Genomic DNA, 52887 nt, shown 5'->3' with positions numbered 1-52887 from the left:
GTAGTAATTTACTCCTGCAAATGGTTTTACAAACCAGCTATTACTAAAATCAAATACTTTACCTACATTTGCACTCAATCCAAAGAATTTTTGATCAAAATCTGAAGTGTTGATACCAGCAATGCTTGTAACATCTTGATCAGTTTTACCTAATTGTCCATATGCTTTTAAGTTTAATTCCCAAGTTGGAGCAATTTTGATTTGAGAGTAAATACCCAATTGGAAGTTATCAGAATCTTGTTTTAAAAGCTTGTCTTGTAATTCTGCATTTGCATAAGTGAAATAAGCACCAATTAAAACATTATCAGTTAAATTGCTATCAGCACCTACGCTAATTCCATATACACCACCTGATTCTCCATCGATGATATTAGCACCACCAAAAGCATTTGCCCATACTGCTGCATTGTAAGTTTCATAGTATTTATAAGGCGCATCACTTTGGATAGAAGCAAATCTTTCTTTAGAAAGTGATTGGAATGGATTGTTAGCTCTTGCAATTCTAGAACCAATTGCCATATCATTAGAAACATTAACTGCAGTCATTGCTGATGAAGAAGCATCTGCAAAGCTTGTAGCACTTCTAGCGGCATCTCTTGTGTCTTTATAGAATCTTTGGTTAGTAATCACTTGCATTACTTGTTGATTGTGAATATTAGAGCTTGCAATACTTGATAAGATTCCAAGTGATTCACCTGTGTTTCCTGAAGCTTTAGTTGCAGAAACGATTGGAGTAAGTGTATCATTCATACCACCAAGCACAATTCCACCTAAGATAGTATAATCTGTGCGAGTTTTTACTGCTTCTAGAATGCTATTAGCTAATGAATAATCCCCTGTATTAATGCTAGGTGCAAGAGCTTCTAACATAAGGTTTTTAAGCTCATTGAGTTTTTTTGCTTTTTCAGCATCAGTAGTTCCATCTGCTAATGCAGTAATTTTACCTTGAAGGGTTGTAAATGCAGTCTTTCTCTCTGTTAAATCTTTAATAGCGGCTTCAATGGCTTTAAGTTCAGCATTAGCGGCATTAAGATTGCTTGTGATTTGGTTAAGTGCTTTTTGTTGTGCAGTAATTATAGAGTTTTGAGCATCGATTTTATCTTGAGCCACTTTTTTAGCTGCATCATCCTTTGCTGCTGCGAGTTCTTTTTCTGCTTTAGCTTTATTTGCTTCTGCTGTTTTAATTGCAGTTTCAGTAGCAGTTTTGCTAGTTTCTAAGCCTGTTTTTGTAGCAGTAACATTTGTTTGTGCTATGCCTAATACGCCTTGTGCTGCAGTAATATTTGTTGATTCTGCATTTACAAGGTTAGTTGCAAGGCCTTTAAGATTAGTAAAATCTTGATTTTTGTTGAAAGCATTTTTGAAAGCATCCTTTAATTGCCCATTTACATAAAGGGTTTTATTGTCTGTAGAAAGTTTAACTTCATAAAGAATGTAATTATTGTATGCAGCGCCATTAGCATCAATAGCGAAGTCATAATCACCAGTATCAAGATATGGAGCTAGAAGGCTTTGGTTGCTTAGATATTCAGAAACATCTTGTGCAAAACTAACACTGCCTAATGTAGCTCCTGTATCGGTGATTTTTCCACCAGAAGTGATGAGATTGAGTTGTCCAAGTGGCAAATCACTGCTTTGGATATTTAATGTGCCATTGTTAAGTGTTACATCTCCTTTTGCGTAGATTCCTTGATTGTTATTATTCCAGCTATTATCTAATGATCCAAAAGTGAAAGTATTACCATTTGAAGCTAGCTTTCCTGTAACATTTAATTTACCAGATTCTATTGTTACAGCACCTGATCCAAGATTAGCATCACCTGTAACATTTACATTTCCTTTGTTGCTAATAGTCAATGCATTATTAAAAGTAGTCCCTGTTTTGCTTGTAATATCTAAGTTTGCACCCTCAACATTTACTGCACCACCAAAAGTTACTGCTCCTTCACTGCTTTTGATGCTAGAGTTGTGATAAACATTGGTTGCACCATTTTGTGTAACATCACCTTTAGTATCAATGTTAAAAGAATAAGTGTCTGCAAGTGGATCTTCTGTGTTGAATGGATTTTCAGCTCCACCTAGTGTTACACCAACATCTCCAGTAAATGAGTTAGCATTAATAGTAAGCTTATTAAGTTCTATTGGCTTAATATTTGAGCCTTCACCTGTGGTTACCGATGTTGGATCAACACTAAGAGTTAAATCATTAGCTGTGTTTTTGTATTCCCAATTTCCTGTTGTGTTTTCTTTAAACTTTGTAGTAAAGTCTGTGTTATTAACAGTATCTGCGGCTGCAATAGCACTGCTTGATAAAGCAGCGACTACACCTAAGCTTGTCAAAACTCGACTTGCTGCGATTGAAATTTTCATTCATTCTCCTTTAAAATAATAAAATGAGACACTATTATGCCCCCCCCCCCTTATTTTTTGCTTAAATTTAAAATTTTTTATGTTTTATGATTTAAATTATTTTTTGAGTGGATTTGAAATGCTTGGAGTAAGGTAGGAAGTTAAGTGATAGCTTTGGAATGCGTGGGCTTAGATGAAGTCCATTATTTCACAGCCAAGCACTTCAGAATCTTTTGGGAGATAGTGGATGAATTGATCTAGGAATTGTTTGTTTAAAAACATTTCTCCGCAGATGATGATGCCTTTTGTGCTATAGTTTTCCTCCATATCGCGACTTAGGTTAGCAAAGAATTCTGCCATCGAATCTAAAATGCCAAAACAAAGCAATTCGCTCTCCACTCCTGCGAGTTTGAAGCTCATTACTGATCGCAAGGTGCGTAGAGTGTCAAGGTAGATTTTGCCTTCCTTGTCTTTTTCTAATCTAAAGTCAATACGTGGTCCTTTGGCACCGACAAATTCCCCTGCTTTTTGCAAGAGTGCTTTTGTAGCGGCTTTGAGATTTGAATCAAAGTTTGGTGTAAAGGGAAAGGGTGCGTGTAAATCTAGCAAGATAGCGCACAAGCCTAGTAAATCTAAGAGATTGCTTGAAAATCTATCGTGTGGGGGGAGTGATTCTAGCTGTGAGATGAGAGTTTCATTGGCTTTGGTGAAGTTTTTTAGCAAAGATTGGGTGGTGGGGTTTTGGGTTTTTAGAATCTCTAGGATTTGGGCTAGGTTAGTTTGGAGGGTGAATTCTATAGGGGTTTTGAAGCTTTGGTTAAAATAGAGCATAAAATGCGTTGGGTGCTTGCCTAGATAGAGCGCATTTGTTTGGGTTAAGTTTTGGGATTTTATCGTGTTTTTAAAGGCTAGAAGTTCTGGGCAAGTGGCTGTGGTGGGAGTGGCTTTAAAATGATGTTTTAAAATAAGGGAGTTTTTACCAACGCTAATTTCTAGTGGAGTGTCATCAGTTTTGAAAAATTGGCAGATTCCGTTACTTAGCTTTTGGCTAGGTTCTATGAGATAAAAGCCACTGTGGGATTCTAAGAATTTGCTTAGTAGTAACAAAATAGGATCAAAGGGGAGAATACAAGGCACTTCGTGTGTCGGAAAAAGCGCTTTGAGAATGGATTTGGGCTTGAGTGTGATGAGGGGCTTTTCTAGCGTGGCTAATGCTTGGCATTCTTCAGTGCTAATTTTAAAGAGGGATTGGGCATTGTTTAGACAAAATGGCACAAAAATGTAGGGGGATTGAATTTTTGGTGGATTATTTTCATCAAAGAGAATGACTTCTTTTTTGCCTAGGGGAGTTTTTAGAAAAATACTTTGTTTATTTTTAAGAAGTGTGCTTAGGTATTGGAGTGATTCTTGGAGTTCTTTTGGGTTGTTTAGGGGGAGTTTTTGATTGTCTTTTAGAAAAGTAACTTTTTGGGGTGTGAAGTCAATGAAACTTTCCCATAGATTGCAAAAAGCGCTTGAATCTTTTTGGGTAACTTTTTCTAATTCAAGCGGGGTGAGTAGGTTTGATGATTCTTGTGGGCTTGGGAGAGAGTGGGTGGGGGAGAGTGCTTTTAAAATTCTTAGCTCCTTAAAAGTCCATTGCAAAGAGAGTGGAAGACTTGTAGATAAAGCGTTTGTGAAATTTAATAGGTTTTGCTCCTCTCCTTTGGCTTCTAGTGTGAAGCTTGTATCAGTTTGGAGTATTTGTGTTTCAAGCTCAAAAGTATGGGCGGTTTGGGTGAGTGTTTTGCAAAGAAAGTTTTTAATTTTTTCTAAATTTTGTAAATTTTGGATAAGTAAAAAGTCAAGTGCAAGTAGCAAATTAAAAGCCTTTGTAAGAGAGATTTGCGATTTCTTGTAAATCTTTTTGGGTTTTTTGATCTTTTGGGTTGGTTTTGATTCCTAGCTCTTGGAGGTATTTGATAGCTTGTGTTTCCATTGTTTTAGCCGCTTTTAGAATTTCAGGAGATAATTCAAATGTTGGATCGCTTCCGATAACGACAGGCTTCACACCTAGGATTTTGGTGGGTGGCAAGTCGCCTAACATTTCAATCATCTTTAGTGTTTGTAGCATTTCTACTTCGTGTGCGCTACCTGCCCAAGTGATATTATCTGGGATGGCACTGAAGTCAAAAAAATACACATCTCCGATTTTGGCATCATCAGCATCAATGCAATCTAAGATTAAAACGCGATCATATTGAGTGATAATGGGGATTAGGTGCTGCGCCATCGTTCCGCCATCAATAATATCTAGTGAATGCTCACTGCTAAAAGTGTAATTGACTTTGAGAAAATTGGAGAGATGCACTCCAATCCCCTCATCGCCAAAAAGAATATTTCCAATGCCTAAAATGAGAATCTTCATTGATGTGTTTCATCTTTTTCAAATCTTAGTCCGCTTACGATTGTGTCGATTCCTGAACCTGGAAATTTCATTGCATTCCAGCTTACCATATAAATATGGATAGGAATGAAAATAATAAATGCCCAAGTCAAAATATGGTGAATTAAGCGGACATTTGCTATCCCGCCACAAAGCACTTCTAGGGGCTTCATAATTGGCATAAGGAAACCGCCAAGCCCTTGGTGATAAACATGTGTATAGAGAATAAGCCCTGTTAGCGAGATGAGAATAATAAGAATCATTATGGCAATGTAGGTTACAAGCTGCAAAGGATTGTAAGAGCCTTTGTTGCGCGGATGTCCCCCAAGCAAAAGATAGGTTTTTAGAATCTGAAACCATACTATTGGGTTAATGAGATCTAAAAATGAGCGACGCTCCATTTGACATTCTTTTGTAAAAACAAAGAGGTAGATTCTAAAGATTGAAATTGCAATAAGTAAAAATCCGATGGATATATGCCAGATTCTTGATAGAGAATAAATCTCATAATCTGGATTGGCACTTAAAAAAGGGTAGGCAAGGTAGAAACCTGTGGCGATAAGCGCAAAAATCGCCAAAGCACGAATCCAATGAAATATCCTTGTTAGTTTTGAAAACTCAAGGACAGATTTGTATTTTGTTTCCATAATATGCCCCCTTTAGATATTGCAATTCATCGCGATTGGGTCAATTTTGTATTGTCCAATTTCGTTACCTTTAGTATCCATTAAATGCACCGCACAAGCAATACAAGGATCAAAAGAGTGGATTGTGCGGATAATTTCTAAAGGTTGAGTAATGTCTTGAATCTTAATGCCCACTAAGGAAGCCTCATAAGGTCCCATTTGATTTTTAGAATCTTTTGGTCCTGCATTCCAAGTGCTTGGAACGACTGCTTGGTAGTTTGAAACCACTCCATCTTTGATTCTAACCCAGTGGCTTAGCATACCCCGTGGAACATTTCCGATGTAGCGTCCTTTGTATTCTTTGTTGTTATCTATCTCATAAGGTGCGCAAGTAGCTTGATCGCCGGTTTTTAGGTTTTCAACTAGAGAGTTAAAGGCTTCAATTCCATAATCTGCAGAAAGCTTACATTCTAAAAGTCTTGCTGCTGTTCTGCCCAAAGTTGTGAAAAGCGCTTCAATAGGCAAACCAGTGTCTTTTAGGAATTGGGTGGCAATTTTTGTGATTCTTGGATTTTTAGCTGCTAATCCCACAACGATAGCAGCCAAAGGTCCAACTTCCATAGACTCACCATTGTAGCGAGGAGATTTTATCCAGCTATATTTTCCATCTAAGTTTAGAGCTTTTGTTTTTATCGGAGTGCCATCAGGTCCGATCGTATCAGCATCTACAAAGCCGGTATAGTTAGGTGTTGTCTCTCCATCATAGGGGTGAAGGGCTTTGTCGTTTTGATACCACGAATGTGTTGCTTCTTCAGTGATTAATTCCTCGTTGATTTCAATGAGTTTTGAAATATCTCCATTGCGAACGATTCCACTGCTATAAAGTGTCTCATTGCGATTGACTGGAATCTCTGCATAGCTTAGGAAGTTTTTTACGCCACAACCTTTAAGCACACTGGGTTCGTTTTTATAGACTTCAGCTGCCATTACTACATCAGCATAATAAGCACGATTTATAAAATCGGCAACTTCTTTGTATTTGGTGAGCCAATCTCCAAGCCTTGAAGGATCTAAAATATCGGCTACACAAGTTACTCCACCAACGGTTAAGCTTTGTGGGTGTGGTTGTTTTGCTCCAAAGATTGCCATCATTTGCGCAGCTACTCTTTGCACTTCAAGTGCTTTTAGATAATGAGAAAGCACAATGAGATTTTGTTCTGGTGAGAATTGGTAAGTTTTATGCCCCCAATAAGCATTTGCAAAAGGACCTAAGCCTTGTTTGGCGCTTGCAAATTTTGCTACTTTTTCTTGCACAGCTTTAAGTTCATCTTCGCCTGTTGCAATAGGGTTTTTAACATATTTAAAGGCAAGTTCTGAAGCTTTTTTGGGATCAGCTTTGAGAGCGCTAGTAATGTCGCACCAATCTAATCCGTGTAGGTGATAGAAATGCACTAAATGATCGTGTAGCACAAGAGAAACATTCATAAGGCTTCGCACCATTTGGGCATTAAAAGGGATTTGAATGCCTAGAGCATCTTCAACGGCTGTGATTCCTGCTTTGTAGTGAGAATAGGTGCAAACTCCGCAAATCCTTTGCACCATAAAACCAACATCTCGGGGATCGCGGTTTTTGACAATCACTTCAATACCTCTCCACAAAGTCGAGCTTGAATAAGCATCAGTGATGACATTATTTTCATCAACAATGACTTCGATTCTTAAATGTCCTTCGATTCTTGTAATAGGATCAACAATAATTCTTTTTGTCATTTATTCCCCTTTGTGAATTAGTCTTTATTTTTTCTCATACTAGATAAAACAGCGTGTGCTGCCATACCAATTGCCGCAACCCCTAATAGCGTGATTCCGATATTGTCTGCTGTTCTATCTTTTCCACTAAAGAAAGGGACATTATAGACTTTGTTTCCAAGTGGTTCTTCAAAAGGTCCCATAGTATCCCAGAAGTTTGGTTCGCTACAGCCAATGCAGCCGTGTCCTGCTTGAATTGGCCAACTTGTGTGGGAGTTAAAGCGAAGTTTGGAGCAGTTATTAAAAGTGTAAGGTCCTTTGCAACCAACTTTATAAAGGCAATATCCATTTTTGGCTCCCTCATCGCCAAAGCTTTGAACAAATTCCCCTGCATCAAAGTGTCCCCTTCTCTCACATAGATCGTGGATTCTAAGTCCATAAGCCCATTTGGGGCGATTGAAAGCATCAAGGCTTGGCAAGGTTCCAAACAAAATAAAATGAATCACATTTCCAACAATATTTTTTTCGCTTGGAGGACAGCCTGGGACATTGATAACAGGCTTATTAGTAATGGCACTAAGTGGTTTAGCAGCAGTAGGATTTGGATTAGCTGCTTGAATACCGCCAAAACTAGAACAGGTTCCAATTGCAAAGATAGCTGCTGCATTTTCACTTGCTTCCTTAGCAGTTTCTAAACCTGTTTTGCCGTGTGCTCCAATGGTTAAATATTGCCCTTCTAGTGCAGTTGGAACGCCACCTTCTACCATTAAAACATAACGTCCTTTGTATTTTTCCATAGCTGATTGAAGATTGTGTTCGGCTTGGAAGCCAGAAGCTGCCATAATGGTTTCGTGATATTCTAAAGAGATATAATCAAAAATTAAACTTGCAATACCTGGTCCATCGCTTCTAAGTAAGCTTTCACTGCAGCCGGTGCATTCTGCTAAATGAAGCCAAATGACAGGTAAGCGATCAGCTACTTCAGCAGCCTTTGCAGTTAGCGGTGCAAAGCTTGCGGGAAGTGAAAGCATTGCAGTCATCGCACCTGCCCATTTTAGAAAATCTCTTCTTGAAATTCCCTTTTCTTGTAACATTTTTTTAATGCTGCTTCCTTCTTTTAAGGCTGGGAATTTACTAATCTCTTTTAATCTTTTTTGTGCTTTTTGAAGCAAGAGCTCTTCTTTTTCCAACTTAATCCTCCTAAAGAAATGTGTTAAAAATAAGATTATTTTTAACTTTTAAAAACTTTTAAAGAGTCAATCTTGGCAAGTTTAAGAAAAAATTGACTTTTAAAGTTCATTATTTTATCACTTTTTTACAGATTATTTCTTGAAATGCAAGAAAATTAATTAAAATTAAGAAGATTATCGGTTTGTTCTTGAATATCTTTTTCTTGGTTGGCGTTAATGAGCCAATAAAATTGTGATATTTCTTTTAAGAAGGGTTTAATAATAGCGATTTGATAGCCTTGTCTTTCTTCTACGGATTGGACTTCTCCTATAGGAATCTCAGGGTAGAAAATCCCATCATAACCACTTGTTTTTATTACATCCCCTGCTTTTATTTTTGGATAGGGTGGAATATAATCCACAATAAAGCCTTTGTTAATATCGTATTTTGCGATTCCTGGGGCTTTGTTTTCTCCTATAATCACACTATAATTACATTGTTCATCGCCATTTAAAAAGCCCATTAAACGATTGTTTCTAAAAATCGCAATCCCTGCAACTTGATTGTTTATAACAAGCCCAAAGATTTTGTCCTCTTTATCTTGGGAGATAATTTTGTTATCGCCTTGGAGCCAAACTTTTGTGTAGTCATTGAGGTGTGCATAAGAAATCGTTCGGACAAGATGAAAATTAGGCGATTCAAAATTACTAGCTTGGAGCAGTTCTAAGAGGGCATTGTATCTATATTCTAAAGAGTTAAGGGAGTATTGCAAACTTTCTTTGTTTTTTAATTCATTAGTTAGATGTTTGATTTGCTCTGCTTGGTTAAAGTGTCTTGTGATGATATTGGTAATGTTTTGGTTTAGGTTTAAAATGCCAATTTTAACTCCATCGCTAAGGTAAAGAAGCTTGGAGTGCAATCCTTTGGAGACTTGTGTAGAAAGAAAGAAAACAATAAGAATAAAAAGTATCCAAAGGAAGAGTTTTTTCATTTTTTACTCATAGGAAAGTTGTTGAAGAATATCAATTTCTTCTAGTGCTTTACCAGTTCCTTTTGCAACGCACAAAAGTGGCTCTTCGCCAACATACACAGGAAGTTTTACAATTTCGGATAGATATTTATCAAGTCCTCTAATGAGGGCTCCACCGCCGGTTAAAACGATTCCATTCTCAACAATGTCTCCAGCTAAATCCGGTGGCATTTGCTCTAGAACATCTTTTAGGGCATTGGAGATTTCTTTTAGTGGTTCTTTCATTGCTTCTCTGACATCCTCGCTTGTAAGCTCGATAGTGTTGAGTAATCCACTTACTTGATCACGCCCTTTGACTTGCATACTTAAAGGTTCATCAAGGCTAATTGCAGATCCGATTTCTATTTTGATAATTTCACCGGTTCGCTCACCAATAAGTAAGCTGTATTTGCGCCTTACATAATCTACTACGGCATTATCAAGCTTATCTCCAGCAGTTCTTAGGGATTTTGAAATAACCAAACCACCTAGTGAAATTACACCAATTTCTGTTGTTCCACCCCCAATATCAACTACTAAGCTACCTTTTGGCTCTTTAACAGGCAATCCAGCTCCGATTGCAGCAGCCATTGGTTCTTCGATTAAGAATACTTCTCTAGCTCCAGCACTCATAGCTGATTCTCTAACGGCTTTGCGTTCTACGCCTGTTAAACCATAGGGGACACAAACGATAATTCTAGGACGCATTAAAGCCTTTCTGCGGTGAGCTTTTTCTATAAAATGACGAATCATCTTTTCGGTCATATCAAAATCTGCAATAACACCATCTTTCATAGGTCGCACCGCTAAGATGCTACCTGGAGTCTTTCCTACCATTTCTTTGGCTTCATGTCCCACTGCTAGAATCTTATTTTTGCCATATCTGTCATTTCTTACAGCTACCACAGAAGGTTCATTGATAATGACACCTTGCCCTTTTACAATTACAATTGTATTTGCAGTTCCTAAGTCAATTGAAATATCATGTGAAAACCAACCAATTATTTTATCTAATAACATTTCTCCCTCTCTTTTGTAAATTAAGCACTTTTTTTGTTTTTTTTCTGTTTGATAAGTATGGGTTTTTCTTTTTTGGACACCAATTCTTGAGTAATGATGACTTCATACCCTTTAAGTTCGGGCAATTCATACATAATATCTAGCATAATTTCTTCCATAATTGAGCGCAATCCCCTTGCACCAGTCTTTCTTTGAATTGCAAGTTCGGCAATGGCTTCTAGAGCTTCTGGCTTAAAGGTTAATATAACATCATCGAGTTCAAAAAGTTTTTGATATTGCTTGGTGAGTGCGTTTTTTGGCTTTTGGAGAATAGTTATCATCGCTTCTTTAGTAATTTCATCTAAAGTGGCAATCATATGCAAACGCCCAATAAGCTCAGGAATCAATCCAAAACTCACTAGATCATCTGGTTCTACTTCATCAAGTAGATTCTTTGATTCTGTTTTAGCATTTTTTTGGTGATGAAATCCAAGAACATTGCCTCCAATGCGCCTTTCAATAATTTCGTTTAATCCATCAAAAGCACCGCCACAGATAAAAAGAATGTCTTTGGTATTGATTTGAATAAAATCTTGATTGGGGTGTTTTCTGCCCCCTTTTGGCGGGATATTAACAACACTTCCTTCGATAATTTTTAAAAGTGCTTGTTGCACACCCTCGCCAGAAACATCGCGCGTGATTGAGCGATTTTCAGAAAGTCTTGAAATTTTGTCAATTTCATCAATAAAAATAATCCCTTTTTCTGCCCTTTCTATATCACCATTGGCTTCTTGCAAGAGTCTTGTTAGGATATTTTCTACATCTTCTCCCACATATCCTGCCTCTGTTAAGCTTGTGGCATCGCAGATTGCAATAGGGATATTAAGCGCTCTAGCTAGTGTTTGTGCCATCAGTGTTTTTCCACTTCCTGTGGGTCCAATAAGTAATATGTTGGATTTGGAGATTTCTGTTTCGCCTTCTTTTGGTTTTTGTAAAATTCTTTTATAATGGTTATACACTGCAACACTAAAGACTTTTTTAGCTTTTTCCTGTCCGATTACATAATCATCAAGAATCGCTTTTAGTTCTTTGGGTGGTATGACCTTTAAATCCATTTCTTGATCGGTTTTGGTTTCCTCTAAATGATTTTCTGTGCCAAAAAGTAGATTATAAGAAGCAATGATGCAATTTTTGCAAATGCAGACATTATTTCCAGTGATTAAAGGATTTTTGTGAGATTCTTTTGATTTGCAAAAATCACAGATTCTTTCGTTCATAGGCTTTTCCTTATAAATGGGATTCCTCTTGTAGAATTAAGAACGAAATGGCACATTTTTATGACATTTTCATCCTTTGGATTCTCATCTAAGATTTCTTGGGCGATTTCTTTGATGGGTTGGTTGCTAAAAAATAGGCGCTTATAAGTAGAATGAATCTTATCTACTTGATGATGTTCAAAGTTTTTTCTTAGGCGGTGGAGATTAAGTCCCCTAACTACTGCACGATTCCCCTCTGCCATACAAAAGGGAGGAATGTCTTGAGAAAGTGCGCTTGCACCAGCAATCATCGCATAATCTCCAATTTTAACAAATTGATGTATGGGTGTTAATCCACCAATATTAATGTGATTTCCCATAACAATATGCCCACCTAGTGTGGCTCCATTAGCCAAAATGCAGTGGTCTCCAATAATGCAATCGTGTGCAACATGCACATATGCCATTAATAAATTATTGCTTCCAATAATGGTTTTGCTTCCACCACCTTCAGTTCCTGGGTTAATCATTGTGAATTCGCGAATCTTGTTGTTGTCACCAAAAATAAGCTCATTAGGTTCGCCGTGATATTTGAGATCTTGGGGCTCTGTGCCTAGGGTTGCATTAGGAAAAATTGTATTGCCTTTACCTAAAGTCGTGTTGCCTAAGATTGTTACATGATTGTATAGCTTTGAATTATCTCCGATTTTAACATCCTTGCCAATGATGCAATAATGCCCAATTTCAACATTTTCTCCAATCACTGCCCCTTCTTCTATGATTGCACTTGGGGCTATTTTAGCAGTTTTTGCGATACTCACTTGTTTGCCCCTTCTTTGTTTTTATCGACAATCATTGCTTTTAATTCAGCTTCTGCTACTAATTTTTCTTCTACATAAGCATAGCCCTGCAAGACCCAAATGCCACCTTTTTGCTTGATTACTTCAAGCTTATAAGTTAGTCTATCACCTGGGATAACAGGATTTCTAAATTTGGCTTTATCGATACTCATAAAATACACGATTTTATCGCCATTATTGCTTGATTCTTCTCCAAACATACTCACAAAGGCTAACACTCCACCTGCTTGCGCCATTCCTTCAATAATATAAACACCCGGATAAATAGGTTGCACAGGAAAATGTCCATTAAAAACTTCTTCATTTATAGTAATATTTTTGTAAGCTTCAATGGTTTGATTAGGGGTGATTGCTGTGATTCTATCTACAAGCAATAAAGGATAGCGGTGGGGTAGAATCTCGCGTATTTTTTGCACATCATAAATCATAGGATACCTTTAGTTATTAAATTTTTGTTTTGTGATAAAATGAAATTTTCTTTCATAATGCCATTTTACCTGGATTTAAAATATTATTTGGATCAAAGGCTTTTTTGATTGATCTAAAGAGATTCATTTCCTCTTGAGTGAATGCAAGATTCATAAAAGGAGCTTTGGAAATGCCAATGCCGTGTTCTCCACTTAGTGTGCCACCAAGATCAATGGTGATTTTAAAAATCTCTTCAATGGCTTTGTGTCCTTTTTTTAATTCTTCTGGGTTGGAGCCATCTACCATAACATTTGTATGCACATTTCCATCACCTGTATGCCCAAAGCAAGGGATTACAACGCCATATTTTTGAGAGACTTGTTGAATCTTCTCTAATAATTCTGGGAGTTTGGAGCGTGGCACGGTAATGTCTTCGTTGAGTTTTTTGCTGCCATAAATTGTAATGCTTGGACTCGCATTTTTTCTTGCAAACCATAAATCAGCTGCTTCTTGCTCATTGGTTGCTTTTATGAATTGGGTTGCACCATTTTCATAGAATTTTTCTTCAATTTTGGTAATTTGATATGCAATCTCTTCGGGTAAATTTCCATCTACTTCTGTGATAAGAATTGCTCCTGCATCAGTAGGTAAACCTTTGTGAAATTTTTCTTCTACGGCTTTAATACTAAGATTGTCCAAAAATTCCATTGCTACAGGCGTGATTCCACTTGCCATTGTTTTATAAACAGCATTCATTGCGGCTTGAATACTTGGAAAAATACCCATAGCACTTTGCTTGTGTTTGGGTTTGCTAAGTAACTTTAGGGTGATTTCAGTGATGACTGCTAAAGTCCCCTCACTAGCAATTAGGATTCCTGCGATATTATAACCTGCTACATCTTTGATGGTTTTTTTGCCTGCACAAATAATATCACCATTAGGCAAAACAGCGCGTAAAGCCATCACAAAATCTTTGGTGATTCCATATTTGGCTGCACGCATTCCCCCAGCATTTTCGCTAACATTGCCACCTAGTGTAGAGTAATGCTCACTTGCAGGATCGGGTGGATAAAACAATCCGACAGCTTCTACAGCCTTTTGGAGTTGCATATTCACAACGCCCGGTTGAACTCTAGCCACCATATTTTCCATATCAATTTCTAGAATCTTGTTCATATGCTTCTCTAAAGCCAATACCACTCCGCCCTCTATGGCTAAAGCGCCTCCTGTAAATCCACTTCCAGCACCGCGTGGAACGATTGGTATTTTATGTGTGTTACAATATTTTAATACCTTACTTACTTCTTCTTCATTGTGTGGAAATACGACACATTCAGGATATTTGCGGTCTTTGGTAGCATCATAGCAGTAAGCGGTCAAATGTGCCTTGTCGCTATAGCAATCTTCATTTCCAACAATTTTTTGTAAGTCAAGAATGTTTTGCTCTGTCATTTTGTGGATTCCTTAAAAAATATCTTTAAGATTTTGGCTGAAATAGTTCGTAACTCTACCAAAGAAAGTCGCATCGCTATCTTTGATTTCCCCCTTGATTAAAGCATCAAAATAGATATAGTAATCTTGTGTTCTTTTGTCGTTAATCAAATAAGAAAACCATTCTTGATTGGTGGTTCCAATACGAGAGAAAAAGGGCAACATTCTCTCTTTAATAGGGGCTCTTCCAGTGATATAATCCTTTTTTATAAGACTAAAGGTTTGGCAATCTAGGGCTTGTCCTTCATTGAGATTAACAATATAAACAACCCCAGTAGCGTATTGGGAACATACTTTTCTAAAATCTGCCTTCACAGGTGCGGTGTGTCCAACATCCATTAAATAAGCAGCAAATAAATCAGGATGGAGCCAAGTGATCTCAGGATAAGCATTTTTGACTTTTTCATAAATATCTTGAGTGGGCGCGATTAAAAAGGCGCGATCATTGAAGCTACGAAAAATAACTTCATCGTTTTTTTGTGGTTTTAAAAGTGGAGTAGGAAAAGCTTTTTGTTCTAGTGCTACAAAAGGTTCAAAGGCTATTTTTGCTCTATTGTCTTTTATTTCTACGACTGCAGCCATTGCTATGATTCCAGAGTGATCCTTATCAAACCAACGAATAATTTCTCCGCTCTCACCGACTTTCAAATCAAATGCAGGGACATAAGCAAAATGTTCAGAATCAAGCTCAATGATGGGAACAATAAGTTTGTTTCCAAAGGGTAAGGCAAATGCAGTAAGGCTAAAAAATAAAGTAAAAATAAAAAGTTTAATCTTTAAATGCTTCATTGGATCAATGACCTTAAGTGTAAAATATTTGCAAAAATAACGAAGTTAATTATACATTTAATTTTCTTAAAATTTTGACATATTTTGTAAATTTTACTAAGGATTATTGGAGTTTGCTTGAATTTATTTGATAGACAAAAAAGGAATGTCAGAAAATATTCTTTATATACTAGAATTTCTTTTTAATAAAAAATTCTAGCTAGGATTTTTTTATTGCTTTTTATTTTCACACTACAAAATTTATTTTTAAGATTATGAAAACGCTTTAAGGATTGTTGATTTACAACAATTATAGAGTAAATTTGCTATACTTATGAGTTTTAATCCAAAATTACATTCCAAATGAGAGAGTAGCGAATGCAGCTTAAAATTTATGATAGCATCAAGAAAGAAAAGGTGGATTTTTCCCCCATTAATCCCCCAAAAGTAAGGCTTTATGTCTGTGGTCCAACGGTGTATGATGATTCGCATTTGGGACACGCAAGGAGTGCGATTGTTTTTGATTTGTTGCGCCGAATCTTAAGAGAGAATGGCTATGAAGTGCTTTTTGCAAAAAATTTCACCGATATTGATGATAAGATTATCAATAAATCTTTACAAAGTGGCTTAAGTGTTACGGAGATTACACAAACTTATACGCAAAAATATCTTGATGAAATGGCGGCTTTAGGAGTGGAGAGAGCTGATATTGAGCCAAAAGCTACAGAGAGTTTAGAGAGCATTTGTGCGATGATTGAGGAATTACTAGAAAAAGGTTTCGCTTATCAAACACCTAATGGAGATATTTATCTCTCAGTGGAGAAAGATTTGCAATATGGCTCTTTAAGTGGGAGAATTGCTGAACTTGAAACACAAAGCAGAATTCAAAATAGCGAACAAAAAAGAGATGCAAGAGATTTTGCTTTGTGGAAAAGTTATAAGGGAGTTGGTGATATTGGCTATGATTCTCCCTTTGGCAAAGGGCGTCCAGGGTGGCATATTGAATGTTCAGCTATGATTAAAAAACACCTCGCTTATAGCGGGGAATATGCTATTGATATTCATGGGGGTGGAGCAGATTTGCTCTTCCCACACCACGAAAATGAAGCTTCTCAAACGCGTTGTGCGGATAATCAAGCTATCGCAAAGTATTGGATTCATAATGGATTTGTGACTATTAATGGTGAAAAAATGGCAAAATCTTTGGGGAATAGCTTTTTTATCAAAGATGCATTAAAAAATTATGATGGTGAAATTTTGCGATTCTATCTTTTAGGGACACATTATCGTGCTGGATTAAACTTTGCAGAAGAAGATTTACTAACAGCTAAGAAGCGCTTAGATAGAATTTATCGTTTAAAAAAGCGTATTTATCCAATCCAAAAAGTTGATGAAGGGGAATGTTGTGAGTTTAGAGAATCGTTTTTGGAAGCTTTAAATGATGATTTAAATGTTTCAAGAGCTTTGAGCGTGGTGGATGAATTTGTAGCAAAGGCAAATGAGCTTTTGGATAAAAAGCAAAAAGATAAGGCACCAATGATTGCTGGGAATTTAGCGATAATAGAGCGACTTTTGGGAGTTGGTGGCAAGAATCCTTTTGCGTATTTTCAGCTTGGAGTGAGTGAAGAGCAGAAAAATGAGATTGAATCTTTAATAGCAAAGAGGAGTGAAGCAAAAAAACAAAAGGATTTTGCAGAAGCCGATAAGATTCGAGAGGAATTACGCAAAATGGGGATTGAGATTATGGATACTTTTGAGGGTTGTGTGTGGGAGAAAGTTTAAAGCTTCTTTAATTGAGTAAGGATATTTATGGAATATGCAGGTTTGTTTGGTCTTTTTGTAGTAGCTTTACTTGGTAGTTTTGGTCATTGTATTGGAATGTGTGGTGGCATTGTTTTGGCTTATAGTGGAAAATTAACTAATAATGGGATAACTAGTAAAGGGACTTTGGCGCTTTATCATATTTTGTATAGTTTAGGGCGTGTAACTATTTATGTGATTTTAGGGGCGATTGTAGGAGTTTTAGGGAGTATGTTTAGTTTTAATGCTACCTTGCGTGGAATCTTGTTTCTAATTGCGGGGGTTGCTATGATTCTAGCAGGATTGTCTCTTTTTGGTAAAATACGATTTTTGACAAAATTAGAACATTCTTTGCAAAATTCCAAATGGTATCAAAAAAGCTTTCAAACAGCTTTAAATCTAAGAACGCCACAAAGCATTTATTTGCTAGGGTTATTAAATGGACTTTTGCCCTGTGGGTTTGTGTATGCGTTTTTGTTTAGTGCAGCTGGGAGTGCTAATGTTATAAATGCTATGCTTGTGATGCTAGTTTTTGGGATTGCGACGACTTTTCCTTTATTTTTGTTTGGAATACTAGCTAACACGCTTTTTTATAAGTCAAATTTTAGAAAAATTTTGATGAATCTAGCTGCAATAGCCATTGTAATTTTTGGTGGTTTGATGGTGCAAAAAGGTATTAAGTTTTTACAAAATCCGAATATGGGGCATAAAATGCATATGAGTATGTTGGTGCTAGAAGATTCTAAGCCTATTAAATCCATAGAAAATCTTGGGGATTCTTAGAATTTAAAAGTGTAAAATTTTTATGAGAAAATTCTATTATTTAAGACAAAATTGCATACTATATAGAAAATAAAAGAAGCATTAAGGTTAAAATAAAAATGAATCTTGCGAAAATCATCCACCATTTTTTTCCCACAGCGATTGTTGGGATTGAAATTGACAACAAAAATTGTAATATTGTTGTGAAGTTTTATCGAGGTGGTAAGCACATACGCACACAGACAAAAAATTTCAAGACTATTCCTGGGGAGTTACCTGCACAAGCAATTTGGTTTTTAAGAAAAATTTATGCGAAAAATCCATTTACTTATATTACAACCCTTCCTTCTTCTATTATTCAAGGCGCAATTAACACTAGTCGCAAAGAAGATTTTAATCAATATGGAATCAATGTTGATGAGGTTGCAAAAAAAAGCTTTAATGATGGCTGGTCAGTGTATATTTCTAAAGAAGGTATTGCTGAAACAAAAAAAAGATTTTCGAAATTGGGGGTGGATTTTATTATCTCACCTTTTTTGGTGCTTTATCATTTGGCTAAAGACACTTTTCAAGAAGATCATTGCAAACTTTATATTTTATTTCAGCGTTCTAATATGACTATGATTGTTACAAAATCAAATAGCGGAGTCTTATTTGGCGGTTATTATGCCTTAGAGAGCGAGATTGATTCAGAGTTAAAGGTTGTAAAAAATTCATTTACACAAGATGGCAGAGAAGAGATGGATATTACAAAAGATATTCAACAAGAGCTTAGTGAGATTGGGGATGTAGGTTTAGAGAATGAAAAAGGGGATGATGAGCTTATTGAAATTTTAAGGAGCGAAGATAAACAAGAAGATGAAGAAAAGACTGAAAACTTAGAGCAAGGCAATGATGATTTAGATGATTTTGCAAGGGTAAATATGGCGACTAAATTTATCCAATCTGCGATGAGTGAATTTTATAGTAATGATATTTATAAGAGCGAATTCATTAGTGAAATCGTGCTTTTTAATCCTAATAATATTTCAGAAGAGACACTCAAACAAATTCAAAACTTTACAATGTTAGAGATGAAAATCATGCCTTGCAATATTGCAGAAATACTAGTTGAATTGGGCTTTGAAACTTATCGATTTTTTGAAGCAAGGGGGGAAGTGTAATGAATTATAGTTTTGTTTCACCCAATAAAAAAACATTGCTAAAAAAAGTTTCGCGCATTTGGTGGGGTTATATTTTTTTGACGCTTTTTATCTTTGTTGGTTTTGTAGTTACCTTGAAGATTCAAGGGTATTTTATGGAAATAAAAACAACAGAAGCATTACAAGCACAGCAAACAGCTTTAGATGAAATCAAAAAATTTCAAGAAATTAGAGACCAAGAAGCACAAAGGGTGCAGTTTGGAAAATTTATCACCAATCAAAACGCAATGCTAAAAGAGAGTGTGGAGAATTTGTTTGATTTGATTCCAGAGCAAATCACTCTAAATAAGGTTCAAATGGAACAATACCAACTTGTTTTGTATGGCGCAACTCCCTCAAAACAAATTTACACTTTTTTGCTTGAAGTTCCTTTGCGCTCCATCTTTCATCAAAGCAGGGCGGATTTTTATTTATTGCCTAATGGTTGGTATAATTTTGTCTCTGTGAGTAAGTTAAATAAAGAGGAGCAAGCACAATGAAAGCTTTTTTTGCGCAGATTGATTGGGTAAGAAATACTTTCTTTTTTGTGTTTTATTTTTTCTTGGTGGCGCTTATTTTTATAGCCATTATCAAGCCACAGCTAGAAGTCTTTAAGACAACAAATACTAATTATAGAAAAGAAATCTTTGCTTTAAATCAAATTCAAAATCAACATAATTCTCAAAAACAAGAATTGTTAGATTATCAAAAACAAAATATTGAAATTATAAGAGCCTTTGAGACTCCTATTACACAACAAGAGATTGAAGAGAAGTTAAAAATTATCTTTGATACTTCTGGAGTTGTGCAAGATGGTGAGCCAATAAGAGAGGGTGAGTATTTAAAACAACGCTATGTTGTAAGTGGAAAATTAAAAGGAATAGAGAAATTAAAGAGTGCATTAGATTTGGTGCAAAGTTTTAATGCAATTGTGCGATTTAATTTTCCCCTCCATATTGAAAAAGAAAATGAGATGCTTGTTTTTTCTTTTCGGTTAGATGTTTATTATTCACCTAAAGATTCTAGTATATTAATCAACAATTAAAGGAGAATGCGATGCGAAGTGATATTATCAAACAAGGCTATCAAAGGGCACCACATAGGAGTTTGTTGCGTGCCACAGGGCTTAAAGATGAGGATTTTAATAAGCCCTTTATTGGTGTGGCAAATAGCTATATAGACATTATCCCCGGACATTTTTTCTTAAACAAATACGCAGAGATTATCAAGGAGGAAATCCGCAAGGCTGGGGGCGTGCCATTTGAGTTTAATACTATTGGTGTGGATGATGGTATTGCTATGGGGCATAATGGTATGCTATATTCTCTCCCTAGTCGTGAGTTAATCGCTGATTGTATTGAAACGGTGATGAATGCGCATAGCCTAGATGCGATGATTTGCATTCCAAATTGCGATAAGATCGTGCCTGGTATGCTTATGGGGGCATTGCGTGTCAATGTGCCAACGATTTTTGTAAGTGGCGGACCGATGATGGCAGGGAAGCTAAGCGATGGAAGCGTGCTAGATCTAAATTCCGCTTTTGAAGCAGTTGGAGCATATGAGAGTGGCAAGATAGATGCAAAACGATTGCACGAAATAGAATGCAACGCCTGTCCTGGTGGCGGAAGTTGTAGCGGTATGTTTACGGCAAATTCTATGAATACGCTTTGTGAGGCTATGGGGGTAGCCTTGATGGGTAATGGAACAATCCCAGCACTTACAAAAGAACGCGAGGAATTGTTGCGAAAGGCTGCAAGACGCATAGTGGAAATTGCCCTAGATTCTCAAAAGAGTGAGCAGTTTAGATTCCGCAATATCTTAAATCACAAGGCGGTGCATAATGCCTTTGTCGTGGATATGGCAATGGGTGGGAGCACAAATACGGTGCTACACATGTTAGCAATCGCTAAGGAAGCGGAAGTGGATTTTAATCTAAGTGATATAAATAATATCGCTAGTAAAGTCGCCCATATCGCTAAAATCGCTCCAGCACTTAGCAGTGTGCATATGGAAGATATTAATCGTGCAGGTGGCGTAAGTGCGGTGATGAATGAAGTAGCCAAACGAGATACACAAACTTTATTTTTAGATGCTCTAACGATTACAGGAGAGACTTTAGGCGAAAGAATTAAGGGCAAAGAAATCACTGATACCCACATTATCCACACTAACGAAAATGCCTACTCACAAGTGGGAGGCTTGAAAATCCTCTTTGGAAATCTCGCAGAGCAAGGCGCCGTGCTTAAAGTGGCAGCCGTGGCAGAATCTATGAAAGAATTTAAGGGTAAAGCGATTTGTTTTAATTCCCAAGCTGAAGCGATTAAAGGCATAGCAGGTGGCAAAGTCAAGGCAGGAAATGTAGTTGTTATCCGCTATGAGGGTCCAAAAGGGGGTCCGGGAATGCAAGAAATGCTAAGTCCCACAAGTCTTATTATGGGAATGGGACTAGGCGAATGCGTGGCACTTATCACTGATGGGCGATTTAGCGGAGCGACGCGTGGTGCATGTATCGGGCATGTGAGTCCTGAAGCGGCTGAAGGGGGGCTTATCGCGCTTATTGAAGATGGCGATGAAATAGAAATTTCTGTTGCAAGGGGAGAGCTAAATTTGCTTGTGGATTCTAAAGAATTAGAATCTAGAAAGGCAAAATGGCAAGAACAAGGTGTCGCAAAGGCAATTATGGCTAACAAAAATATCACAAGCAAATGGCTCAAACGCTACTCCTTGCTTGTTAGCAATGCTGCAAATGGCGCGGTGCTTAAAACGGAATTATAAAATATTCTATGGATTTTTAAATCCATAGGATTGTAAAATGCTTGGTTTGTTGAAGTTAAAGATTAATGAATTAAAACTTTTGTGTGGTGTGCAGAAATAAAACTAAACTTTTAGATAAAATAAGCGACAAGAATTATAATAAGGGAATTTAGAGCAGCCTCTCACTAGGAGTACCCCACAACTATCGGCAGGTTAGCCCTCTAAACTGGCGGAATTATAGCAGACAAAACATTAGAGAAAATTAAATAAAGGTGTAAAAATGGGTTTTTCTTTGCAGAATCTTGAATATGAAAAGATTAAGGCTTTGTTTTGTGATTTTCCAAATTTATTAAATAAAAACTTTGAAGTTCGTATGAAAAAAGCGCTAAGTGTATTGCATTTTGCTTATTTATGGGGTGCTTGCAGGGAGGCAGAAAAAGCTCTAATAAAATATAAAAAAGATGACTTATATGAATTTATCATGCAATTATATAGAAAAAGAATCAAAACACATCAAGCTAATTTTTTGCTCTTGCATTGTTTTGAAAATGCACTGCGTAGCACATTGTGTGTTAAAATTGCAAATTTTTACAATAAAGATGATGGCGATTCGTGGTTTATAGACCAAACTTCAAACTCTAGTAGCCCAAAAATCGTTACCAAGCTTCTTCAAATAAGAAAAAAACATCTAAAAAATAAAAAAGCTAAAAATTCTTGGGAGATTTTTGATTGTTTTTATCTTAGAGATTTGGAAGATATTATTAGCTCTCATTGGGATATTTTTGCACCTATTTTTAAAGATAAAAAAATTTATAAAGGGGAAGAATTGCCATGTTATGGCACAAAAGAACATTTGCTAACTAAACTTAGTCAAATTAGACAGGCAAGAAATGAAATTTTTCATAATAAATCTACAAAAATGAAATTTCGCAAAGAATTAGAAATATTACTTTTGCGTTTGGATTATTATTTAGAAGATGCCATTAAGATTGGTGAAATTTCAACAGGCATTAATCTCAAATACAACTACAAGCAACAATATATTAATGAGTTATAATTTGTAAGCAAATTACCCATATTTGGAAGATTCCTTACAATTTCAGCTTTTTTCACAAACTCGCCTAAGAGGCTATACCAATACACAAGAACACGAAGAAAATTTAGCCTTAATCGCTTCTATTACTTATAAAATGGGTGTTTTGGAGATTATCTTACGGAACAAAGAGGCTAAAGCCAAAGTAGAATCTGCGATAACTACTAGAGAATAAAGCTTATGTTGCTTGGGGTTATTGATATTTAAATTTTTCTTATTGTAAATTAAAAATTTGTTAATTTGGCTATTTGAATGTGAAAGAGAAATTTAAAATAATTTAATTAAATAAATTATAGAATATCTAGGTAACTTTTACAAAAAGGAGAAATTATGTCAAAAAGTTCTAATTCGCTTATTATGCGGGGGGGGGGGCAATAACCCTTTAAATGCAAAAAAGTTTTTCTTAAATTCTTCATCTTGCTTTAGGGGGTATTTTGTAAAATCCTCTAAATCCCTTGTAAATATTTCTATTGTTGCAAGTTTAGCACTATCACCTAGTCTATCTGCTGCAAATTTACCTACAATAAGCAATAATCAATTGCCAAGTGGGGGTAAGTTTGTAAATGGGACAGGAAGTATTGCTACAAATGGTAACAAAATGGATATTGCAGGTAATAATAAAAACAATGTCATTGCTTGGGGTGGTGGATTTAATATTGGTAAAGAAGCAAGTGTTAATTTCACTACAAATCAAAAAAATTATTTAAACTTAGATTATACTAATAAAGCTTCACAGATTCTAGGAAAATTAAATGGTGGAACTAATAATATTTATCTAGTCAATCCTAGTGGGGTATTAATAGGCAAAGATGCAAGTATCAATGCTAATAAATTTGGCGTTTCTACTTCACCTATGGATATGACTGCAATTAATAAATTTTCAACTAAAGGTTCTTTCTCCCCTGTTTTTAGTGCTAATAAGGGTGATATAGTTAATATGGGAACTATTAGTGCTAATGAAATTGTTCTTGTGGGGAATAGGGTAACGAATGTTGGAAACTATGTTGATGAAAAGGGTAAAAAGCAAGTCGCTTTTGGAAGTTTTAATAAAAAAGATAGTTTAACTAACGCAAAATTAGAAATAACGGCTAATCATACTGATTTACATGCAAATGGAAATACCATTGGCACAATTGATTCTATAAATGTTACTGCAAAAGGGAATAACGCAAAAATTGAAGTAGGACAATCTGCAACAAGTTGGACTGATATTAAATTAGGAATTAATCAAAATGGTAATGTCACTACTACCATATACGCTTCTATTAAAGACACTGAAGATTGGAGTAGTTTTACAGATATTATTAATGGGGGAAATGCAAACAACATAGATACCTTTAAACTCATTAAGGATATTGATTTTAAAGATGCAGGAGCAATTGAACCTGTGGGGAATGATATTTCTAACCCTTTTTCAGGTAATTTCTATGGTAATGGACACACTCTCTCTAATCTATTAATTAATGCAGATGGAAAAAATTTTGCTGGATTGTTTGACTGCATTAATGGTGGAAGTGTGCAAGATCTAACCATTGATGGATTAAATTTTCAGGGTAGTGCTTTGATAATTGGTGGATTTGCAGCGCGGATACTTAATGGAACTTTTTCTAACATTGTTTTGAATAATATAGGGGATATTGTTGGTGATTTTCTGGGTAATGCAGGTGGATTTGCAGGAGGTATTATAGGAACTACAACTCTCTCTAACATTGTTTTAAATAATATAAAGAATATTGGTGCTGCTGGTAGAAATGCAGGTGGATTTGCAGGAGTTATAGGAAATGGAACTTCTAACATTGTTTTAAACAATATTGTTTTGAATAATATAGAGAATATTGTTGGTGATTTTGCAGGTGGATTTGCAGGGCAAATGAATAATGGAGAATTTTCTAACATTGTTTTGAATAATATAGGGGATATTGGTGGTGCTCTTGCTGTAAGTGGATTTGCAGGGCGGATAGATAACGGAACTTTTTCTAACATTGCTTTAAATAATATAAAGAATATTGATGGTAGTGTTGTAAGTGGATTTGCAGGGCAAATACATAATGGAACTTTTTCTAACATTGTTTTGAATAATATTGGGAATATTAGTGGTGATCGTGGTGCAGGTGGATTTGCAGGGCGGATAGATAACGGAACTTTTTCTAACATTGCTTTAAATAATATTGGGAATATTAGTGGTAATGACACAGGTGGATTTGCAGGGCAGATAAATAATGGAACTCTCTCTAACATTGTTTTAAATAATATTAGGAATATTAGCGCTACTGGGGCGGATGCAGGTGGATTTGCAGGAGAAATAGTAAGTGGAACTCTCTCTAATATTGTCTTAAATAATATTAGGAATATTAGCGCTACTGGGGCGGATGCAGGTGGATTTGCAGGAAGTATTACAAGAACTGCAACTCTCTCTAACATTGTTTTAAATAATATAGAGAATATTGGTGGTTATAGTTACGCAGGTGGATTTGCAGGAAGTATAGCAAGTGGAACTCTCTCTAATATTGTCTTAAATAATATTGGGAAGATTAGCGCTACTATGGATGCAGGTGGATTTGCAGGAAGTATAGGATATGGAATTTTTCTCTCTAACATTGTTTTGAATAATATAGAGAATATTAGCTCTACTATGGATGCAGGTGGATTTGCAGGGCAAATACAAAATGAAACTTTTCTCTCTAACATTGTTTTGAATAATATTAGGAAGATTAGCGCTACTAGGTATGCAGGTGGATTTGTAGGGTTTATAAAGTCTTATGATTTCACTCTCTCTAACATTGTTTTGAATAATATAGAGAATATTAGCGCTACTAGGTATGCAGGTGGATTTGTAGGAAATGTAGATACTATAAGAACTACAACTTTCTCTAATATTGTCTTAAATAATATTGGGAATATTAGTGGTACTTGGAATGCAGGTGGATTTGTAGGTAATGGCTATCTACTTTCTGCAACTGATATCTACTTCTATGGTGCTATGAATCTTATTGGTGGCAATACAAATCAAGAAAATATAAACTCCCACAACCCAACAGCCCTTAATCTCGCTAAGACAACTGATTTACAAATAATCCAAAATCATATGCAAAATGGCAGCACTAAAAACCTAGAATATGTTGCAGGAACAAATGGTAACTCCTATCTCCATATGGTAACTAATGGTAAGATAGGTGGTGCAGATTCTGAGATTACTTTTGATAATGAAGAGTATAAACTTCTGCAAAGTGGCAGCACTCTAAAAAACCTAGAATATGTTATAGGAACAAATGGTAACTCCTATCTCCATATGGTAACTAATGGAAAGATAGGTGGTGCAGATTCTGAGATTACTTTTGATAATGAAGAGTATAAACTTCCAAAAGTTAGCAATAACACAACCTCTCCCACACCCCCTTCAATCTCTAATGGAGACAATCTCTCTAGTGTAACTCTTGAAGCTAGTGATTTTGATGTATCTATTTTAGAATCTATTATTAATGATATTTTAAATAAAGAATATGTGTTAAATCTTGATGATTGGACTAATTTTGGAGCATTTAGTAAAGATTATGCAACAATTCTCTCTTATCTCTTAGAAAACACACAAGATGAAACCCTAAAAGAATCCATTAAACAATCTCTAGAATTCTATGCAGAATTTAATAAGGGTGAAACAGATGGATTAAAAAGTCTTTTTGAAACTTGGTATAAAGATGCTAAAGATACCTATAACATTTCTATGGACAAACACACATACTTAATTGAGAAGGTAAAAGAGATTCCTAATATCATTGCAGAATTCAAAGAAGTTCAAGAAAGCATTGAGGATTACAACAATAAAGTAGATTTAAGTGAGAGAGAACTCAAAGAAGCAATCAATATTTATGAAGCTTTATTAGAAGAGTATAAAAAACTTTTGGCTTCTTATGACACAGATGATTCTGAATTTAAAAATGTTTTTGATACTTCTTATAATGCTTTTCAAGATAATCTCAAAGCCTTTAATGCTCAATTAGCAGATTATGATGCTATGCTAAAGGATTACAATAATGGAAGTGTTACTTATGAGGATACTCTAAATGCTTATAAAGCACTAACAGAAAAATATAAAGCACTAATAAATGCTCATAATAGCGTTAAAGAATCTGCAGAAGCTTACCAAAATAAAAACAACACTATTAAAGAAGAATATGCAAATTTAGTAAATAAAATTAATGCACTTAATGAAGCATTTGAAGTAATTCAAGATAAAAACTATAATTTCACAGCTAAACATGATGAACTTGTTGGCATAAAAGATGCATTAAACTTAGGGAAACCGACTAACTATGAAGGAATGACAGGTGGATTTACCTTTAATGGAACATTAGACCTTTTAGGTCCGAAATCCAATACTAATATTCCCTCACAAAATGATAAACCTCTATTAGGAGGTATAGATAAACCCAATAGTTTAGATTTAGGAGAATTTAATTCTGGTTTCAATGTGCAACTTCCAGAAGTTCCAGGAAATCTACCAAACTCTGGAGATGGTGCAAACAAAGTGGATGTAGATAATAACTTGCCTACAAATCTCTCTAGAGAATCATTGCTCTCTTCTAAAAACTCTGTTATCACTCTCCCAGCACAAGAAAAAGAAGATGTTATTACAGAAGATGAAAGGGAATTAGGAAGAGCTTGCATTGTAAGTGATAATGCAAAAACTAATAGCCCTTGTGTGGCGGCATTTTAGTAAAACTGCTTAAAAGGATGATAAAGAATCCCTTTCTTTATCATTATCCTTTGTAATAAGTTTAATTCTCTTTTTAATGTTGTATTAACATAAAAGAATTTCAAAAATCTAATTTAATTTCATAGATTCCTTAAGGAGAAAATTATGCAGCAGTGCTTTTTAAGCAATAAAATAATGTTAAGCTTCCTTGGTGTAAGTTTAGCATTAAGTCAGACTTTATTGGCAGCCACGCAGGCAGATAAAGTCAATAACCAAACCTTTAAAACTCCAAGTCATCAGTTTTCTAACCAAGAGGTTTGGGATTCTAAAAGTCAAACTTTTAAAGAAATCAATGGAACTAACTATTATGGTGTCTCAAAAGCAGGATTAGTTAGTGGAATCACCCTAGAGGTTTTTAATCCTAAAAATCCTAATCAATCTTTGCAAGAATCTAAACTTAATATTTTAACCCCCAATCAATCTTTGCAAGAAATCTTAGAAGTGCAAGGAACACACACTGCTAATTCCCAAAACAAAAATTTGTATCCCATACAAATTCTTCCTTTTTTAGTAGCAGGGAATTCTCTAAAAGGCGATTGTATTAACAATAAATTGCTCATTAAAGAAGCAGAATTAAGTTCGGTTGTTTTTCTAAAACCAACGCATATAAAAACTAAAAATCCACCTAAGAAAGAAATAGAAAGCAAGATTAATTATATTATAGCAGCAGGGGTTGCTAAGGAGGGAAATGCAAAAAATAATGCCCTAGAGCTTCAAAAAGGAAGTTATATTAATATGGGAGTAGAAAACACCTATAGCCTAAAATTAAATGGTGCTCCCTATGTTGTAGGAGGGATTGCTATTTTAGGAGATGCTATAGGGAATTCTTTGTCTGCTAAAAGTGGTTCTAGGGTTGATATTCACACCGCACCTTTTTATAAAAATGAAATGGGAAAATTTGTCTTTGATGAGAGAATCACTCATCTTGTTGGGGGATTGGCTTATAATGGAAATGTAAGAGAAAACAAGCTTAATCTCAATGGGGTAGAATTAATGATTCATGCTCCAAGTGGCTTGTATTCTTCCTTTGCTTCTGCCCATATTACCGGAGCCTTTATTGATGGAGATGGCAAAAAGGCACACCATGCCATTAAAAATACCTTAGTCATTGATGAATTCCTTTTGGGCTTAAGAGTAGATGGAAACCCTCCTCTTTTTTATGATGCTATCTTTTTAGGAGAATTCTTTGGTGGGAAAACAACTCGCGGGAATGCTAATGAAAATTATATTGCCCTAAAAAATGTCCCCTCTATTGGAAGAATGGATAAGAATGTAAAAGTGCAAGGAATATATGAATTTTTTGCAGGATATACACTAAATGGAAAGGCAAATGCCAATGTTTTAGATGTTGCTTTAAAATCTCCTTTGCAAGTGAGTAATTCTTATTTCAGACAAAATGCCTTTGGATTTTATGGAGCTTTTGCAAGTGAGGGTGCAAGTCACAATACTATTAAAATTAGAAATAATCTAACTATTATTGATGGCACAAAAAATCCTAATGATAGAGTAAATATTATTGCTGGAAGAACTCTAGCAGGAGAGGCAAATTCTAATGTGATTGATTTTAAAGATTCTCAAGTTTCCTTGCCCTTATTTGTTTATGCAACCACACAAGAAAACTTTGAAGGTTCTATTCATTATCCAGAGTATGCCAAGCACAATAAGATTAGCTTAAATAATGTCTTTGGGAGAAAGGATATCCGCTCTGGGGTAGAGGCTATGAGTGTAGAAAATAATCAAATCTTTTATCACAATGTAGAAGCACAATCCTCTGGAGAGGGAGCTGATAAAGAAAGTAGCGTGTATATTAGAGCAGTCAATCTTGCAGTAAATAATCTCTTTAAGGCAAGTAATTATTGGGCAACTTCTATGCTTAATGTTTATGGTATTCGTGGGGAGGAAGAATCTAAAAATAATCAAATGATTTTTAATAATGTAGGCTTTAACACAGATAAAATTGCTATGGGTTCAGGATTGATTTTAATAGGTGGAGTGGGTAAGAGTGCATATCATAATCTCTTAAGTATTCAAGATTTAGAAATTGGAGCTTATGATAAAGAAAAGGATTTTATCTATATTGCAGCAAGTGCAATTCCTGATGCCAATAGTAATCTAGCACTCTCTTATGACAATACGCTCTATATTGGTGGAGATGTTTCTATCCATAAGCAAACGCTTTTAAATGCACTAAGTGGAAGTGTGATTAGGGTTCCAAGCTATACAAATAATAAAGCGGATATTATCACGCTGCCTGCACCTTCTTTAGCGCAACTTACAGAGGATAACCATTTAATTTTAGAGCAACCCTTAAGGGCTAGAGTAGTTAATAACTTTGAACATTATAGTTTAATTTATCATTCTAATAATCAAGATAAACCGCTTGTTGAAAGTTTAGAGACACCTATTAATCTCTCTAGCGAATCCCAAATTACTCTACTTTTAAAAAAGGGAGAGAAAGCTCCTAAAAAAGGAAGTAAAGTTGCATTAATTTCAAGCCAAAATGGTTTTAGTGATATTAATGGTAATACTATGAATGAAGCTCAATTAAATCAACTCTTAGAGAGGATTTCTAAAAATCCAAAAACACTTGATTACAAAAAGATTCCTCAACTCAAACAAGAAAGCCTAAGGGTTATCCCTCTAACTTTATCTTTAGGCAATGAAGGAAGAGTGATTTATGGAGAAATCTAAAGTGATTAAAAATCAACAACACAAATAAAATTTTAAATGAAAGGATAAAAAATGAAAAAAATATTAGTAGGTTTAGGATTATGTGTGGGAGTATGTATGGCTAATGATGCCCTAATTCAAAAGGGAGAAGCACTTTATAAAAAATGTATTGCTTGTCATGGTGTCAATGGAGAGAGAGTGGCTCCAGGAAGCAAGGGCAATATCAAAATTGGAGGTTTAGATAAAGCCTATCTTATAGAGCAACTTGAAGGCTATGCCGCAGGGATGGCAGATAATGGAGGAGCTAAAATGATTATGTATGCTAATATGAAAAATTGGAAATTTACCCCTTCTGATATTGAAGCAGTGAGTGCTTATATTGCCCAATTGCCTAAAGCAAAATAAAAACATAAAACAAAGGAAACTTATGGAAAAACCTTTTTTAAAAAGCATCATTCTAGCCTCTTGTCTTTTAACAGGAGCGCTCTCGCAACAAAACAAAGAAAACACAGAAGCTTTAGAGCAAATGATGGAAATTTCTCCTTATAAAAATATCCCTCAAAACAAAAACATTCAAAATACTCTAAAAAATAAACAATCCCCTTTAGATATTAGAAAGAATAAACAAGATTCTTTGCAAAAAGATTCTAAAGAAGTCTTAGATAAAGAGGGATTAGTGGTGTCAAGTGATGAAGAGTTTCGCTTTAAATATAAATTCTTTGTGGATACCAAAGAAGATGGAAAAACACTCACTTTAGAAGATATTGGAATTAATGAAGTATGGCTTAGTGAATCTATTGTTGCCCTAAAAAGATCGGATTTAAGCGTGGAAATCTTACAAGAAATTGCTAATATCGTTTCTTATTATTTTCAATACCATGGTTACCCCTCAGCAACTGCCTATATCCCTCAACAAGAAATCACAGATTCAATCCAAGTTAATATTATGCTAGGCAAACTAGGAGAATATCAAGTTAAAAATTATTCTAAGCATCTAAAAGAGAGTGCTATTAGCTCTAAGCTAAAAGAATCACTACAAGGAAAGATTTTAAGAACTAAAGAATTAGAAGATGTGATTTATAAAATCAATGAAATGTCAGGAATTAAAGCAAGTGGAAGTTTGACTGCTGGGAATGAGTATGAAACTACAGATGTGATTATTACAATAGAAGATTCTAAAAAAGCCAATGCGATGCTTTTCTTTGACAATTATGGAAGCAAAGGTTCTGGTGTCTATAGAGCTGGTGTGAGTGGTGCTTTAAATAATCTCTTAGGATATGGGGATTCTCTTAATTACTTTGCGCAACTTTCTGATGAAATGCAAAAGAGTTATGGAGTAACCTATAATACCTTTTTAGGGAATCTTAAAATCTCTCCTAGAGTGCTTAGAAGCAATTATGAATTAGGGGGAGAATATAAGGATTTAGATGCCTATGGAAATTCTTTAGATTTAGGAGTGGATTTAGCCTATCCGCTTTTTATTAACACCACTAATTCCCTATACCTTACTGGAGGTTATGTTTATAGAAAGCTTGAAGATATTTATGGAAGCTTTGGAATTAATTTTAATAAGGAAAGTGATGCTTTTTATTTAGGGACTGAAGGAACCTTTGGTTTAATTCCCAATAATATTCTAAGCTACAATGCAAGAATAACTTATGGAGAAGTGAAGCCTAGAAGCTCACTTTTAGAATCAAGCCCTGCTATGGGAGATTTTTGGAAGTTTAATGCCACTTTAAATAACTCCTATTATTTTAATGATAGTTTAACGCAAATTATTAATCTTAATTTGCAAAAAACATTAGGGGATTATCAATTAGATTCTAGTGAAACTACATCCCTAGGAGGACCTTATGGGGTTAGAGCTTATCCTAATGGATTTGGAGAAGCTGATAGTATGATTTTAGCTACATTTGGATTGCGAACAAATCTCATAAGCCCTAATTTTTATCTTACACCCTTTTATGAATTTGCTTATGGCTGGAATGAAGACTATCAAAATAATTCAATCAATATGGCAGGAAGGGGAGATAAAAATGATGTCTTTATGGATGCAGCAGGATTAGAACTGCTTTATCTTATGGCTAATTACTTTTATATTAAAATGGATTTAGCTAAAGCTGTGAATAAATATGTAGCAGATGGAAAAAGAAGAGATAGACTTTATATAAGCACAGGATTCTACTTTTAATTAATTCTAACAAACCCCAAAGGCTAAGAAGCCTTTGGGGTTTGTGTAGCTAGATCAAATATAGCTTTTTGCTAGATTTTAAAATAACTCTACAATTTAATAAATAATTACATTTTTTACTGCTTTTGGCTGAATAAAATTTATGGCGATATTTTGCTCTTAGGAAAATCCAGAGTGAATCATTTTTGCATTTAAAAAAAGATTAATTTGTTTATGATACAATTTTGATAATTATTTTCAATATCAAAGGAAAACAATGGAAATCCTCAAAGAAACAATTGATTATATTATCTTTGGAATCCTTGGAATTATGGGCTTTATAGCTTTGTGGCTTACGATAGAGCGAGTGATATTTTTCTCTAAAATTAAGTTTAGTGATTATAAAACGCAAGAATCTCTTGATGATTCGATTACTAAGAATCTCACTACTCTTTATATTATTTATTCTAATGCACCTTATGTTGGGCTTTTGGGAACGGTGATTGGGATTATGATTACTTTTTATGATATGGGGTTAAGTGGCAGCATTGATACTAAAGAGATTATGACAGGTTTATCCCTTGCGCTAAAAGCGACAGCTTTAGGTCTTGCAGTGGCGATTCCAACTTTGATTGCTTATAATGCTTTGTATCGAAAGATTACTCTTTTAAGCAACCTGTATAAAACAAAGGCAACTTATGGTCAAGATTCCTAAAAATGAATCGCTTAATATCATTCCTTTTATCGATATTATGCTGGTTCTATTAGCCATTGTGCTAAGTGTTTCAACTTTTATCGCGCAAGGTAAAATACAAATCGAGCTTCCACAAAGCACTAATCAAGAGCAACAAAAAGATGAAAAAAAGGTGCAAATTCTAGTAGATAAGGACAATCAAATTTATTTGGATGAAAAAGTAATAGCGCTAGAGAATTTAAAAGTGGAGTTAGAAAAGCTTGATTCTAAGACACTAGTAGAATTGCGTAGTGATAAGGATGCAAAATTTGAAACTTTCATTCAAATTATTGATATTTTAAAAGGAAAAGCACATGAAAACTTTAGCATTGCAACACAAGCCAAACAATAGCACTTTGCAGTCATTTTTGGTTGCAAGTGGGATTTATGCCGTAATTTTTTTAAGTCTTTTTTATGGTTCATCTTATCTTGTCCCAAAGGATATTGGCTTACAAACTCAAACTATGGCAATTTCTCTTATGCATTTTGCACAAAATCCTGCAGTGCAAAAGAGTGCTCCACCGCCTATACAAGAAGAAATCAAAACTCCCCAAAAACCTAAAGTAATGGAAAAACCAAAACCGATTCAAAAAGCAAAACCTATTAAAGAAAAAAATGTTCAAAATACAAAACCATTACCACAACCAAAGCCTATTTTAGATCAAGCAACACACACGCAACCACCTGCTACCCCTAGTGTTTCTAATGCTCAAACTCAAGCTCCATCTACTTTGACATTTGGAAAAGTGAATGATCCCTTTTTGCTCTCTATAAAACAAGCAATTGACAAGAATCTTCAATATCCAAGAAAAGCAAGAATGCTAAGAATGGCAGGGATTGTGATGGTAGAGTTTAAGCTTTTTAAAAATGGAGAATTAGGTAATGTGAAAGTGATTCAGCCTTCTAAGCACTCGCTTTTAGATCGATCTGCGATTAAGACAATTCTAAGCGCTGGGCGAGATTTTCCAACACCTAAAAATGATGTGATTATTCAAATTCCTATTCAATATGTTTTAACTTAAAATTGTTAGGTTATGGATCAAAGCTATTTATTGTAAATAGCTTTGCACATATTTTTGTATTTTTTCTTTAATATTGGGCGCAATATGCAATTCAAGATGAAGAATGGAAAGAGGCAACCCAAAATCTTCTAATTTAACCGCATCTTTTTGAGTAACAAGCAGTGAAGTAGCATTGAGATTGGCATAAGATTCTAAAATCTTTGTCTTATCAAAATAAGAATGATCTTTGAGAATAATTTTTCCAACTACATTAGGCAAGTATGAATCAAGCCTAGATGGATTTGCAATAGCTGTCAGCAAAAGCATTCTTTGTGTTGGGTAGAGGAGTTCCACCTTTCTAGTGTAATCTTGCCCTTCTTTGGCGATAATATCAGCTTCCTTATAGGCTCTTTTGGATTCACGATAGCCGCCACTTGGAATGCAAAAGCTAAAATAAGGCTCTAATTTTGGCTTTAATAAAATATTGAGTTTTTTGAAATTAAAACGGAATCCATCATCTAAAAAGATAACTTTTGCCCCCATTTCTTTAGCTCTTAGGATAGCTTCTGTGCGATTTTTGCTAACAATTACTAAGGCATTGGGGAGTAATTTGGCAAGCATAATTGCTTCATCGCCGGCAACTTCTGGAGTTTCAAGAATATTTCCATTTTGACTAATGATTTTTAATCCCTTGCTTTTGCGCCCATAACCTCTTAGAATAATGCAGCTTTGATCATAGTCTTTTGCAATTTCAGCAACAAAAGGACTTTTACCACTTCCGCCTAAGATGAGATTGCCAACACTAATAATGGGAATTTGAAAGTCTTGCTGAATAGACATTTTTCGCTTTAGTGTTGCGATGAGACAATAAATCCAGCTAATAGGCAATAAGCAGAAAGCCAAAATTTTTTGTAGCAAACTTGGTGCAAAAAAGTATTTCTCTAAAGTTCTCATATTATACCCTGTGAGTTGCAAGTCTTGAAATTTCTTTGCAAATATAATCAATATCTTCTTTTTTCATTGCACTATAAATAGGCAAACTTAAGATTTGTTGGTAATTTTTAAGAGCGATGGGAAAATCACTAATTTTGAATTTGTATTTGCTTTTATAATAGGTTAAAAGATGTGAGGGCACAAAATGCAAAGCAGTTTCAATACCACTTTCTTTTAGCTCTTTAGCAAAGTGATCGCGATTCTTGTCAATTTTGATGATAAAGTGAAAAAAGATATGCTCATTTTTAACTACAGGCATAGAAATATGCGGTGTATCTGCTAAGTTTTGCATATAATGAGAAGCGATTTCTTTGCGCCTTTTGATAATATAATCCATTCTATTTAGTTGGCTAAGGCAGAGAGCGGCATCTAGGTAGCTTAAATTGTATTTATTGCCAATTCCCACGACATCATAGAGATATTGTGGGCGCACACTTGTAATTTTTTCACTTACAATTCCATGATAGCGCAATAAAGTGGCTTCATTAGCTAGTTTTTCATCGTGTGTGGCAAGGATTCCAGCTTGTGCTACAGGACTAGAAGAATCAAGAACAATACTAAAAATAGTGGCAAAACTTTTTTGATTTCCTATTTTAATACCATTGTGAGTTAATCCAAGTGCCATAGTCGCATCTTCAATAATTTTAAGATTGTAATGCCTAGCAAGTTCATAAAAGGGCTCTGTATTGCAAAATTGTCCTGCAATGTGGCTTACAATAATTGCGCGAGTTTTTTTGAGATTGTTTTTCTCTAACGCCTCTTTGCATTTTTCATAAGAGATTTCAAAAGTATCTTCCATAATGTCTATAAAAATGGGTTCAGCATCAAAATGGCGAATGATTTCTGGGAAGCTTGGGTGGCAATTTACAGAACAAAGAATCTTGTCTCCGCGCTTAATATCCATAGCAAAAAGACAGAGATGGAATGCTGCAGTTCCACTATTTGCAGAAATTGCATATTTGATTCCAGTGTAGCTTTTGAAAGCTTCTTCTAAATCTTGAGTGATATTGTGGCTTGGATTTTCAAGCACATGATTGATAAGTTTTTTCTCATTTTCTGTAATATCGGGGATAAAATAGGGAAACTTAAGCATTTATAATCCTTTTATAAAGGTGCAATTTCTGGAATCTTTCTTTTAAATTCCATTGTTTTTATTCTTTGAATAACCATATCAATTGCCTTTTGTGGTAGGTTTTGATTTAAAATTTCTTGTTTAGAGCATCCTTGCTCTAAGAGTTGCATAATTTTATCTAAAATTAAATAAGAAAATCCAAGCTCTTTTTCATCGCTTTGCCCTTCATATAAATCCGCGCTAGGTGCTTTGGTTTGGATATTTTGGGGGAGATTTAGAAGTTTGGCAATTTCAAAAATTTCTGTTTTATAGAGATTTCCAATGGGATTAATTGCACAAGCTAAATCACCAAAAATTGTCCCATATCCAAGCAAAATTTCGCTTTTATTACTTGTCCCAATAACTAAAGCATTGTTTGCAAAGGCATAGTCGTATAAATAAATCATTCGGATTCTAGCACATAGATTCCCAATTCTAGCTGGATTATTTTCAAGCCCTTCTAAAGTCTCTAAAAAGCCTTGTTGGGGTTTTTCTAAAGGAAGAATGGAGTAAGAAATATCAAAGGCTTTGCAGAGTTCTAGTGCATCTTCAAGACTACTTTTGGAGGATTGCAAAGAGGGCATTAAAAGTCCTTGAATATTTGATCCAAAAGCTTTTTTGCACAAAACAGCAACAACTGCAGAATCAATCCCTCCGCTTAGCCCAAAGACAACGGATTGGAATCCTCTTTTTTGCACTTCTGTTTGTAAAAATTTTATTAGCTTTGTGATAATTTTTGAGTAATCTTTCATAAAATTCCTAAAATTTTAATTTATTTAAGAAAATAAAAATAGTTCTTATAAATAGGATTCTATCCAAAAAACCTTTTAGATTATACTTAGTTTTTTAATTTTAGTAATATTTAAGTTTTGAATCAAATTTTAAGTGGTTGAATGATTTAAAATATTGATTGACTTATTAAAGAGAAACAATGGTCGGAGTAGCGGGATTTGAACCCACGACCTCACCCACCCCAAGGGTGTGCGCTAGCCAGGCTGCGCTATACTCCGAAAAATGTAGTATGATTTAAAGTTGAAATTCTATCAAAAAATGATTAAAATAATATTGAAATCAAAAAATATTTTTGGAATATTTTTTGCTTTTTTGGTTTTTAAACTTTAGCGAAAATAAGGATATAGCAGCTATGAAAAAAATAATACCTCTTCTTTTTAGTCTTTTTTTGGTTACCCCAGTTTTTGCTGCCAAAGTGAGTGATTTGGTGAATATTGTTGGAGTGAGAGATAATCAGCTTATTGGTTATGGTTTGGTAGTTGGATTAAATGGAAGCGGAGATAAGACAACTTCCACTTTTACGATGCAGTCTATTTCAAATATGCTAGAGAGCGTGAATGTTAAAATCGATCCTAATGATATACAATCTAAAAATGTCGCAGCAGTAATGGTAACAGCCAAATTGCCCCCCTTTGCTAGACAGGGAGATACGATTGATATTTTAGTTTCTAGCATTGGGGATGCCAAATCGCTTGAGGGAGGAACTTTGCTTTTAACTCCATTAAGCGGATTAGATGGTAGAATCTATGCAGTAGCACAAGGAGCAGTGGGGATTGGTGGAAAAAATGAAAGAGGAGGAAGCGCTAACCACTCTCTTGCAGCAACAATGCCAAATGGAGGGATTGTTGAGAGAGAAGTTACGTATGATTTGTATAGCAAAGTTAATGCAACTTTGAGCTTAAAAGAAGCTAATTTCCAAAATGCTATGCGGATTCAAACTAAAATCAACGAAACTTTTGGTGCTAGTCCTAATAATAAACCTATTGCTATAGCAATTGATCCTCGAACTATCAAACTCCAAAGACCAGAAAATTTGAGTATGGTAGAGTTTCTAGCGCGCGTGCAAGATATTGATGTGGATTATGTTAGAGAAGATAAGATTATTATTAATGAAAAAACAGGGACGGTTATTGCAGGAATGGGGGTTGAAGTTTCTCCAGTGGTAGTAACACACAATAATATTACCATCAAAGTTTCCAATGAAGCGGCTAATGATCCAGAAGCGGTGGATATGGGTTCAGGAGCAGTCTTTAGTCCGCAGCAAGCAATGGTTACAAGCCCCAATAATCCAACAATTTCAAGTGTTACAAGGGCATTGCAAAGAATGGGTGCTACTCCAAAAGATATGATTGCCATTATTGAAACAATGAAGAAAGCAGGTGCTTTTAACGCAGATTTAGAGATTATTTAAAAGGAAGAATTATGGAAATTAATTTTAATCACTTAAACACATATTCTAAGGATATTTTAGATGCAGCAAAGCAGGCTCCGACTATTCAAAAGACTGATGATGACACGCGTTTAAGAGAGCAAACTGATGCCTTTGAAGCATTGATTATAAAAAATATGCTTGATACGGCTTTGAAAATGGATGATTCGTTATATCCAAAAGCCCCAGGACATGATATTTATGAATCAATGTATCGTGATACTTTATCAGAAAGTTTAAGTGGGAGTTTTGGTTTTAGTGATTTACTTTTTGATTATCTAAAAGATTTACAAAGCAAACAAGGAAACAAGTGATTGATCAAAATTTACTTGAATCGCTTAGTAGTAGCGATAAGGAATCATTTGCCAAAGGCTTAAAAGAGCTTATTACTCAAACTTACGAAGTTGAAAAAGAATTTATCGAGCTTAAGGCACTTTTTGAAGAAGTGCTTGATATTTTACCAACAGCCGTTTGGGTTTTGGAGCAGGGGGGCGAGATTTTTTATCAAAATAGCCTTGCATCGGAGATTCCAGAGCTTTTGGAAGCTTTTGATTTGCAAAAGACCAAGCGTCAGGAAATTGAGCTAGATTCAAAAGTTTATTTGGTTCAGACTAATCAAAAGTTAAATAAAATCATTATTTCTGCTACCGATATTACAAGTGAAAAGCGTCGTGAAAGACTAGCATCTATGGGTCAGATTTCTGCGCATCTAGCACACGAAATTCGCAATCCAGTTGGCTCTGTAGCGCTACTTGCTTCTACACTTTTAAAACGAGTGGATATAAAAAATAAAACTTTGGTTTTGGAAATTAAAAAATCAATTTGGAGAGTGGAGCGAATTATTAAAGCAACTTTGCTTTTTTCAAAAGGGGTGCATATCCAAAAAAGCAAAATTGATCCCCAAAAATTACAAGATGAATTGGAAGAATCTTTGAGTTACTATACTTATTCTAAAAATATTCATTTTGCTTTTGATTTTAGCGGAGAATCATTTGAAGCAGATTTTGATTTGTTGTGCATTGTTTTGCAAAATTTCCTTTTTAACGCCATTGATGCCATTGAAGAGGGTGAAGAAGAAGGTGCAGTGGAGATAAGTTACCAAAAAACAGATAAGGGAGTAGTATTTAGGATTTTTGATAATGGCAAACCCATAGAGAATCCACAAATCCTTTTTGAGCCTTTTAAAAGCACTAAACTTAAGGGGAATGGTTTGGGACTTGCTTTGTCTTTGCAGATTATCCAAGCACATGAAGGTAGCATTGAGCTATTAGCAGAAAACAAGAAAGGTTTTGAGATTCTTTTGCCACAAAGTGTTTAAAGGATATTAATTACATTAAAGATTAAGTCATTTTTTGTTAGCATTATTAAAACAAAAAAGGATTGAAATATGAGCAAAAATATCCAATTAATGCAAAGTGTAAAGAGTATTCGTGAGGTTGATATTAAAAATAAGCGCGTTTTGATTCGTGTGGATTTTAATGTGCCTATGGATGATGAATTGAATATTAGCGATGATTCAAGGATTAGGGAAGCGATTCCAACTATCAATTATTGTATCGATAATGGTGCAAAATCTATCATTCTTGTAAGCCACCTTGGCAGACCAAAAGGCAAAAGTGATGAGTTTTCACTAAAGCATGTTTTAAAAAGACTAGAGAGATTACTTGCTAAAGATGTTGTTTTTGTAGAGAGTTTAGAAAATGCACAAGTAGCCTTAAATACTTTAGTTGATGGAAGTATCGTGCTATTAGAAAATATTCGCTTTTATGAGGGTGAGGAGAAAAATGATCCAGCACTTTCTCAAAAACTAGCTAATTTATGCGATGTGTATGTGAATGATGCTTTTGGAACATCGCATAGAAAACATTCCTCAACCTATGGAATCGCGGAATATACAAAAGAAAAAGTGGCGGGATTGTTGCTTAAAAAAGAAATTGATTCTTTTGCAGTGGCTTTGTCTAATCCATTGCGCCCTTTATTGTTGATTGTTGGAGGATCTAAGGTTTCTTCAAAATTAACACTTTTAAAATCCATCTTGGAAGTAGTTGATAAAATTATTATCGGTGGTGCGATGAGTAACACTTTTTTAAAGGCAATTGGTTATGACACTAAAAGCTCTCTAGTGGAAAATGATTTATTAGAAGATGCAAAAGATATTTTAAGAAGCGCAAAAGAAAAAGGTGTTAAAGTTTATTTGCCTGTAGATGTTGTGGCAACAGACAATGTAAAAGAACCTAAAGAGATAAAGATTACTCCTGCTCAAGATATTCCAGATGGGTTAATGGCAGTAGATATTGGACCTGCCACGGTAAAACTCTTTAATGAAGTGATTCGGGTAAGTGAGACCATTATTTGGAATGGACCTTTAGGAGTTTATGAACAGCAAAAGTTTTCAAGAGGAACTTTTAGTATCGCACACACTATTGCCGACACTTATGCTTATAGCGTGATTGGTGGTGGAGATACGGCAGATGCTGTTGATAAAGCAGGAAATAAAGATAGTATGAGTTTCACTTCCACGGGCGGAGGAGCTAGTTTAGAGTTGTTAGAGGGTGTGGTTTTACCGGCTTTTGAGGTCTTAGAGAAAAAGGATTATTAAAGTTTCACTTAAAGGGGTTTGGATGCTGAATCTTTTTACTAAACGCAATGGTATGGTTGTTCGAGAGACCGTTGCATCTGTAAGAAATATTGAAATTGGTGCGGATATTTTATGGATTGACCTCTTGCATCCTAATGTTGAAGAGATTGCTTATATTTCTAAAACCTATCTTTTGGATATACCTACTAAGGAAGAAAGAGAAGAAATTGAAGAATCAGCAAGGTATTGGGAAGATAGTGAAACCGTTACGATTAACACTTACTTTCTAACGCGCCCCAATGAAGAGAAAATATTTCATAATGAAACTATTACTTTTCTTATTACGCATAATATTCTCTTTACTGTGCGCTATAGCGAATTTAAAGTTTTTGATGAAATACAGCAGCGTGTTTTAGCAAGTCCAAAGAATTTTGAAGATGGATTTGATTTGATTTCAAAAATTTTTGAATTGCGCGTAGAAAAAGATGCGGATATGCTTGAGGGAATTGCTAAAGAAACAAGGTTGTTAAGGCGTATGGTTGTTTTTGATAAGCAGCTTGGTGATGAGATTTTAGAGAAGCTTTCTATTTTGCAGGAAATGCATTTGAGTTTGCGAGATAGCTTGTTTGACAAAAGACTTGCAATTACAGCATTGCTTAGGACTAATAAAGCTGATAGTGAAGTGAAAAAGGATTTGGGGATTGTTTTGAAAGATATTAATTCATTGGTGGAATTTACTAATGTTAATATGAATATTTTAGATAATATCCAAACACTTTTTGCAAGTCAAATTAATATAGAACAAAACAAAATTATTAAAATTTTTACGGTGGTAACGGTGGCTATGATGCCTCCAACACTCATTGCAACAATCTATGGAATGAACTTTAAGCATATGCCTGAGTTAGAATGGACTTATTCTTATCCAATTGTATTAGCGGTGATGATTATTTCAACTATTTTACCACTTCTCTATTTTAAAAAGAAAAAATGGCTGTAGGGTGGAGTAATCCACTTAAGATTTAAGTGGATTATAGTAGGTAATGTCTATTGTCTCTTTCCAAAAGTGATTGCATAGGTAGGTGTTCTAAGATCGAAAATAGGATCTTTAGGTGCTTCTACTCCGCTTGGTAGTTCTGATGGGAAATAAACATCTTGATTGCACGCTTCACCATCGTATTTTTCAGCTTTGAGTGTTCCTACTAATAAAGTCTTGTGATCTCCTGTCCATAAAGCGGTTGTATCATCAACTGCATCCCCTTTATTTGGAAATTCAAGATACATTTCATATTCAACAGATTTATTTTTTGTGTAAGCTATGAAACCTTCTTTTAGAAAATCTTTAGAAGCACTCTTAAGCTCACTTTGACTTAAATAGCTAATTCCATCTTTGGGGATAAATTTCCATCTAGCAGGAATAGTTTCGTTTTTCCCTTTTTCTTTAAACCAAAAAGTGTGAATGCTATAAAAAGGAGTATGTTCTAGGCTTGAAATATCAATTTTATCTAAATATGCACTAAAGTTTTTATAAGAATTTACATTTTTATTGAGCTCATCAATAGTTTTTTGGTCCATAAAATTTGGAATTTTCATTTCAAAGAATTGTCCAAATTCTTTTGGGGTCCTAGCAAAGTTAATTTCAGTATTAAGCATTACCATAGTCCAAGAATCATCTTTTCCCATAAATTTAAGAGCCATACCTCTTTGTTTGCTTCTGTCATCTTGTATAACGCCACCTAGAGAATAGCGAACTTGCACGGGAATATTTGCTTGATTGAAAAGCGGAATATCCATATTAGAAAGGCTGAAGTTCTTATCGGCAATAAAAGTAGCATTTGCACAAAATCCTTTTTTATGATTCACTCTTGCTTTGCTATCATTTGGGTCGCCATTTAGTTTATAGAAAATTTCTGCAATTTTATCTGCATCATAAATGGGTTTCTTGAGCATTAATAAAAGTTCCGAGCAAACAAGTGCTAGCACAGACTGCTAAGATTTTTTTGAAATTTTTAATCATTTAAAACTCCTAATAATAAAAATTATTAAAAGATAATAGTATAATTAATACAATAAGTAAAGTAGCACTAGAGATTAAAAGTGCTTTGGGTAAATTTTCGCACTTCAGTGTCTAATGCAAAGATTTCATCAAGAGAGTTTGGTAGTGTGCTGTGAAAATGATCTAGGGTTTTTTGAATGATGATTGTAATTTTTCCAAAAGGAATAGCGTGGGACAAAAAAGATTCAACTGCAACTTCATTGGCTGCGTTTAAAATAACGCCTAGTTTAGGATTTTCTAAGAGAGATTTTCTAAGATTCCATAAAGGATAGCGTTTGGTGCAAATGGGCTCTAGGGTGTAGTTTTGATTTGTTAAGCTAATGCTTGGGATAAGGGGAGAATTAGAAAAAGATTGTAAAAAATCCTCTTTTAAATTAAGCCCATGGGCAATGGCATAAGCAATAGGGAGTTGCATATTGGCATTGGCAAAATGTGCTACCACACTTCCATCCCAAAACTCTACTAAGGCATGAATCTGAGAGTTTCGCTCAATATAAGCATCAATATTTTGAGTTTTAAAAAGCCAATGTGCTTCTAGAATCTCAAAGAGCTTATTAACCATAGTTGCTGAATCAATAGTGATTTTTTTGCCCATTCTCCAATTGGGGTGCTTGAGCGCATTAGCAGCATTTTGCAAGGGGATTTCTTCTAGGGGAGTATCTCTAAAGGCACCCCCACTTGCAGTGATATAAAGATTTTTAAATGGGCGGATTGCAGGATTGAAATTCATAAGATAGGCAAGACTAAAATGTTCGCTATCAATGGGAATGATTTTGGAAGTATCAATGAAATCTCCTCCAACAACAAGACTTTCCTTATTGGCTAAAGCAACCCTTTTGCCTTCTTTAAGAGAATGCAGCGTAGGCTCTAAACCCAAGAAGCCAACAAGAGCATTAATCACTAAATTACTTTTGGAAGCAGAAATGGATTCTAAGATACCATTTTTGCCATAATAGATTTTTCCACTAAATTTTTTGGTGATTTTAGGAATATCTTGTTTGTCTGCAATAACTACATTTTTGGGATTAAATTCAAGAATTTGCTCATTAAGAAGGGAGATATTTTTACCTGCGCTTAGTGTTTCAATTTCTAGCAAAAAGCGTTTGGCGATAGCTAGGGTGCTAATTCCAATAGAACCTGTTGAACCTAAAACAATCATTGTAAATTACCTTTGAATGATTCCAAGAAGTGCATAAAGAATGATTGCGCCAAAGAAATATCCATCGAGCCTATCTAGCATTCCACCATGTCCTGGAAAAATACTGCCACTATCTTTGACTTCTGCTTTTCTTTTTAGGTAGCTTTCATAAAGATCGCCAAAAACGCTTGCAACACTAGCACAAAAACTAAAGACAAAAGAAGTGAAAAATTCACAAACGCCAAGTCCCACAAATGTGCCAACAATAACTGCACAACTCACTCCAATCAAAACCCCTTCTTTGGTTTTATTAGGAGAAGTGATACAAAAAGCACTATTGCTAAAAAGTTTTCCACCAAGGAGTTTTCCGCCAAAATAAGCAAAGCTGTCTGTTAGGGCGACAATAAAGATTAGCCAAATAATGGCATTAATGGTGTATTCTAAATAAAGAAGATAAAGTAAAATAAAGGGAATAGTGGGGTAGATAAAGGGCATTATTTGTTCAATTTTACCCTTTTTGGTGTAGGCTTGATAGGATGCTAGAAAAACCAGAGCAACAAAGAGTCCATTTAAGGAGGGAGAAAAAAAGATGCTAATCCAAATTAAAATACAAAACAATAAAAAAAACCACTTGGGAGCTTCTTTGTTATAGAGTTTGTAAGCCTCATAAAAAGCAACTATATAGGCAATCCCCAAAACACTCCAAAGCAAGAAAGGATTGTGAAAAAAAATAATTAAAACAACTGCAATTAGCATAAAAAATGCAGTATATAGGCGCTTTGATTCTATGGTTTTGAGTTGGTTTAGCATTAACTATCCTAAGATTTTTGAATGATTTGGATTATATCAAAAAATATTTTTGCAATGGCTTAGTATTGCAATAAATAAAAGCACCTGCACTAATAAGTCCGATTAAATAATCAAAGATTCCACCTGTTTTAAACCGCAAAATTCTAGGCAAAATGTGATAGTTTTTGAGGCTAAAAGGCATTAGCAATGGCACTCCACTAGGCGTCATCATATCGCCTATTAGGTGTAAAATACAACCTAAAACCAAGCCTATTGCTAAAATCAAAGATAGAATCTTAAAATAAATTAAAGCTCCTAATGCTATGGCTAGTAAAACGACAAACAAAAGGCTATGTGTGAATCCGCGATGCCCAAAGAAAAATTTAATAAGATTTGAGATTCCAAGGGTTTTTCTACCTATGAGAGATTGGGGCTCATCAATATCGGGCAATAACGCACCAATGCTAATAGCACTATAAAAAAGAATTAAATCTTGAGAAGATAAAAGTTGCGGTTTCCCCAGAAAATTAATCGCATAGATTCCACAAGAAGCAACACCAAGCCCAAAAGCTAAATGGGTTTTTCCTAGCATTCTTGATTCCGAACAATGAGGCTTTGTGGTAGATTAAAAAAAGTAATTAATTCTTCTTCTTTGCATCTTTGTTCCCCCATATCTTTTTCGTGATCAAAGCCAAGCAAATGTAAGACTCCATGAATAAACAAGAGTGCCATTTCATCATTGGGTGTGTGATGGTATTTTTCGCTATTTTGTTTAATAAAATCAAGTGAAATAACTATGCTTCCAAGTAAAGGAGAAAAATCTGATTCCAAAGGGAATGATAGCACATCAGTGGGTTTGTCTTTATTGCGGTGAGTTTTATTTAGGTTTTGAATGGTTGGATTATCTACCAAAAGCAATTCGCATTGTTTATCTTTGAGGTCTAGGTCTAATAGAATCTTATCAAAAATCTTTTCTAAAAATAAAAGCAGATCATCGCTGATTTTAAAATCAGTTTGATTGTCAAAATCAATTTTATTGTGCATTGATTTCTAAGCCTACAGGGCAATGATCGCTACCAAAAACTTCAGGATAAATCTTAGCATCTAAGAGTTTTGAATCTAAAGCCTTAGAGCAGAGAAAATAATCAATCCGCCACCCTGTGTTATTCTCTCGCGCTTTGCCCATATAACTCCACCAGCTATACGCTCCCTCTAGTGTGGGATAAAAATGCCTAAATGTATCAGTGAATCCAGAATCTAGAAGCTGCGTCATTTTTTTACGCTCTTCATCAGTAAAACCGGCATTTCTGCGGTTTGTTTTTGGATTTTTGAGATCAATTTCTTGGTGAGCGACATTGAGATCTCCGCACACAATCACAGGTTTTGTTTTCTCGAGATTTTTGAGATAGGCGCGAAAATCATCTTCCCATTCCATACGATATGACAATCTCTCTAGTTCGCGTTTAGAGTTTGGCGTATAGACATTGACAAGATAAAAATCCTTATATTCTGCACAAATAATACGCCCTTCTTTGTCGTGGTGTGCTATACCCATATCATACGCGACACTTAAGGGTTTGGTTTTGCTAAAAATTGCCACTCCAGAATACCCCTTTTTTTCGGCGCTATTCCAATATTCTTCGTAATTGGGAAAATCAAAAGTAGATTGTTCGCGTTGCATTTTAGATTCTTGGATACAAAATACATCAGCATTAACTGCTTCAAAAAAATCCATAAAGCCCTTATTCATACAGGCTCTAAGCCCATTGACATTCCATGAAATGAGTTTCATTAATACTCCCAAATTATTTAAACTTTAAAATTTAAGATTCTTGTGAGAATCTTAGTTTGTTATGGTTGCTTGACAACGCCATTATAAAAGGGCTTGCATTTCTCTTGAGTGTTAGTAATTGTTTGCGCTCCTTTTTTGAATCTATCAAATAATGAAGTTGCTAGATTTACTGCAGTAGAAATGGTGGTGCTAGTAACTTGTATTTTGGGATCTGTGAGAGTGCCCTTGATAGCTTGAGAATATTTTGCGCAATTTTGTGAATCCAAAATGCCAATGGAGAAGTTTTCAAAGGCATTATTGTTAAGATTGATAGCTCCAATAGCGGCAATTCTTGTTTTACCTGTAGCAAAAGCGACATCTTTAGCATAGGCAATCCCTTTTTGAATGTCAAGTTGCATTTCTAATTGCTTGATTGCTGTTTTGGTGTCCAAAAGCGTATTTAGTCCAAGCATTCCTATATTACTTCCTTTGGTAGTTGCAATTCCAATAGGTCCTGCAAGCACAAAAGCGCCAATATCTAAAAGACTAATTTGATTGCTTTTTTCAAAGTTTTTTGCAAGAGCATCGATGTCAATGCTATAAATTTCAATGTCGTGACCACTTAACAAGAATGCTCCATTGAGATTCTTAATAATTGTTGGAGCATCCATTCCTTTGAAAGTTAGGTCTGCATTTGTGTTGATGATTCCGCCTTTGATAATTTTTCCATTGCCAGTAAAATTAGCAATTTTTTTGACATCAAGATTGTCGCCAATGAGTTTTAGTTTCTCATTAGCAAGATCTATAGTAAGATCTCCAAAATCTTGGTTTTGTAGATAGAGAGTTGGAATATTATTTTTTAGGGTTGCCTTGCCTTTGAGTGTTAATGCACCTTGCAATTCCATAGCAGTGGGATTGATATTGGCAATATTTTGGGTATTGATAAAAAAGTCAGTGCTATAAGTATTGTCTTTAAGGTTGATTTTTGCATTGGTGATTTCTAAGTTAATGTCCTTTCCGTTGGCTTTAAGTTCAGCTTGTCCAGCACCATTGCTAAATTTGCCATCACCATCAAGCGAAAGGCTAATGTCTTTTTTGAAGTTCATTCCACTAAGGGTATTAAGGGTATTTTTGGCAATAGTGATGTTTTGAGATTGTAGATTAAAATTGCCATCAAAATTAGAATCTTTGAAATTTTTAAGATCAATTTTTGCGCTTAAAAAGCCATTAGCATTGTATTGGAAAAGCTTGGCAAGTTTTTGGAGGTTCAGGTTTTGTAAGTCTAGTGAAATAGTTTCAAGCGTGTAATTTTTTAGAAGCGTATTGGCTTTGAGTTTAGAATCGAACAAATCACTATTAGCAAGAATCTCTAGTGTCTTAGAATCGCCCTTAATATCAGCATTTAAAGTGTTGTTGTTTGCAAGGTTAAGTTTGTTAAAAACAATAGATTGGATATTGCTATTAAGATTTGCGGTGAGTTTGTAACTAAGGTTTGTAAGATTAATTTCATTTACCTTGGCATCAAGATCAAGTGTGCCCTTGGCATCATAAGGCAAAGAAGCAAATTCTAAAATTTCTTTTAAATTAAGATTCTTGGCATTAAGCGTGAGGTTTTTGGGTTTATAGTTTGGGATCGATAGCTTGGCTAAGATTGGATTTGTAACAATATTTAGAGCCAAATTAGCTTCTTGATTGGCAATTTGAGTGGATTTTAAATTTAGATTGGCATTGATTGGTTTTTTTAGAGAAAAGTCACTTGCGATGATGTTTTGCAAAGTGAGCTTTAAATCCCCATTGCTTGAGTAATCCTTGAGATTTAAAGCAAGATTATTGGAATTAAGATTTAAATAACTAGAGTTTGCTAGAATCGTTGCTAGAATGTTTTCTCCCTTAGCCTCGCCATTAATAGCAAGCTTGATAGGATCTTTGGGTAGGATGATGCTATAGTTTTTTGCCAAAAGAGTAGTGTTAGGCAAGATTGCATTGGAGGCGATTTTGAATCCGCCTTTTGGAGCAGTGAGATTGGAAATATCCAAATCAGCATTAAACAGAATCTTTCCATTAGCATAGTTTGGTTGATTTAGAAAATATAGAAGGGAGGCGATATTAATGCCTTCTTTACTGGAGATAAACAATCTTTTTGGATTGAAGTCTTGTAGTGTTATATCAGCGTGTATCGCGCTTTCAAAGGCAGTAATATCTGCTTTGATGCCAAGATCACCTGAATCTTTAATGATATTACCATTAAGACTTGCGCCCCCATTTAGCTTCATTCCAATGAGTTTTTCATAAGGACTTAAGTTTTTGATAACCGCATTGACTTGAGCCTGTGTGTTAAGGGTTAAAAGAGAATATTTTCCGCTAATGGCGATCTGTGATTTTTGTTTATCGGTGATTCCAAAGGCATAAGAGTTAGAATCAAGCTTAAAATAAGTAAATTCAACCCCAATAGGAGCTTTTTCATTGGCTATTTGAGTGATTTTGTTTTTAAGAAACTCATTTCCGCTTTCAGAAAAGAGCCACATTGCAATCCCAATAACAGCAAGAGCAATGATGGCAATGAAAATTCCAAGGTATTTAAAAAATTTTTTCACAAGATATTCCTTAAATTTAAGTGAATGTTTTTTTGGATTCTATTATAATCCGAATTTTAATTTGATTTAAGTTAAAATAATATAAATTCCTTTAAAAGACTTAAAATATTAGGATATTAAAAAGAATAAAAATTTTATAATTTAAGATTTTATAAAAAAGACCGATATAAAATTTTGAAATTCTTTTTTAAAGGACTAAAAAGAATTTACAAAACAGAAAGGAGTCTGTTATGATCTCAGGTATCGATAGTGGTTCAGTAGCAGTAAGTGGAAACTTAAATGTACTCAAAAAAGCAATGGATACAGAGGAGGCTTTGATGAGTTCTATTATCAATGGAATGCAAGGTGCGCAAACATCAATGCAAACTTCTCAAGCTCCTGCGCAATCTGCTCCAGTTGCCTCAAGCCAATCAAGTTCTAAATTAGACATTATGGCTTAATCTTTGGTGCCTTTTGGGGCGCTGGAGATTTAGATTTTATAATTAATTCTAGCTTTAAATAATTTTTTCTACAATTTTATTCTTTTAATTCTAAAGTAGGCAAATAGTAATGACGCATCAAAATTTTTCTACCAAAATTGTTAATTCTATTATGCGTTATGCAACCAATAAATACCTTACTTTAAAACCTTCCAGTCTTACACAATTGCCTCCACCAAACTCTACTAAAGCAAAAGAAAAGTCTTATTTATTATATATTCATATTCCCTTTTGTATGACACTTTGCACTTATTGTTCTTTTAATCGCTTTTTATTTCAAGAGGACAAGGCGAAAGCTTATTTTGAATTATTGCGCAAAGAAATGTTGATGGTTAAAGATTTGGGATATGATTTTAATGCTATTTATGTAGGTGGTGGGACAACTTCAATTATGCCAAAAGAATTGTGCGAAACTTTGGATTTAGCTAAGAGTCTCTTTGGAATTAAGGAAGTGTCATGTGAGTCAGATCCTAACCATCTTCATTTAGAAGAGTTGGAAATGTTTAGGGGTCGCATTGATAGACTTTCTGTTGGGGTGCAGAGTTTTGATGATGGAATCTTAAGAAAAGTTGGGCGTTATGAGAAGTTTGGTAGTGGCAAAGAAGTGATAAAAAAGCTACAAAAAGCTATTGGAGTGTTGCCTATTTTAAATGTAGATTTGATTTTTAATTTTCCTAATCAAACTAAAGAAATGTTGGCAAAAGATCTAGAGATTATTAAAGAGTTAAAACCTGAACAAGTTACACTTTATCCTTTGATGTCTTCTCCATCGGTTAAAAGCATTTTAAAGCGTTCTATTGGAGAAGTTAGTTTAAAGAATGAAGCACAGCTTTATTGGCAGATTCTAGAAACCTTAAAAGAGGATTTTTCTCCTTTATCAAGTTGGGCTTTTTCACACAAAGGCAGTGCAATTTTTGATGAATATGTGGTGAATAATGACGAGTATGTAGGGATTGGTTCAGGTTCTTTTAGTTTTTTAAATGGCACTTTATATGTGAATACTTTTTCGCTCAAAGAGTATGCACATAAAATTAATAGTGGTAATATGGGAGTTGCAAGAGAGAGAAAATATTCTAAAAAGGCGCAATTGCAATATCGCTTAATGGTAGAGCTTTTTGGTGGCAAAGCTAGTGCTAAAGATTTTAAGCAAAAATATAATGCAAATTTAGAGTGGGATTTGTTTAAAGAGTTAGCATTTTTAAAATTAACAGGTAATATTTATAAAAAAGATGGAGATTATTATCCAACAACACAGGGTAAATATCTTTTTTTATCAATGATGAAAGAATTTTACATTGGTATGGATAGAGTGCGTGAAGAATCTCGTGCAATGCTCAAAGAAGAAGATATGTAGTTATAATCTAAAAATTTCTTCTGTAGTATTAAAAGGTGAGAACTCTTTTTCATTAGGCGTATTGGATTTCTGATCTTGGGTTTTGTTTTTAGATTTACTTTCTAGTAGATTATTGAGGCTTTTTATTTGTTCTTCTAAGAGTTCTTTTGTTTTATTATCCTCCAAAGCTTTTTCTATTTCTCTTTGGAGAATCTCACTTTGTTTTTGGAGAAAATCTTTTGCTTGATTGTTGAAATCATTTAGTTTTTCACTTTTGTTAATTAAGGTGTCTTTTAATCCAGAATTCTCCAATGTTTCTTGTAATGTTTGCGAACCCTTTTGGGCGATTTCATCGCAGCCACAAAGCAACAAAAGACAAAGAATATTAAAAATAGATTTTTTCATTTTGCAGTCTTAATTGTGTATTTTTAGTTATAATCTTAACAAAAATTTTTAAATGGAAAATTAAATGCAAAAAAATAAAGTATTGTTAGTTGCAGAGCTTTCTGCAAATCATAATCAAAACAAAGAGATTGCTCTAAAAACCATAAAGGCTGCCAAAGAAAGTGGTGCAGATGCAATAAAATTGCAGACTTATACGCCAGATTGTATGAGTATAGATTGCGATTTGGAGGATTTTAGGATTAAGGGGACATTATGGAATGGGAAGAATTTTTACGCGCTTTATCAAGAGGCGATGACGCCTTGGGAGTGGCATAAGGAACTTTTTGATTATGCGCATAGTCTTGGGCTTGTATGCTTTTCTACCCCCTTTAGCAAGGAGGGTGTGGATTTTTTGGAGAGTTTAGGGAATCCTATTTATAAGGTAGCGTCTTTTGAGATTGTGGATTTGGAGCTAATCTCCTATATGGCGCGTTTGGGTAAGCCGATGATTCTATCAAAGGGAATCGCAACCAAAGAGGAGATTGCTGAAGCTATTGAGGCATGCAAACAAGTGGGCAATACAGATATTACGCTTTTGCAATGCACAAGCTCTTATCCCGCGCCGCTTAATAGCGCGAATCTTAGTCTGATTCCAAAGTTAAAGCAGGATTTTGGAGTGGAAGTTGGGCTATCGGATCATACTTTAGGAATTACCGCACCGATTGCTGCTGCAACGCTTGGCGCAAAAGTGATTGAAAAACATTTTATACTAAGTCGCGAACTCGGTGGCGTGGATAGTGCCTTTAGTCTTGAGCCTAGCGAGTTTGCACAGATGGTAAAGGCGGTGCGCGAGGTAGAGGAGCTGCTTGGGATTCCAACTTATGCGCTAAGTCAAAAATCCAAAGAAGGCAGGGCGTTTATGCGATCCTTGTATGTGGTGGAAAACATTAAAAAAGGCGAGAGGATAACCGAAAAATCTGTGCGTTCTATCCGCCCCGGATTTGGAATCGCACCAAAATATTTAAAGCAAGTCATAGGTAAGTGTGCAAGTCGTGATTTGTATCGGGGCAAAGCATTGGAGTTTGGGGATTTTAGCGGTCTTTAAGAATCACTTGGGCTGGATAATTTTACCCCCCCCCCCTTTTTTTTCTGCTATAATTCCACATTAAAATTCAAAGGAATCCCTAATGTATTGTACTTCCAACACAATGTTTAATCCCCATTCAGCTAAAGACAAGAATACAAAACCATTTAGCCTATAAACTAGGTTTAGCTTTAATAGAATACGATAAACAAAGAAAAGGAATTTCAAAAGAGAACTTTAACACTAAAGAATCTTTAAACCATACAATTAACCCCCATTCCTCTTTAAATCCCAAAGAAAATCTAAAACATTCTATTCCTGTGCGGGGG

Annotated in this window: 47 protein-coding genes and 1 tRNA gene; 23 read left to right on the top strand and 25 right to left on the bottom strand. The window is 34.9% G+C overall.

The window, feature by feature from the left end:
* The 13 genes from CCY98_RS08680 to CCY98_RS07550 form a co-directional block, all read right to left on the bottom strand.
* Positions 1-2370: autotransporter domain-containing protein (locus tag CCY98_RS08680; protein ID WP_258439887.1), on the bottom strand; the 2370-nt coding region annotated here is incomplete at its 3' end.
* A 168-nt stretch (positions 2371-2538) separates the two neighbouring features.
* Positions 2539-4209 (bottom strand): protein hydE, encoded by a 1671-nt coding sequence (locus CCY98_RS07605; RefSeq protein WP_112057956.1) that lies wholly within the window; start codon positions 4207-4209, stop codon positions 2539-2541.
* A gap of 1 nt (position 4210) precedes the next feature.
* Positions 4211-4756, bottom strand: coding sequence for a HyaD/HybD family hydrogenase maturation endopeptidase (locus tag CCY98_RS07600; protein ID WP_112057955.1), 546 nt, complete (start codon positions 4754-4756; stop codon positions 4211-4213).
* A complete protein-coding gene (gene cybH, locus CCY98_RS07595) occupies positions 4753-5421 on the bottom strand; it encodes a Ni/Fe-hydrogenase, b-type cytochrome subunit (RefSeq protein WP_112057954.1) in 669 nt (222 codons plus the stop codon). The genes CCY98_RS07600 and cybH overlap by 4 nt, the downstream gene beginning before the upstream one ends.
* A 12-nt stretch (positions 5422-5433) precedes the next feature.
* Positions 5434-7170 carry a nickel-dependent hydrogenase large subunit gene (locus CCY98_RS07590; protein WP_112057953.1) on the bottom strand — a complete coding sequence of 579 codons (1737 nt, stop codon included), beginning with the start codon at positions 7168-7170 and terminating at the stop codon, positions 5434-5436.
* Positions 7171-7187: 17 nt separating this feature from the next.
* Positions 7188-8339: a hydrogenase small subunit gene (locus CCY98_RS07585; protein ID WP_112057952.1), complete on the bottom strand. Its 1152-nt coding sequence runs from the start codon at positions 8337-8339 to the stop codon at positions 7188-7190.
* A gap of 155 nt (positions 8340-8494) precedes the next feature.
* Complete coding sequence (gene mreC, locus CCY98_RS07580) at positions 8495-9310, bottom strand: rod shape-determining protein MreC (RefSeq protein WP_112057951.1); 816 nt, start codon at positions 9308-9310, stop codon at positions 8495-8497.
* Positions 9311-9313: 3 nt separating this feature from the next.
* A complete protein-coding gene (locus CCY98_RS07575; protein ID WP_112057950.1) occupies positions 9314-10348 on the bottom strand; it encodes a rod shape-determining protein in 1035 nt (344 codons plus the stop codon).
* Between the two features lie 20 nt (positions 10349-10368).
* Positions 10369-11604 (bottom strand): ATP-dependent Clp protease ATP-binding subunit ClpX, encoded by a 1236-nt coding sequence (gene clpX, locus CCY98_RS07570; protein ID WP_112057949.1) that lies wholly within the window; start codon positions 11602-11604, stop codon positions 10369-10371.
* Positions 11601-12404: an acyl-ACP--UDP-N-acetylglucosamine O-acyltransferase gene (lpxA, locus tag CCY98_RS07565; RefSeq protein WP_112057948.1), complete on the bottom strand. Its 804-nt coding sequence runs from the start codon at positions 12402-12404 to the stop codon at positions 11601-11603. Before lpxA ends, clpX begins: the two co-directional genes overlap by 4 nt.
* Positions 12401-12868 carry a 3-hydroxyacyl-ACP dehydratase FabZ gene (fabZ, locus tag CCY98_RS07560; protein ID WP_220101906.1) on the bottom strand — a complete coding sequence of 156 codons (468 nt, stop codon included), beginning with the start codon at positions 12866-12868 and terminating at the stop codon, positions 12401-12403. Before fabZ ends, lpxA begins: the two co-directional genes overlap by 4 nt.
* A 55-nt stretch (positions 12869-12923) precedes the next feature.
* Positions 12924-14303, bottom strand: coding sequence for a glycolate oxidase subunit GlcD (gene glcD / locus CCY98_RS07555; RefSeq protein WP_112057946.1), 1380 nt, complete (start codon positions 14301-14303; stop codon positions 12924-12926).
* Positions 14304-14315: 12 nt separating this feature from the next.
* Positions 14316-15131 (bottom strand): plasminogen-binding N-terminal domain-containing protein, encoded by an 816-nt coding sequence (locus tag CCY98_RS07550; protein ID WP_112057945.1) that lies wholly within the window; start codon positions 15129-15131, stop codon positions 14316-14318.
* Between the two features lie 357 nt (positions 15132-15488).
* Here CCY98_RS07550 and cysS point away from each other — a divergent pair, with 357 nt between their 5' ends.
* The 15 genes from cysS (at position 15489) to CCY98_RS07470 (ending at position 34048) form a co-directional block, all read left to right on the top strand.
* Positions 15489-16892, top strand: a complete 1404-nt coding sequence (gene cysS, locus CCY98_RS07545; RefSeq protein WP_112057944.1) for a cysteine--tRNA ligase — start codon at positions 15489-15491, stop codon at positions 16890-16892.
* A gap of 27 nt (positions 16893-16919) precedes the next feature.
* The gene (locus tag CCY98_RS07540) at positions 16920-17693 is read left to right on the top strand and encodes a sulfite exporter TauE/SafE family protein (RefSeq protein WP_112057943.1); all 774 of its coding nucleotides are present in this window, start codon (positions 16920-16922) and stop codon (positions 17691-17693) included.
* 98 nt (positions 17694-17791) lie between these two features.
* Positions 17792-18835 (top strand): hypothetical protein, encoded by a 1044-nt coding sequence (locus CCY98_RS07535; RefSeq protein WP_112057942.1) that lies wholly within the window; start codon positions 17792-17794, stop codon positions 18833-18835.
* Positions 18835-19353 carry a hypothetical protein gene (locus CCY98_RS07530; RefSeq protein ID WP_112057941.1) on the top strand — a complete coding sequence of 173 codons (519 nt, stop codon included), beginning with the start codon at positions 18835-18837 and terminating at the stop codon, positions 19351-19353. Before CCY98_RS07535 ends, CCY98_RS07530 begins: the two co-directional genes overlap by 1 nt.
* Entirely contained in the window at positions 19350-19898 is a 549-nt protein-coding gene (locus CCY98_RS07525; RefSeq protein WP_112057940.1) for a hypothetical protein, read from the top strand. Before CCY98_RS07530 ends, CCY98_RS07525 begins: the two co-directional genes overlap by 4 nt.
* Before the next feature lie 11 nt (positions 19899-19909).
* Positions 19910-21628 (top strand): dihydroxy-acid dehydratase, encoded by a 1719-nt coding sequence (ilvD, locus tag CCY98_RS07520; RefSeq protein WP_112057939.1) that lies wholly within the window; start codon positions 19910-19912, stop codon positions 21626-21628.
* Positions 21629-21887: 259 nt separating this feature from the next.
* The gene (locus CCY98_RS07515) at positions 21888-22664 is read left to right on the top strand and encodes a CAAX protease (RefSeq protein ID WP_112057938.1); all 777 of its coding nucleotides are present in this window, start codon (positions 21888-21890) and stop codon (positions 22662-22664) included.
* A 22-nt stretch (positions 22665-22686) separates the two neighbouring features.
* A complete protein-coding gene (locus CCY98_RS07510; RefSeq protein WP_112057937.1) occupies positions 22687-22875 on the top strand; it encodes a hypothetical protein in 189 nt (62 codons plus the stop codon).
* 363 nt (positions 22876-23238) lie between these two features.
* The gene (locus CCY98_RS07500; protein WP_112057935.1) at positions 23239-27414 is read left to right on the top strand and encodes a hypothetical protein; all 4176 of its coding nucleotides are present in this window, start codon (positions 23239-23241) and stop codon (positions 27412-27414) included.
* Positions 27415-27558: 144 nt separating this feature from the next.
* Entirely contained in the window at positions 27559-30144 is a 2586-nt protein-coding gene (locus CCY98_RS07495; RefSeq protein WP_258439867.1) for a hypothetical protein, read from the top strand.
* A gap of 51 nt (positions 30145-30195) precedes the next feature.
* Positions 30196-30528: a c-type cytochrome gene (locus CCY98_RS07490; RefSeq protein WP_112057934.1), complete on the top strand. Its 333-nt coding sequence runs from the start codon at positions 30196-30198 to the stop codon at positions 30526-30528.
* A 22-nt stretch (positions 30529-30550) separates the two neighbouring features.
* A complete protein-coding gene (locus CCY98_RS07485) occupies positions 30551-32314 on the top strand; it encodes a ShlB/FhaC/HecB family hemolysin secretion/activation protein (protein WP_112057933.1) in 1764 nt (587 codons plus the stop codon).
* 256 nt (positions 32315-32570) lie between these two features.
* The gene (gene exbB / locus CCY98_RS07480; RefSeq protein WP_112057932.1) at positions 32571-33008 is read left to right on the top strand and encodes a TonB-system energizer ExbB; all 438 of its coding nucleotides are present in this window, start codon (positions 32571-32573) and stop codon (positions 33006-33008) included.
* On the top strand, positions 32992-33378 hold the full coding sequence (exbD, locus tag CCY98_RS07475; RefSeq protein ID WP_112057931.1) for a TonB system transport protein ExbD: 387 nt from the start codon (positions 32992-32994) through the stop codon (positions 33376-33378). The genes exbB and exbD overlap by 17 nt, the downstream gene beginning before the upstream one ends.
* Positions 33341-34048 carry an energy transducer TonB gene (locus CCY98_RS07470; RefSeq protein ID WP_112057930.1) on the top strand — a complete coding sequence of 236 codons (708 nt, stop codon included), beginning with the start codon at positions 33341-33343 and terminating at the stop codon, positions 34046-34048. The genes exbD and CCY98_RS07470 overlap by 38 nt, the downstream gene beginning before the upstream one ends.
* 27 nt (positions 34049-34075) lie before the next feature.
* Here CCY98_RS07470 and CCY98_RS07465 read toward each other — a convergent pair whose 3' ends face one another.
* The 4 genes from CCY98_RS07465 to CCY98_RS07450 form a co-directional block, all read right to left on the bottom strand.
* Positions 34076-34981: a tetraacyldisaccharide 4'-kinase gene (locus CCY98_RS07465; protein ID WP_112057929.1), complete on the bottom strand. Its 906-nt coding sequence runs from the start codon at positions 34979-34981 to the stop codon at positions 34076-34078.
* Position 34982: 1 nt separating this feature from the next.
* Positions 34983-36113, bottom strand: coding sequence for an aminotransferase class I/II-fold pyridoxal phosphate-dependent enzyme (locus CCY98_RS07460; RefSeq protein ID WP_112057928.1), 1131 nt, complete (start codon positions 36111-36113; stop codon positions 34983-34985).
* An 11-nt stretch (positions 36114-36124) separates the two neighbouring features.
* A complete protein-coding gene (locus tag CCY98_RS07455) occupies positions 36125-36883 on the bottom strand; it encodes an NAD+ synthase (RefSeq protein ID WP_112057927.1) in 759 nt (252 codons plus the stop codon).
* 180 nt (positions 36884-37063) lie between these two features.
* Positions 37064-37141 (bottom strand) — tRNA-Pro (locus CCY98_RS07450).
* Between the two features lie 134 nt (positions 37142-37275).
* Here CCY98_RS07450 and CCY98_RS07445 point away from each other — a divergent pair.
* From CCY98_RS07445 to corA, 5 genes are all read left to right on the top strand, one after another.
* The gene (locus CCY98_RS07445) at positions 37276-38334 is read left to right on the top strand and encodes a flagellar basal body P-ring protein FlgI (protein WP_112057926.1); all 1059 of its coding nucleotides are present in this window, start codon (positions 37276-37278) and stop codon (positions 38332-38334) included.
* An 11-nt stretch (positions 38335-38345) separates the two neighbouring features.
* On the top strand, positions 38346-38666 hold the full coding sequence (locus CCY98_RS07440; RefSeq protein WP_112057925.1) for a rod-binding protein: 321 nt from the start codon (positions 38346-38348) through the stop codon (positions 38664-38666).
* Positions 38663-39670 carry an ATP-binding protein gene (locus CCY98_RS07435; protein WP_112057924.1) on the top strand — a complete coding sequence of 336 codons (1008 nt, stop codon included), beginning with the start codon at positions 38663-38665 and terminating at the stop codon, positions 39668-39670. Before CCY98_RS07440 ends, CCY98_RS07435 begins: the two co-directional genes overlap by 4 nt.
* A gap of 69 nt (positions 39671-39739) precedes the next feature.
* The gene (locus CCY98_RS07430) at positions 39740-40951 is read left to right on the top strand and encodes a phosphoglycerate kinase (protein ID WP_112057923.1); all 1212 of its coding nucleotides are present in this window, start codon (positions 39740-39742) and stop codon (positions 40949-40951) included.
* 22 nt (positions 40952-40973) lie between these two features.
* Complete coding sequence (gene corA / locus CCY98_RS07425) at positions 40974-41930, top strand: magnesium/cobalt transporter CorA (RefSeq protein WP_112057922.1); 957 nt, start codon at positions 40974-40976, stop codon at positions 41928-41930.
* Between the two features lie 47 nt (positions 41931-41977).
* On the opposite strand, the gene CCY98_RS07420 is transcribed toward corA, so the two are convergent.
* The 7 genes from CCY98_RS07420 to CCY98_RS07390 form a co-directional block, all read right to left on the bottom strand.
* Positions 41978-42880 carry a catalase gene (locus CCY98_RS07420; protein ID WP_258439833.1) on the bottom strand — a complete coding sequence of 301 codons (903 nt, stop codon included), beginning with the start codon at positions 42878-42880 and terminating at the stop codon, positions 41978-41980.
* Positions 42881-43014: 134 nt separating this feature from the next.
* Positions 43015-44145 (bottom strand): 1-deoxy-D-xylulose-5-phosphate reductoisomerase, encoded by a 1131-nt coding sequence (dxr, locus tag CCY98_RS07415; RefSeq protein WP_112057921.1) that lies wholly within the window; start codon positions 44143-44145, stop codon positions 43015-43017.
* Positions 44146-44151: 6 nt separating this feature from the next.
* Entirely contained in the window at positions 44152-44934 is a 783-nt protein-coding gene (locus CCY98_RS07410) for a phosphatidate cytidylyltransferase (protein WP_112057920.1), read from the bottom strand.
* A gap of 31 nt (positions 44935-44965) precedes the next feature.
* On the bottom strand, positions 44966-45505 hold the full coding sequence (locus tag CCY98_RS07405; protein WP_112057919.1) for a metal-dependent hydrolase: 540 nt from the start codon (positions 45503-45505) through the stop codon (positions 44966-44968).
* The gene (gene ybeY / locus CCY98_RS07400) at positions 45499-45957 is read right to left on the bottom strand and encodes an rRNA maturation RNase YbeY (RefSeq protein ID WP_112057918.1); all 459 of its coding nucleotides are present in this window, start codon (positions 45955-45957) and stop codon (positions 45499-45501) included. The genes CCY98_RS07405 and ybeY overlap by 7 nt, the downstream gene beginning before the upstream one ends.
* The gene (locus CCY98_RS07395; RefSeq protein WP_112057917.1) at positions 45947-46705 is read right to left on the bottom strand and encodes an exodeoxyribonuclease III; all 759 of its coding nucleotides are present in this window, start codon (positions 46703-46705) and stop codon (positions 45947-45949) included. The genes ybeY and CCY98_RS07395 overlap by 11 nt, the downstream gene beginning before the upstream one ends.
* A 59-nt stretch (positions 46706-46764) precedes the next feature.
* Positions 46765-49278, bottom strand: coding sequence for a hypothetical protein (locus CCY98_RS07390; protein WP_258439810.1), 2514 nt, complete (start codon positions 49276-49278; stop codon positions 46765-46767).
* 230 nt (positions 49279-49508) lie between these two features.
* Here CCY98_RS07390 and CCY98_RS07385 point away from each other — a divergent pair, with 230 nt between their 5' ends.
* Positions 49509-49718: a hypothetical protein gene (locus CCY98_RS07385; protein ID WP_112057916.1), complete on the top strand. Its 210-nt coding sequence runs from the start codon at positions 49509-49511 to the stop codon at positions 49716-49718.
* Positions 49719-49827: 109 nt separating this feature from the next.
* Complete coding sequence (locus CCY98_RS07380) at positions 49828-51111, top strand: coproporphyrinogen III oxidase family protein (protein WP_112057915.1); 1284 nt, start codon at positions 49828-49830, stop codon at positions 51109-51111.
* On the opposite strand, the gene CCY98_RS07375 is transcribed toward CCY98_RS07380, so the two are convergent.
* Positions 51112-51495: a hypothetical protein gene (locus tag CCY98_RS07375; protein WP_112057914.1), complete on the bottom strand. Its 384-nt coding sequence runs from the start codon at positions 51493-51495 to the stop codon at positions 51112-51114.
* 64 nt (positions 51496-51559) lie between these two features.
* Here CCY98_RS07375 and pseI point away from each other — a divergent pair, with 64 nt between their 5' ends.
* Complete coding sequence (gene pseI, locus CCY98_RS07370) at positions 51560-52579, top strand: pseudaminic acid synthase (RefSeq protein ID WP_112057913.1); 1020 nt, start codon at positions 51560-51562, stop codon at positions 52577-52579.
* Positions 52580-52887: the final 308 nt, after the last annotated feature.

Source organism: Helicobacter sp. 11-8110 (assembly GCF_003288905.1).
In the GTDB taxonomy this organism is placed as follows: Bacteria; Campylobacterota; Campylobacteria; order Campylobacterales; family Helicobacteraceae; genus Helicobacter_D; species Helicobacter_D colisuis.
The sequence above is the reverse complement of the archived record's forward strand: the minus strand, read 5'-3'. Positions and strand labels throughout refer to the sequence as shown.

What these genes read in the sequence shown, in the direction of transcription:
- CCY98_RS07600 (WP_112057955.1), bottom strand. Translation starts at nt 4,756, where the DNA reads ATGAAGATTCTCATTTTAGGCATTGGAAATATTCTTTTTGGCGATGAG.
- cybH (WP_112057954.1), bottom strand. Translation starts at nt 5,421, where the DNA reads ATGGAAACAAAATACAAATCTGTCCTTGAGTTTTCAAAACTAACAAGG.
- CCY98_RS07590 (WP_112057953.1), bottom strand. Translation starts at nt 7,170, where the DNA reads ATGACAAAAAGAATTATTGTTGATCCTATTACAAGAATCGAAGGACAT.
- mreC (WP_112057951.1), bottom strand. Translation starts at nt 9,310, where the DNA reads ATGAAAAAACTCTTCCTTTGGATACTTTTTATTCTTATTGTTTTCTTT.
- CCY98_RS07575 (WP_112057950.1), bottom strand. Translation starts at nt 10,348, where the DNA reads ATGTTATTAGATAAAATAATTGGTTGGTTTTCACATGATATTTCAATT.
- clpX (WP_112057949.1), bottom strand. Translation starts at nt 11,604, where the DNA reads ATGAACGAAAGAATCTGTGATTTTTGCAAATCAAAAGAATCTCACAAA.
- glcD (WP_112057946.1), bottom strand. Translation starts at nt 14,303, where the DNA reads ATGACAGAGCAAAACATTCTTGACTTACAAAAAATTGTTGGAAATGAA.
- CCY98_RS07550 (WP_112057945.1), bottom strand. Translation starts at nt 15,131, where the DNA reads ATGAAGCATTTAAAGATTAAACTTTTTATTTTTACTTTATTTTTTAGC.
- cysS (WP_112057944.1), top strand. Translation starts at nt 15,489, where the DNA reads ATGCAGCTTAAAATTTATGATAGCATCAAGAAAGAAAAGGTGGATTTT.
- CCY98_RS07540 (WP_112057943.1), top strand. Translation starts at nt 16,920, where the DNA reads ATGGAATATGCAGGTTTGTTTGGTCTTTTTGTAGTAGCTTTACTTGGT.
- CCY98_RS07535 (WP_112057942.1), top strand. Translation starts at nt 17,792, where the DNA reads ATGAATCTTGCGAAAATCATCCACCATTTTTTTCCCACAGCGATTGTT.
- CCY98_RS07530 (WP_112057941.1), top strand. Translation starts at nt 18,835, where the DNA reads ATGAATTATAGTTTTGTTTCACCCAATAAAAAAACATTGCTAAAAAAA.
- CCY98_RS07525 (WP_112057940.1), top strand. Translation starts at nt 19,350, where the DNA reads ATGAAAGCTTTTTTTGCGCAGATTGATTGGGTAAGAAATACTTTCTTT.
- ilvD (WP_112057939.1), top strand. Translation starts at nt 19,910, where the DNA reads ATGCGAAGTGATATTATCAAACAAGGCTATCAAAGGGCACCACATAGG.
- CCY98_RS07515 (WP_112057938.1), top strand. Translation starts at nt 21,888, where the DNA reads ATGGGTTTTTCTTTGCAGAATCTTGAATATGAAAAGATTAAGGCTTTG.
- CCY98_RS07495 (WP_258439867.1), top strand. Translation starts at nt 27,559, where the DNA reads ATGCAGCAGTGCTTTTTAAGCAATAAAATAATGTTAAGCTTCCTTGGT.
- CCY98_RS07490 (WP_112057934.1), top strand. Translation starts at nt 30,196, where the DNA reads ATGAAAAAAATATTAGTAGGTTTAGGATTATGTGTGGGAGTATGTATG.
- CCY98_RS07485 (WP_112057933.1), top strand. Translation starts at nt 30,551, where the DNA reads ATGGAAAAACCTTTTTTAAAAAGCATCATTCTAGCCTCTTGTCTTTTA.
- exbB (WP_112057932.1), top strand. Translation starts at nt 32,571, where the DNA reads ATGGAAATCCTCAAAGAAACAATTGATTATATTATCTTTGGAATCCTT.
- exbD (WP_112057931.1), top strand. Translation starts at nt 32,992, where the DNA reads ATGGTCAAGATTCCTAAAAATGAATCGCTTAATATCATTCCTTTTATC.
- CCY98_RS07470 (WP_112057930.1), top strand. Translation starts at nt 33,341, where the DNA reads ATGAAAACTTTAGCATTGCAACACAAGCCAAACAATAGCACTTTGCAG.
- CCY98_RS07465 (WP_112057929.1), bottom strand. Translation starts at nt 34,981, where the DNA reads ATGAGAACTTTAGAGAAATACTTTTTTGCACCAAGTTTGCTACAAAAA.
- CCY98_RS07460 (WP_112057928.1), bottom strand. Translation starts at nt 36,113, where the DNA reads ATGCTTAAGTTTCCCTATTTTATCCCCGATATTACAGAAAATGAGAAA.
- CCY98_RS07455 (WP_112057927.1), bottom strand. Translation starts at nt 36,883, where the DNA reads ATGAAAGATTACTCAAAAATTATCACAAAGCTAATAAAATTTTTACAA.
- CCY98_RS07445 (WP_112057926.1), top strand. Translation starts at nt 37,276, where the DNA reads ATGAAAAAAATAATACCTCTTCTTTTTAGTCTTTTTTTGGTTACCCCA.
- CCY98_RS07440 (WP_112057925.1), top strand. Translation starts at nt 38,346, where the DNA reads ATGGAAATTAATTTTAATCACTTAAACACATATTCTAAGGATATTTTA.
- CCY98_RS07430 (WP_112057923.1), top strand. Translation starts at nt 39,740, where the DNA reads ATGAGCAAAAATATCCAATTAATGCAAAGTGTAAAGAGTATTCGTGAG.
- corA (WP_112057922.1), top strand. Translation starts at nt 40,974, where the DNA reads ATGCTGAATCTTTTTACTAAACGCAATGGTATGGTTGTTCGAGAGACC.
- CCY98_RS07420 (WP_258439833.1), bottom strand. Translation starts at nt 42,880, where the DNA reads ATGCTCAAGAAACCCATTTATGATGCAGATAAAATTGCAGAAATTTTC.
- dxr (WP_112057921.1), bottom strand. Translation starts at nt 44,145, where the DNA reads ATGATTGTTTTAGGTTCAACAGGTTCTATTGGAATTAGCACCCTAGCT.
- CCY98_RS07410 (WP_112057920.1), bottom strand. Translation starts at nt 44,934, where the DNA reads ATGCTAAACCAACTCAAAACCATAGAATCAAAGCGCCTATATACTGCA.
- CCY98_RS07405 (WP_112057919.1), bottom strand. Translation starts at nt 45,505, where the DNA reads ATGCTAGGAAAAACCCATTTAGCTTTTGGGCTTGGTGTTGCTTCTTGT.
- ybeY (WP_112057918.1), bottom strand. Translation starts at nt 45,957, where the DNA reads ATGCACAATAAAATTGATTTTGACAATCAAACTGATTTTAAAATCAGC.
- CCY98_RS07395 (WP_112057917.1), bottom strand. Translation starts at nt 46,705, where the DNA reads ATGAAACTCATTTCATGGAATGTCAATGGGCTTAGAGCCTGTATGAAT.
- CCY98_RS07385 (WP_112057916.1), top strand. Translation starts at nt 49,509, where the DNA reads ATGATCTCAGGTATCGATAGTGGTTCAGTAGCAGTAAGTGGAAACTTA.
- CCY98_RS07380 (WP_112057915.1), top strand. Translation starts at nt 49,828, where the DNA reads ATGACGCATCAAAATTTTTCTACCAAAATTGTTAATTCTATTATGCGT.
- CCY98_RS07375 (WP_112057914.1), bottom strand. Translation starts at nt 51,495, where the DNA reads ATGAAAAAATCTATTTTTAATATTCTTTGTCTTTTGTTGCTTTGTGGC.
- pseI (WP_112057913.1), top strand. Translation starts at nt 51,560, where the DNA reads ATGCAAAAAAATAAAGTATTGTTAGTTGCAGAGCTTTCTGCAAATCAT.